This window comes from Paraburkholderia fynbosensis (assembly GCF_902859935.1).
Lineage (GTDB): Bacteria > Pseudomonadota > Gammaproteobacteria > Burkholderiales > Burkholderiaceae > Paraburkholderia > Paraburkholderia fynbosensis.
The window spans coordinates 57,022-114,692 of record NZ_CADIKI010000020.1; the positions used below are offsets into that span (position 1 = coordinate 57,022).

The following is a 57,671-nucleotide window of genomic DNA, read 5'->3' on the forward strand; positions in this document are numbered from 1 at the left end:
ATTCGTGGCACCGACGCGAGGCATCGGGAAATACTTCGGAAAAGAATACTCAGCCGCGCAGACCGTGCACCAACGTGCTTTCTTGCCCGGTGTGTTCGAGATCGGGAACACGCTTGACGTCTACATAGGCTCACCGACGCATGCGAGGTAGAGGACGCAGCACGTAAAGGCCATTCGGTGGCAAAGAGATCAACCCAAGTCCGGACGCGAGTGGTATCCGGTTCATTCCCCGAAAAAACATCCCTAACTATCAAGGACTTTGAAGTTTGAATCTTTCTGGGAAACTCCAATTCATACATTACAAAACACTAACATAAATTGAATTTCTTCACGAGCCTTCAACTTTGCGCCGGAGGTTCACCCCCTCTGCGCAACGTTCTGCAACACGCACCTCAAGTAAACCTTCAAGTTTACGAGTTTACCGGCTATTATTCGCCGAAATCGCACGTCATCGAACTTCGGTGATTTCCGCGATTTTCGATGACAACACCACTTTGCAGGTATCTCATGGCTATTAAGGAACTGTCGCCGCCTCGCAAGGCTATCGGTATTGACCAACTGATCGCCATTGCTGACCGGGCGGAAGCGACGCTCGCGCAGCTGAGGGACGATCTCCTTGAGCCTTGGCCTAGAAAGATGGCGCCCATGCTCACGGCATCTCGCGTGGCCAAGCTGTGCAAGATTGAGCGCACGCAGGTCCAGTACCTCTGTACTCGGGGCAACAAGAGGGGAGAGTATCCCACGGGCACCCTCACCGGCAATGGACGCAATCGCGAATTCACGCTCGCGGACGCTCAGCAGTTTGTCAGGCTCGCGGGCCCGTACAAGCCTCGACCGCAAGGCGCTCCCGGCATCGCAATGGCCGTTGGCAACTTCAAAGGAGGGGTTGGGAAAACCACCAGCGCCGTGGCGATTGCTCAGGGACTTACCCTTCACGGCCACAAGGTTCTGCTAATCGACCTCGACCCGCAGGCTTCCTCGACGACCCTGATGGGTTACGTTCCCACGCCCGAAGTCACCGAAGAGATGACGGTGATGCCACTCGTCTATGAGGAACAGCCCGATCTGAACTACGCGATCATCCCTAGCTACTGGGACGGTCTCGACTTCATTCCGGCCTGTCCTGCGCTGTTCGGCGCGGACTTCTACCTTCCAAACCGGCAATCAAAAGATCCTACCTATCAGTTCTGGCAGGTGCTGGAACGTGCAATGGGTCCTATTCGAGAGAAGTACGACGTGATCGTGATCGATACACCGCCGAGCCTAGCCTACCTCGCGACCAGCTGCTTTATGTCGAGCGACGGCCTTGTCGTTCCGCTACCGCCGGAGACACTTGACTATGCGTCAAGCGCGTCTTTTTTCAGACAGTTCGCGGATCTGTTCAAAGCGCTGTCCGACGATCGAGATGTCAAGAAAGAGTTCGCCTTCATCAGCATTTTCCTTTCCAAAGTCAAGCCGCGAGTCGATGCGACTGACGTGGTCCGCTCGTGGATACAGCAGACCTATCCGGAGCTACTGGGTCGAGCGGAAATTCAGGACTCGCCAGTGGTCAAGAACGCGGCGGCTGAGTTCAAGACTATCTACGACATACCAGCACTGAGCGCGTACAACCACGCCATTGATTCGTTCGACGCCATGGTCGACGAGATTGAAAGCCATGTTCAAGGCGCGTGGGCTTCGCACTTTGTGAAGGAGAAGGAGAAAGCGCATGTCGAGTAAGCTGAAGGAACGCCTAATGGCGCGTACCGCCGGAGTCGCTGAGAGAGCTGAGTCTGCAGCAGCAGCACGCCTTCCCGAGGCTCAGCCACGCGCGAGTACGATGCCGGCGCAATTGGGTGCCTTTCGCCTCGAAGCCCGAGAGTATCAAGAACGGATCCAGCAATTGCAGGAACAGTTGGAAGCGGCCAAGCGAAACGGTAGGGGGTCAATGAAGGTGCCGTTGTCGGACCTCCACGAGGTTCCTGGACGCCGCCGCTACAAATCGCCGGAAGCGTACGCAGAGCTAAGAGAGAATCTTCGCCATAACGAACTGATGACTCCGGTCGCGATTCGACCGCGACTTGAAGGCGGTTTCGAGATTGTCTCGGGGCACTGGCGCACCGACTCCTATCGAGAACTCGAGCGGGCCGAGATCGACTGCGTGCTCAGCGACTCAACCGAGGACCAGGCGGCATTAGGCGCGTTTTACGCCAACCTCCTGCAGTCCGACCTAACCGATTACGAGAAGTATCTCGGCTTCAAGGACATCCGCCAACGCTTCCCAGGCATCACACAGGCAAAGATGGCAGAACAGGCCGGGGTGGGGGAATCAGTTGTTTCGGCACTGATGGCGTTTGACGATCTCCCGGCGGAAGTTCTTGCCTTACTTAACGAGAAGCCCAGTCTGATGGGCGCAACCTCCGGCTATGCGTTGGCGCGCCTCGTCAGGACGGGGAAGGCTGATCGGGTGGTTCTCGCAGCACAGCGGCTGGCTAACAAAGAGCTGGATGAAGGCCAAGCCGTGAAGTTCGCGAGCGCCGATCCTTCGAAACACAAGGCGCCCCCTATCGCCTCGTCTTTCAAGATCAGGGCTGGGCGCGGCACATACTGTGACGTCCGGCAGGCAAAAAATGTGGTGCGATTGGAGTTCCAGTCAGAAGCGGAAGCCCAAGCGGTTCAGTCAGCCCTGAAAGAGGTCTTGGAGAAAAGTGCAGCAGCGGCTCAGGATGCTCAAACCAGCAACCCTGAAAAATAACTCTTTAAAATCAATGACTTTAAAGTTTAAAGGTTCCCGGCCGGCTCGTGCTCGGGTGATCAGGAGCAAAGGAAGATGAGCGGATAACAGGGCATAAAAGACAAAAGCCTCCGGTTGGCGCCGGAGGCTTTTGAATAAGGGCTTGCTGTTCGCTCGCCCGGCTGCACTTCCCGACGGCAAATCGGGTAAGGGCTAGACACCTCGAAGTGTAGCCGAACGAATCCGACAGTCAAGCGTACTCCATCCATTTTTCAGAAATGGACGCTGGATATGTCTATCGCGCAACACCTCGTTGCTGGCGAGGAAGGGTTACGCCCTGCCTCTTTTGAAGCTAGCGACGCCAACCCTTCCGCCACTTCTGGTGACGCGGTCGCTCTTAACTCGGACTCGGTCAACTTACCGTGGGTTATTCTTCGGGCCGTCCACCGCGCTTCGCGACTCCATGGGGTGCCTGCTCGGGCGCGCTCGCTGTTAGCCGCCCTTGCCCGAACGGTTGACGCGTCGAACCCGTACGGTTGCATTTTCGCCCGGCGCGAACTCCTGACGGAGCGTGCGATGCAATCCGAACGGACCTTCTATCGCAGCCTTGACGACTTGGAAGCTGCCGGTCTCATTGACCGGCGGCCGCAGCGTCGCTATGTAGAGGCGGGACTCTTCGGTCGAGCATACCTTCACCTCACAGAACGAGCCGCCGTCATTCTTGGGCTGGTTGAAGAGCCCGTACGTGTTGTAGAAGTCATCGATGCGCCGCAGGTCAAGATCGAGTCATCAAGCAGCAATGCTGTAGTGCCGCAGACTGCTGCGCACGCAGCTGAAGCTTTTCCCCATCGGTCTGCCACATTGGCAGACGGTGGTATATATAAGGATCTTTGCCCTACTGCTTTTCAAAAGAGACAACCGGGGCAACTGCCTGCGGACCTTCAGCGCCTGTGTCCCCTGGGTTTTCGGAAATTTCTAATTTTCAAATTGATGCGCGAAGCGCGGAAGCAGGGCAAGCGACTCTCCGATGTTGTCGAGGCAACCTGGGAGCACCTCAAAAAAGCCGACCGCCCAATCTGCTACCTGCAGGCTCTGCTTCGTAGCACCGCTGACTTTGAGTTCCAGGTCCGCAGCCGCGATGCCGAACGCGACGCCTCTCGTGCTGCGGCTGCGGAACAGGAAACAGCTGAGGCGCTGGTGGCCCAGTTCGCCGGCCAGTCGTTCGTGGATACGAATGGCGAGCACAAGCTCGTGGTTGATGCTGACGGAATGTCGCTGTCGGTCTACAGCGTGGAGGAAGGCGTGGCGCGCCGGGAGGCCGGGGCGTGGCAAACTCGTTTTGCGAAGGCTTTGCGTGCAGGCCAGATCCGGGTGGCCACCGCCGCGGACCTTGACGCGTTTGCCCCGACGCGTCGCCAGATAAACGCGCCCTTCCGGACGGCTGCCGACATCCCCCGCGTCGCAACGGCGGCTGTCACCGACCACCTGGCGCTTTTGCGTGGTGCTCTGAGCCGGTTCGCCCCGGCTCGGGCAAGAGTGGTCTGAGCGGACCGCAGGCGCGAGATGAGCAGATCGACCCGAGCTTTCGAGGTGACTGTGAGGCGGTAGTTTGCGGCGGAGCAGGTGCCACGAAGCCTTCATCTGCACGCTGCCTTGGGGCCGTGGCAATCCGTTCGAAAGACACAGGATGTGTGGCGCTACCGGGCCCCGCGTGCACGAGCCAGGGCTGTTGCCAGAGCGCGCTTCAGTGGCTCGTCATCGACGTACTGGTTGAAGGTCCGTAGGTCCGAATGACCCATGTTCTCGAGCGCGGCGCGCGCATCCAGCCCGTTGCTGACGGCTGCCGCCAGTCCCTTTGCGTACGAATGGCGCAGCCAGTGGGTTGACGCGGTCTCGAACCGTTCCGCGTCGATGCGGCGCCGGTGCGCACGGGCGTAGGCAAGGGCCTCGTCGCACAGACCGGTAATGAGGTTCCAGACGCCGGTGCGACTGCGCAGCCCTTTCCATATTCCAAATCTGGTGCGCCGGACTGACAGCAGCAGCGGCAGTGTCTCGTCCGGGGCAGGTACTGGCGACAGTCCGTAGGCCATCCGGTACGCCTGCAGCGACAGCGCGATCTCGTCACACGGTACCCAGCGCGCCTTGCCGCCCTTGCCGTGTTCCACGCGCAGCAGCCACTGGAAGGGCGGAGCGTCCGGAAACTCCCGGCGTAATTCCGCCGGAACGGGCTCGATTTTCACGTGGCCCATCCTGCACCGGACCGCTTCCGTCGTCCGCAGCCCGGTCCGCTCGAACAGGTCGACCGCAAACAGATCGCGCGCCTTCGCGAGGCATGCCTCGCGCGAGCGTTCGGGGCGGGCGGCGATCGCCTCGCGCAGCAGCGCGGTGTCGTCCGGCGACAGGAAGCGCGGCTGCTTTTCCGGGAGGCGCCGGCCAACCGCCGGCAGACCCGCTGCCGGGTTGCGCTGCAGATAGCCCACGTCGCGCAACCAGTCGAACAGCGATGTGACGATCTTCTGGGTCTGGCCAGCCGAGCGGTCCGACAGCGGGCCGAGAAACGGCCGCCAGTCGGGCGAGCCCCGTCGCACACCCGGATTGCGGATCGCCCATGGAGCGGGTGCCTGCAGGAAGACGACGAAGGCCGTGAAGTCATCGAGGGTCCAGGCGGAGATCGGTGTGCCGGCTTGCCCCGCATACCAGAACAGCCGCTCCGCTTCGGTGCGGTACTGGGCAAGTGTCGCCGGTGAAAGCCGGCCGCGGCCGCTCGCCTTCGCGGCGAGCCAGCGGCCGACGACGTCCTCGTCGGTGAGGCCTGGCGGCAGGATCGGACTGTCAAGCCGGTTGGACTGGCCAGCGGGCCGGCTCGTAACGCCTGCGGGCCGGCCGGTGATTGCGCCGTCGAAGTTGGGGTCGCTCATCAGATTGCTCGGGGCACCAGGTCAGCCTCCCCCTCGAAGTCATCTATAACGCAACTAACGATCGAGTTCGCCGGGTTCACACCAAGCGCCACCTGCCGCGCACGCCGGCAAAGCGAGCGCCGCGCCCGCGGCGGCATCATGCGTTCGGTCTGGCGTTCTGACGCCAGCGGCCCTGGACCGTCGTTGCCGGGACGAACCGACCCGCGTGCCGAGGTGGTCTGGCACAGCGCGTCATGAGCGGGCGTCTGGAAATCCGGCAGAACAGACTGCGTGGGCGTGACGACACACGCGAAGAGCCGTCCGCACTCACTCCGAAGGGTGTCGGGCAGGAGGCCGCGCTCGAGCGGGCCGATCCGGTCTTCGCACGCGCGATGCGCCCACCGAGCGAAGAAAAGACCGGGTGGTGGTCGGGGTCGTTGTGCAATTGCGGCTCCGGTGAGTGGCGGCGGAGCCCGGAATTGGGGGGCTCCAGCGTTCAGGCACTATAGCAAACTGCTGAACATTATGCGGGTAATGTCCAGTAGAGGAAAGCACGATGATAATTAAAGGTATAAAAATACCTTGAAGGTGTGGCAAAATTTCCGGAACGTGCGGCCCCCGCCGCACCTCCGTCCCGGCCGGCAGCCGACACCACGACATCGATGACCGAACCGGCCACTGACGTGTCCATTCGCGACGCCATTTTTGAGCATGAAATGTTCACCGCCGGCAACACAGGGAGCGGAGTTGTGCCCGAAGGCATCCGCGAGGTCGAGGCGACGTGGCCGTTCGAGCCGGCGGCGGTCATCGCGGCGCTCCTGAGCCTAGCGGCCGACGGTTTCGCACAGCGGCGGGAGGGTTTCGGCGGCGATGTCCAGGAGTACTGGGAATCGACCCGTGCGGGGCAGATCGCCCGCGAGATGCGCTGGCAGCAACGCGGGCGGCGTCATCCGGCGCTTGTGTCGCAAACCGCCTCGGCCGAGGACCTGATCATCGCGGTGATCGGCAGCGGCGGGGACGAGCGCGACCCGCTGGCGAGTGGCGGCCTCGTCGAGGCCGCCCTTGGCATCTACCTGTTTCGCCTCGGTGAAACGGTTTGCGATGCCACGCTTGGTGCGCTGATCGCTCGCGGCCTGGTCCGCCGTAAGGACCATGACCTGCTCGGTTGGCCGTTCCGGCTCATGCTGACCGCGGACGGGCGTCGCCAATATGCGCACGATGTGATACCGCGGCTCGGCCTGCGTCCGCCGGCGACCATTCTGGCGCCCGTGGAGCCCGAGCGGCCGCCGTTCGAGGAGCTGGGGCTCGCGCCTGCGGAAGCCGACACCTTGCGGTTTTTCTGGGACGAAGCGGCGCGGTGCCAAGGCGCCCGGGCGTGGCTGGCCGCGACTGCGCTGTACGGCGCAATCATCGAGGCGGTGCTGCACGCATGGCTGGGCCGCAATCAAGCCGCCGCGATGACGGCCAAGGCCGCACCGCGGGATCCGAGAAGGCGCGGCGAGAAACAGCCGGTGGCCGAATGGTCGCTGGTCGATCTCATCAAGGTGGCCGGCGAACTGGATTACATCGACCCGTCCCTGCGCAGACACGCCGACGCGTTGCGCACGTCGCGTAACCTGATTCATCCCAAACTGCAGATCGAACAGCGCAGCCGGCCGGACGAGAATCTCGCGCTGATCTCACAGCAGGTGGCGCGAGCGGTGCTCCATCTGTTCGACCGCGCGACAGTGACTGGCGAGATGGCGAATGGGGGAGGGGGCCGCACATGAGCGATCTGACGATGACGGCGCGCTCGTCCGCCAGCGTAAGTGCGACATTGTGTCGAGCACGGGCGTGGCTCGCCCGCACCTGGATCAGCGAGCGGCTGCGCGCCGCAATCCAGGCCGCGTATGCGACCCAGGATTGAGACACTCGGGGTGCACCTCAGGGCCGATCACCGGCGCTCCATGAAGGGTGATGTCAACGAGCCGCGGCCGCAGGCGCACGCGCACGCGCACGCGCACTGATGAATTTTGCAAGGAAAGGCAGTATGGCGATCACAACCGCTTATCAATACCGGGTACCGGGCCAGCCCGCAACAAACCGGCGCGGCGCGCAGCCGCACTATGCGACCCGCGCCGCGATCGAGCGCAGCGGCCACGCGCCGCTGCTCGATACCGCTCTCGAGCTGGACGAAAGTCTCCTCGACGCGAACGGGTTCGCACGGCTCGACTACCTGACTTACAGGATTCATGTCAGACACGGTGCGTACGCGGGGTGGACGGCATCCGACGGCGCGCCTGCCGATGCGCGCCTGCAATTGATGGCCGGAGACTATGATGCGCGGCTGACCGCGCGTGTGTTCAATCCAGCCGCTGAAGCGGTGCGTTGCCTTCAAATCGTTGGCGCGAACCAGCGCGCAGGCGGGGATCTCTGGGTGAGGCTCGACGAGTGGCCTGAGCTCGCCCGCTTTCCCGCAGTGCCGGTGGACGCGGGGCTGGTAATCAATGGCCGCCGGCTGTCCGAGCCCGGTGAGCTCACCGCACCCGGTCTAGCGGAGTAGCACGTGTCGCGCCCCCGCCTGAACTGGCCCGACCCGCAACTGCGTGAGATCCTGGGCGCGATCGTTGCCCGCGACCGGGATTTTCCGCTGGACAACGCACGCTTCCTGGATAGCCTGGTTGACGACGTGCGTGCGGTGACCGGGCGCCTGTATGGCGCGACAACATACGCGCGGCTGCTGCGGGATCTGTCGGCGGTGACCGGCGTCACGCGACGTCCGAGCACGACGACTATCCAGAAGGCGATCGCACGTGCCCAGGCGCTCGCTCCGATCCATGTCGGGCAGACGGGTGACGCTAACTCCGCGATGCCTGACACGCACATGGTGCGCCGGTCGCTGGAACCGGTCATGCGGGATGCAATCGCGCCGCTGATGGCGCAGATGAGCGCACGGCTGGCCACCCAGATGGAACGGCTGGATACTGTCCGGGAGGACACTGCGTCCCCGCGAACCGAACCGGGCCTGCGCTTACAGCTCGCAGAGGCGTCACTGGCCGATGCGCACGCGCGTGTTGGTCGCCTCGAGCAGGACAACGCGCGCTTGCGCCGCGATCTCGGTCAGGCCGAGATGCGCGCGTCGATCGCGGAAACGCGGATCGCCGGACTGCTGGATGAGTTGCATCAGGCGATTACAAATGCCGGTTCGGGTAGTGCGGCGCTCGCAAAGGTAGCGGACCAGCTACAGGGTACCGAGCGCTTCCTGAAAGCGCAGAACGACGCGGTCCGCTTACAGGCCTCGTCCGAAGCGGAGGCGCTGCGACGTCAGGTGACGCAGTTGCGCGAGCGCATCGATCATCTGCTGCTCGAGAACGACCAGTACCGTCGCACGCTGGCGGCTCAACGCGACGCCAGGTCGCAACGATGAATGTCAGGCAGGAGCGCGAGGACGTGCGACAGCAGCGCGGAAGGCACGGACCGTTTTGGAAATCGATCATACCCATCTCGTCCGTTCGCGTCTTTAACGCCCGGTCCTGAACGACGCTAAGCGGCGGAGGACGGTGGACAGATCGCAACGATCCGCCTGGCGGTCGACAACTGTCTCTTTGGACGGCGGCAACAGCGAAGTAAATATGCTCGCTCGCTGGGTCAAACGAGTGATAGGATGTCACGCAATTCACCCCGCACCACGGATATGCAAAAAACAAACGACGAACTCGCTCTGGTTAAAAAGGCCCTGGAAATTTACGACCAGAAATACCTCGCCGAATACCTCAACATGGGAGGCGAGGGTTCGTGGTGCCGGGAAACGATCAACCGATGGGTGAACGGCAAGGCGTCGATGCGGCTCAGTCACGCTGAATACTGCGCGTTGCAGGATCTGCTTCCAAAACCGCCGAAGAGCCAGAAAGCCGATTTCGACTTTATTGACCTCTTCGCCGGGATCGGAGGAATCCGGCGCGGGTTCGAGCGTTCGGGAGGCCGGTGCGTTTTTACGAGCGAGTGGAATGAGCCAGCGGTCCGGACCTACAAGGCGAACTACTACTGCGACCCGGCCCATCACAGGTTCAACGATGACATTCGCAAGATCACGCTGAGCGACCGGGAAGATATCTCCGAGCGTCAGGCGTACCAGAACATTGACGCGGAGATTCCTGATCACGACGTGCTGCTTGCGGGCTTTCCGTGCCAACCTTTTTCGATCGCCGGCGTTTCGAAAAAGAATGCGCTCGGCCGCGTTCATGGTTTCGAATGCAAAACGCAGGGCACCCTGTTCTTTGATGTCGCGCGGATCATCGCCGCGAAGCAACCTGCCGCATTCGTGCTCGAAAATGTGAAGAACCTGAAGAGTCACGACAAAGGGCGGACGTTCAAGATCATCGTTGATACGCTACTTGAACTCGGATACTGGATCGCGGATGTCGATGCATCTGGCGCGACTGATCCAAAGATTGTCGACGGTGCGCACTTTGTGCCGCAGCATCGTGAACGTATCGTGCTGGTTGGATTCCGGAAAGATCTCGATGTGCACGACGGGTTCACACTTAGCGATATCCGCAAGCAGTTTCCGAAGAAACGGCCGTCGCTTGCCGAACTCCTGGAACCTGCTGTGGAGGACAAGTACGTCCTGACGCCCAAGCTATGGGAGTACCTCTTCAACTATTCGATCAAGCACAAGGCGAAGGGCAACGGATTTGGCTACGGTCTCGTAACTGGCTCCGATGTCACGAGGACCCTGTCTGCGCGTTACTACAAGGATGGATCGGAAATCCTGATCGACAGAGGTTTCTCTCCGCGAAAGGACTTTTTCCACCCGGACAACCTGCGTAACCGTCCCCGACGTCTCACGCCCCGTGAATGTGCAAGGTTGATGGGATACGACGGTCCGGGAGAGGGCAGTTTCAGGATTCCTGTGTCAGATACGCAGGCTTACAAGCAGTTTGGTAACTCCGTGATCGTGCCGGTGTTTGCTGCTGTCGCCAAGCTGATGAGGTCGAGGATCCTTGAAGCGAAACGTCTATCGTCGCGCCCGTCAGCGCCGCGTGAAATCATGGTCGCGGCCTAGACTCCAGGGACCTGACAGTCTGAAAAGCATGAGCGTCAAGGGGGCGCGCAGCTTCGCGCTCCCTGTGAATGCACCATACAGAGAAAAACTGAGAGACGGGGCGCGATATGGCGATCGCTGGCAATTGGCCGGAAATCCAGAAGTGGATCAGCCGAAGTTCGGTTTTGTTCATCAAGAAACTCTCGCGAAACGACTGCGGTTGGGCTGATGACCGCACGAAAGGCCATCAGAACGGGCCCTACATTCCCGGAGAGATTCGCGAAGCCGGCTTTTTCCCCAATCTGGCAAACGTCAACACGGGCAAGCCGCATATCTTCGAGGCGGCCGTCCGCACGTTGTGGCCTGACACTGGCGAGATAAAGTCATCCAACCTGAAGCACTATTCGAACAAAGGTCACGAGATGCATCTGACCGGCGTGCCGAAAAGTGAGTTTGCCGGGCTGACACCTGCATCGCTTCTCATGGTCGGCAAGCTGACGGAGGAAGTGAGCGGGTGCCGCTACTGTTTGATGACAATCGACTCGGGCGGTGAAGACGCGGAACTTCTCGAATCCGCATTTGATCTGGGTGCCGACTTTCATTTCGGCCTGTTCGATCCACGTCAGGCGTTGACGCCGCCGAAGGACGAAACCGAAGCACTGATTGAAGAGCTATCGCGGTTCTTCAACGAAGGGCGCCTTCCCGAGTTCATCGCGTCGGTGTCCAGGTTGCCCGCGCCTTCCGTACTGGCTGAGGGGGCTCAGCAGATCTTCATCGCCGAACAGGGCCTCCAGAGTCTCGATCCTTATGCCATCGAGAATCCTGGCGATGCGATCATGAAGATCAGTCGCGATATCGAGTACACACTGTACAAACGGGCCGAGTTGCGCCATCGCGCCGCTGAAGTCCTTCGCATCGTCACCTCGGAAGGGCAGGACATTGTAACTGCGGTCGTCCGCGGTTTTCCCCTGCTGGACGCCACGTTCCTGAGTGCAAGCCAGCATCGCAAGTCTCGCGCCGGCCGATCGTTTGAGCAACATATTGCGAGAGCGCTCCGTGACGGGAGTATTCCATTCGACGAGCAGGCAGTGACCGGAGGGCGTCGGCCAGACTTCGTGCTGCCATCGCTCGTAACTCTCCAGTCGCTTGAGCGCAAATTTGACGAGGCAGCCGTGTTGTCGGCGAAAACCACGTTGCGGGAACGCTGGAAACAGGTCACGCTCGAGAAGTTCAACGCTGCGCTGTTTCTCGCGACAGTCGACGATCGTGTATCTTCCGAGGCAATTGATGACATGGGACGACAGGACATCTGCCTGGTCGTGCCTGAATCACTGAAGAATTCCAAAGAAACGTGCTACAAGGGGAAGGACAACGTGATCACCTTCCGAAACTTCTTTCGGGAGGAGATAGCGGTGAAACGGCCCGGACTTAAGGGTAGCAAGTCGGTCGTAGTCGTGGACGACGCCTCTCGGGCGGCTGACCTTTTCAGTTTTGAATTACCACGAGGGTCGCTGTCGTAACGCACGCCTGGGTTGGCGATAAGCAAACTGACTGACAAAGATCAGGGGGCAGCGAACCAGTCCGTCGTCGGGTGGAAGCGATGCTGCCCTTCCCCTGAATAAGCTGCCTTCAGTCACGACCGCTGCTCTGGAAGTGCGGGATAAGCAAATGGCGGATACAACCGTTGTCCTAATGACCTCGGCATACTTCAAAAGTTCAGGAGGTCAGCCAACGCCAGATCGCCCGCAAGCGTCCCCACCGGTTGACCTTTTGTATTTTCGGCAATTCTGTAGAGGGTGCTACGTCGCGCGTGTAAGCAACGCTGTCCGCAGAACGATGTAGCGTGTGAAGATCGCGCTGGTCGCGCGCGAATACAGTTTTAGCCTGCATCTTCGATAACGGCGTGCACCAGACCACACGGTTGTTGCGTATGAGGTAGTGCGACATGCAGGTCATCGCTCCGTTTCCGATCGACGGATGCAACGTCGCGTACCCGTGTGAGACTTCAGCTTGCCACTCGGCGGCCGAGAGCGGAGTAACAACTTTTTCCCCACACCCGCAGCAACATAAGTGAACTGCCGCACGATATTTGTTGCTGATATAAAGTCGCCCGGGCTGGAGGTCGCGGGGCGCCAGCTCAACTAGCTCAGGCGTGATCTGGTGGAGTCGCATTCTGGTCTTCCGATTTTTCGCTTCGTGCGAGTGCCATTGTGTTCGTAACGAACTCGAGCTGATGCCAATCCCAATTCATTGCGTAGAAGCCGAAATGTTGCTTCCACCGCATGACGGCCAAGATAGCGTTAAGTGCGTTTGCATCGGCGATCTGAATGTTCTGGTCGTAGAGCGCATCGCCGGCGTCTTCCATCGTCGGAGCGCGTTCGAAAAAATGCTTGCGCATGGTCGGGCTGGCCATGGTAACGCGGCAAGTTCCGTAGATCTGTTCCTTCTTCGAGAGGGACATATCCATCCCGCAGTCGATAAAGGTCACGCCGCAGTCAATGAGATGGGCGCAAACTAATTTGCGTGCCGGCCCTTTGTCGATGCATACAAAGACGAAGTCGAATTGAGCCAGCAAGCCAACGTTAGCCTCGGTTATGTATGCAGGATGAGCGACGATGCCGGTGTGCATCGCATCGTACATGTCGCGAAAATGCGCGACCTTCATCTTCCCGAAATCAGCTTCACATGCTGCTGAAGGTGCGCGAAACGCATTGTGTACTTCGAACACGTCGCCATCGAACAGGTGAATTTCGTTAACGGGTGTCTTCGCCACCTGGTCAAGTACATAAGATCCAGTTCCGCCCATGCCGACGATGGCAATGCGGAGTTTGGCCAGTTTCTGAGACACCATCTCAAACCTGCCGCGTGTCGAAGAGGCGTCCGGATACCGGAAAGGATCCTTTCGAGCTTCCACCTGCACCGACCCTGCCGCTAACGGCTGGGTGCATTGAGGATCAATCACGCGCGCCTGATCCGTGATGATCCGCCAGTAATGCATCAGCTGGTCAAAGTGTGTCGCATATCCGGTCCAACCTTCATTCTTGTTAGAGAAGAAGTATATGGCCGGAACCTCGGGCGCGACTAATCCCCCCGCGACCTCCGAATGCCGCAACTGCTCGAGCGGAGCGCCATTTGCGAAGGAAGGAAACGGGCCGTCGAACCACACCTGATGTGTGGCAGGCGGCGTTACCTGACTATCGGTGTAGACGAGCGTCGCGATGAGAGTTCCGAGCCGCAACTGTCGCTGATGGTCAACGACAGGCACGTCATGCAGAAGCAGGTAAGAACCTTGCACCGATACACGCAGCCCCGCCGCGACGAACGGGGCAAGCGCGGACTCAAGAACGGCCGGTTTTGCGGACATTGCACACCATCCCTTGTTTGATAGCCACGGGTTTATCGCCACGCGCAAACGAAATGATTTCGCCTTCCATGTACTCGATCGTGATCGTGTAAATAATGTCCGACGTATCAGCAGGCGGGTCCTGCGGGTAGGCGAGGAAGACGAGTTCGGCGTAGCTGAGCTCGTGGTGGGGGTGCTCAACCTCGTCGAGATTGAGGATGAACTTCGGCTTGTGGTGGTCTGTGTGAGACATGACACACTCCCGGCTGAGTGTAAGTGTTAGATTTCGTGTAAGACATATGCAGTGTGTCAGATTGTGTGTAAGGTGTAAAGTGTCGTGTAAAATGATTTTCGTGGACGACAAAGAAGGAGGCCGCTTGAAAAGCGACACCGCCCGCCGGATAGGGCAATGGGCGTCCGCGCCCTTGGTTTTTGTACTCGCCCAGATTCGTTTTCTGCCGAACGCATCGGCAACCCCAGAGCAATTGCGTGACGCGATCATAAAAAGGGCCGGATCAAAATTTCCGACTATCAACCAGACAAGCGCTCTGAACTTTGAAATCACGTTGGATGCTCCAGCGCCGAGTCCGCAGAGAGCGGTCCCATTGGTGATCTATGACCTCGTGAACAATGACGTGGATGCAATGGTGCGAATCCAGCAGGGCTCGCTCACCTACGCGGTGACGTCTTACGTCGATTCACGTCAGTTCAGGAGTGAATGGCTCGAAATTACAGATGCGCTTACTGATGTCGACGTCACGTCAGTGATGCGACTCGGCCTGCGGTACGTTGATTTCATTATTCCGCAGCTAGGCCGTAAACCAGAAGAATACGTAAAGGCCCCATGGAACCTTGCTGGGGTACCGGCATTACCAGGTGCGCTACGCGGCCCGGACCTGAATGTTTCAATGATGGATGTTGCCTACCCACAAGGCCGATTGCGCCTACAGTTCATGAGGGGATTTGGGGTTCCGTCGCTTCCGATGGATTTGCAGGGTATGCTTACCCCACGTCAGGAATCACCTAGCGTTGTACATGCAGAGTGCGGAGTAATTGACAGTGATCGATGGATTGATGGCAATGAACTTTCTGTGGACCGTGCGGCGCTCGACAAGCTATTTACTCAAATGCACACCGATGTGTCTGCCGCGTTCCGCGCGATGATTACTCCTTTAGCTGCAGAGGAATGGAATCCAACAAACGTTGAAGGAAGAACCTCATGATCTACGCTACGGAGCGCGATGCGAAGTTGGCCAGGATGATTGGTCCGGAAGCAATGTGGCGCAAATCTGGTGCTACTTCGGTATGTCATGTAACTGCAATTGCAGTCGACGTTGGAACGGCACTGACCACTGTCACGATCTGCTTTGAGAAACCTGCGCAATACCGAGGTACAGCTATCAATGCTGCAATACCTCTGCCGTTCAAGCTCGGCTCCGACAGTCACCAGTCAGAACCGTCACTGACGACGCCCGCGAGGATGGTGGACGAGCTACGTGAAGCATTTGGTTTGAATGTCACGCAACTCGCGCAAGTTCTGCACATTGAACGTATTACTGTGTACGCCTGGATGCGTACAGAATTGCTAGAGAAGCTCAATCAATCCAACCGGAACCGCTTGTGGAGTCTTCACAAACTCGCACAGCAGTGGCGCGAGTACACTCCATTGAGTGGGAAATATCTCGTTGAACCAATTCCTGGCCTAGACACTACAATCTTCCAGATGCTTTGCCAGGAGGATCTGAGTCCATATGAATTTGCACGAGCGTATGAGCTCCTCGCGAAGGCAACAGCACCGAGCACGCGCGTGCAACAACATCAGGCAGAACGACGTACTGCTCTCAAGAAAGGGATCGAAAACCTTCGAAAGAACTCAAACAAATTTGGGATGAATCTCGATTGAGTGGTGACGAGCTTTTAAACTTCTTCCTGGACGAGCTCCACACCAGCGCAGAAGATAAGCCATTGATGGTCATGATTGCCGGTCCGAATGGGGCAGGTAAGACCACGCTTTGGCGTGAGGTGCTCGAACCAATGCTGGAGGGTGCATGGCAGGCTGAATACATCAACGCTGACGAGATCGAACGCGAATTGAATGAAGCCGCACAGGAAAATCCAGCTGCCCCTCAGACCTCAGAGACAGCTCGTCTTGCTCAAGCAGAGGCAACTAAGCGGCGCGCATTGATGCTGACCGCGTCAGTTGGAATGCAATGGCACTTCGTATACGAGACCGTCTTTTCTGACACGCAAGGGTACAAGCTGGCAGAGCTTTCGCGCGGGGTCGATGCAGGCTATTTCGTGGTGATGCTATTCGTTGGGCTTGATGACATTAATCTTGCGGAACAGCGTGTGCGCACGCGTGTCTCAGCAGGCGGCCATGATGTACCGATCGATGTCCAGCAAGCGCGATTTCCGCGCGTCTTCGAGAACGCCGGTAAGGCCTTGCAAATCGCGCCGCTAGCGATGTTTTTTGATAACACGGGCGAACGTGACGGTGGAGGTCGCACGCATCATCCCGTTGCGGTTGTGAAAAAGGGGGTCGTTCTTGCTCAACGCGACGATATGCCGGCGTGGTGGCACAGGATTACTTTCACCTGAACGTCGTCCAAGGCCGAAGTGCTGTCCCCGAGAAGCCGGCTTGGATGACCGGGCCACTCCGTGACCTGCCGTTGAACCCCTAATAGCGCGCCCGGCGGCAGCAGGGCCGTTTGGCGATGTTCGCTCGTCGCTTACGTACTTGGGGTCGTCTCAAGATTCGGAAATTTGCGCACATTAAGCTTTTTTGGACTATGCGGTGGATGGCGCTGGTCGTTTTAGCGACATTCACTTCCACGACATACACCGTCTGCTTCGACTGTGAAGCTCACAGTGGCAAGGTCGCTCTGAGTGAGGTTTTTCTGTCATCCGGGCAGCCTCCGCTGACCGTCTGGTGTGGGTCGACGATGTAGCCAACCGGCCGGTGCACGACGCCCGTTCGTGCCGACCGGATCCGGGTCGTACATTTTGAAGCGACAGGGCTATCCCCGGTCTCATCGGCTACCGAGTCTACCCCCGACCACAGATCGCCGTTGTCGCGGGCCGCAAATCCGGTCATCCTTTCCATATGAATGTAGACCGCATAGGTTCAAGAGAAGAATATCTGCGATAGGGACGTCGCAGGTAGACCATTTGAGATATGCGCACCACTAGTACCCACGCCATCAAGAACGAGCAGGGAATCTTTGTCTTTCGCGGTTAGTCTGCAAACGGGTTGCCGGTATCTTTCACTTCGGTATTGAGGTTGTATTCCGCGCGCACGCCCTTGAGCACGCCCTCGATGTCGCGCTCGAAGCCGACCGCGTTGCCGAAGTGGGTCATGTTCCAGTTGCAGCCTGTCTTGTCAGCCTCTTGCAACTGCGGCCGCGGCACATGAATCTTCACGCCATCCTCGACGATTTCCTGCAGTCGATGGATTCGCCGGTTGACCTCCTGCTGAAGCTGCGAGGCATTGAGCGTCCTGCGTATCATCCATTCCTCCTTCCGGTTCCTCAAGCCAGTCTAGCGCAAGTGAGGCGTTCCGCGACCTGGCGCTGAAATGCAAAGTGCCTGAGAGAGAGCAGGCGCCTCGGTGCGTGGGGGTGCGTCAGTAATTCAGTACGCGACAACTACGACGCCATTGCCGCCAATGCCGCGACCACGGATGCACGCATCGTCCCCCACCACCGACGTTCGCCTGGCCCATGGCTATGCCGCAAGTCGATGCTCGTAATACGGATGTTCCCTGTCGTCAAGTATCGCGTACATCGCCTCGAGGTCCGATGCGTTCGGACTCAGCCATGCATCGATCCTCTCAGGCTTTATCGGAACAATGCAGCGGTCATGACCCGCCGCCGCGACCTCTGGCGGCGGCTCGTCGGTTATGGCCGCAAAAGATAGCAAATCTGGCTCACCCGGTGCGCTCCACCGAGACCACAGACAGGCGACATGCATAAGCTGGCCGTTGTCCGGACGAAATTCCAGGACGATGTTTTCGGCCTGGTCGTGTGTCTCGGACAGAGTGCCCTCAAACTTCGCCTTGCTCACATTTTCATAAAAGACGTCAACCAGCATTACCCCATGCGTGTATCCGAAACAGGGTCGCCAGAATCCTTCCAGATTGTCGCGTCGGGCGTTGTATGTGCCGGGGTATCTGACATCGTAGACCGCCGGTTTGCCAGCAATGCGACATTGATAACGCATTGGCTTCACGATGCGTTGCCCGTCTTCGATGACCATCACGGGCGCGTAATGTCCGGGGAAAATCCGCGAATCCCGCGGCTTCGGCTCGGTTCGCTGCAAGTCGTCAAGCTTGCCTCGTGCCCAGGCAATCTTATCGGTCGCGATGCGCTGACTTTCAATGGCTGCTTTCGTTGTCTTTGTCTGGAGTGACCGTTCCGCGTCTGCGAGCCGCTTGCGCTGCTTGAACAGGTCCTGCTCAAGCTTCGTCGCCTGTGCCGAATTGAAGCGGCTGATGAGCGCGTTGATTTCGCGCTCTGCTTCATTCTGTGGTTCGGCGAAAGCGTCTTCCATGGCCTTCGGTATTTTTGCCTTGCTGATGCCCTCGGCACGCTCGAAAAACAGACGCGCGAACTCGTGGATGTCCATCAGGGCGCCGAAGGTGCGCACAAATTTTCGATAGTCCGCCTGGATCTGAGCCGAGTAGCACATGGTGCCTCCGTTTCATGCTGTCATGATACGCACTTCCCCAATCCCCTTAGCAGAAGTTTCTGCTGGCAGTAATCAGGCCGCCAAGCAGGTGAGACATATCGACAAGGCGCTGCGCAACCAGATGTCGAACCTCACCCTGGCATTGCCACGTTCCATACACGGCGAGTAGCGATGCGCCGAGCGCTTCCTTTCTCTGCTTCTCAAGCAGACTGGGCCACACGATGACATTCACGTTGCCGGTCTCGTCCTCGAGCGTCACGAACATCACGCCCTTGGCCGTGCCCGGACGCTGACGCACGGTGACGAGCCCGCAGCCACGCGCGAGTTGCCCATCGCGATAGGTGCGCAGCGTCGACGCCGGCATCAGCTTGTTGGCGAGCAGTTGCGGGCGGAGCAGTTCAAGGGGGTGTCGGCCCAGCGTCAGGCCCACCGAGCGGTAATCAGCAACGATGTCGTTTGCCTCAGTTGGCGCACCGAGCGCTGGCGTCTCGTCCTGAACGGCTGCTGTCGCGAGCATGTCCCTGTCTGGTACCGCCGCAACCGACTGCCACAGCGCTTCACGGCGATTACCGGCAAGGGAGGCGAGCGAGTTGGCATCAGCCAGCATATGAAGATCCTTGCGGTCCAGTTGCGCGCGGCGGGCAAGGTCGTTGACGCTTTCGAATGGCCGCACCGCGCGCGCGTTCTCTATGCGTTCCGCAGCGCCGTCTTTCATGCCTCGCAGTAGCGACATGCCGAGCCGGAGCGCCGGCCTTCCGGCGCCTGGCAGGTTCACCAGTGCGGAGTCCCAGCCACTGATGGTTACGTCGACCGGCAGGACTTTGACGCCGTGGCGTTGTGCGTCCTGCACGAGTTGCGACGGCGAGTAGAAACCCATCGGCTGGGAATTCAGCATCGCCGCGAGAAACGCCTCCGGCTCGTGGCACTTCAACCAGCTGCTGGCGTACACCAGCAACGCAAAACTGGCCGCGTGACTTTCCGGAAAACCGTATTCGCCAAAGCCCTTGATCTGTTCGAAGATGGATTCGGCGAAGGCGAGATCGTAGCCGCGCTCCTGCATGCCATGAACGATCCGGTCGTAGTATTTTTCCAGTCCGCCTTTACGTTTCCAGGCCGCCATCGCCCGACGCAGCTGGTCAGCTTCACCGGCGGTAAAGCCGGCCGCAAGAATCGCGACCTGCATCACCTGCTCCTGAAAGATCGGCACGCCCAGGGTTCGTCCAAGTGCGGTTTTCAGTGCGTCACTGGGATAGGAGACGGGCTCGAATCCCTGGCGCCGCTGCAGGTAGGGATGCACGGCGCCACCCTGAATCGGACCCGGGCGGACGATTGCCACCTCGATCACGAGATCGTAGAACGTCCGGGGCTGCATCCGCGGCAGCATGCTCATCTGGGCACGCGATTCGATCTGGAACACACCGACTGTATCTGCAGCCGAAATCATGTCGTAGGTCGCAGGGTCCTCCGCCGGGATGTCCTGCATTTCGAAGCGCTCGCCGCGCTGCTCAGACACAATATCAAGCGTTCGGCGGATGGCCGAGAGCATACCGAGTGCGAGGACGTCGATTTTCAGCAGACCGAGTGCCTCGAGGTCGTCCTTGTCCCACTCGATGACAGACCTGTCTTCCATGGCGGCATTCTCGACTGGCACGAGACGCGTCAGCTTGCCGCGACTGATGACAAAGCCACCCGAGTGCTGGGAGAGGTGCCTCGGGAAGCCAAGCAGTTGCGACGCGAGCTTCGCCCACGCCTGAATAAGCGGTTTTTCCGGGTCGAGGCCTGATTCCCTGAATCGCGCAAGCAGATCCTGACTTGTATCAAACCAGTGGTGCGACTTTGCGACGACGTCAACGATCTGGGGATCGACGCCGAGCGCCTTGCCGGTTTCACGCAGCGCACCGCGCGGTCGGTATGTCGAGACTGCCGCCGCGATTGCTGCGCGGTCGCGGCCATACTTGCGATAGATGTAGTGGATGACCTCTTCGCGACGCTGGTGCTCAAAGTCGACGTCGATGTCCGGCGGCTCGCCGCGCTCCTTCGAGATGAAACGCTCAAAAAGCATGTTGCCGCGGGCCGGATCCACCTCGGTTACGCCCAGGCAATAGCAGACGGCAGAGTTAGCCGCAGAGCCGCGCCCCTGACAGAGGATGCTCTGGCTACGCGCAAACCGCACGATGTCGTACACCGTGAGAAAGTACGGCTCGTATTGCAGCTCCGCTATCAGCTCAAGCTCGTGCTCAATCTGTTCCTGCACCTTGTGCGGAATACCGGACGGAAAGCGTCGTTGTGCGCCAATGTACGTTTCCTGCCGCAGATAGGCGGCCGGGGTGAAGCCGGTTGGAACAAGTTCGTCGGGATACTCGTAGCGCAGTTCATCCAGTGAAAAAGTACAGCGGCCTGCAATATCAATGGTTGCGGCAAGTGCGTCCTCGGGATACAGGTTAGCGAGCCGCAGTCTGGAACGCAGGTGCTGCTCGGCATTCTGTGTCAGGTCATAGCCGCACTCATGCACGGGCCTCCGAACGCGGATAGCGGTCATGGTGTCCTGCAACGGCTTGCGCGAGCGCACATGCATGACGACGTTGCCAAGCGCGACAACCGGGACGTCGTGATTCCGTGCGACAAACTCGACCGAGCCGCGGTGGATGTCATCCATTGCACGCTGGTGTAGAACAAGTCCCATCCAGGCGCGGCCCGTGAATGTGTCATCTAGCCATTCGACCTGCGCCGCCAGCACGTCTTCTTTCGCCGGAAAGTCCGGTACGAGAATGGCAAAGCACTCGGGCAGGCCGCGCAGGTGCCGGTTTTCCTTATCGGGTCGCGACAGGTCCTGCGGCGTCAGGCGGTATTCGCCCTTCGGGGCGCGTGTACGGGCCAGCGTAATCAGCTCGGACAGGTTGCCGTATCCTTCGCGGTTTCTCGCGAGGAGAATCAGCCCGAACGCGGGGGAACCGTCGGCGTTCACCAGGCGGAAGTAGGACCCAACGATAAACGGCAGGCGGGCTTCCTTCGCTGCAACGTGTGCGCGCACGACGCCTGCCAGAGAACACTCGTCGGTGACGGCCAGCGCTGAATAGCCCAGCTGCTCCGCGCGTTCAGCCAGTTCTTCCGCATGGGAGGCGCCGTGCAGAAAGGTGAAGTTGGAAAAGCAGAACAGCTCGGCATAAGCCGGCAGGGTGGAAAAGGTGGAGTCCATGGCGTGTCATCCGAACAGGCCATGCAGGAACCACCGCTGGTCTTCTTCAGCGTCCCGGCTACTAACGCGCTCGAGGTATATCCAGACGCAGCTCTGGTCTTCGCCCTGGGCGACGAAGTAGTCCCGGGTCACCAGTTCGCCATCAAACCACCCGGCCTCGATGCGTTCGGCCGGCGACACCATGCGCAGTGGCGAGCCGTAAAACGGCCGGTGTTTGCGCATAAGCAGACGCACCGGTTTTTCCAGAAGCCATGTGGGTCGCGCAAGCCCTTCAGGCAGCACGGTGCCTTTCGATGCGCTGGCGACAGGCACCCACCGATTGGCAATCTCCGGCCGGTAATCCGCGGTTGGCGCTGGCCGGAGCACGTTCCCTTCACCGAGTCGTGCAACGAGCAATTCGACCAGACGGGCGTGATCCTCAGCTGAGCCGCCAGGTTCTGGAAACAGCGTGTCCGATGCGGGCGCCGCAGGTTGCACACTGGCCGCATCGAGCCGCAGCGCAATGACTGGCGCGGTCAGTTCGATCCGTCCAAGGCGCTCCCTGATGAGCCGGACAAGATGGTCCTCGCGCCAGGTCGGCTCGCCCAGCGCGATTTCGATTGGCGTCGGCTCAATCGCCTGTCTGCCGCGCTCGTGCTCCAGCAGGAGGGTTGCGCCTGTCAGCGCCAGCTGTTTTGCGCACAGCCAGCCACATAGCTGCGCGATGAGCCGATGCGCACCGAAGAGCGCCGCTTCCGCATGTTCGATGCGGTCGGGCATTTCAATGCGTGCGGAGAACGTCGGCGGCAGTTCCAGCCAGTCAAAGAGTTCAGGTGCTGTGCCGAAAGCCCGGTCCAGCGAATCAAGAAGGTGCTCGCCGCAACGGCGTTGCAGTCCGGCACGCGGAAGCCGTCGCACGTCGGCAATCGTTTCGCAGCCAAGTCCCGTGAACCAGTCCGCAAACGGCCGTATTTCCGGCACTGACAGCAATGACAATGCGGATAGTTGCCGCTCAAGCGAGTCGATCTTGAGGACGCGCCGGTTGCGGTGCTTCGCGAGCAACCATGCACCTTGCCCGGTCGGTGCCGCGCTGATGCGGGCGGTCAGCCCGATCGCTTCGAGAATCGCTTTGGCGCGGCGGCACACCGCAAGCAGACCGCCGAACAGACGCAGGCTCGCGCCGATGTCGACAACCACGACAGCCTCGTCGAGCAGGGCGACATCTGGCGAAAATTGCATGAGCGCAACAGCGACCTCGCGTTGTGCCGCATATTCCCGGCTGGGGTCGCGCTCGTGCATCGCCACTTCCGGCGCGAGCGTCAGCACTCCGCCGCGTTTCATGCCGACCCGTACGCCCGCTGACCTCGCAACCCCGTCGGCAATGAGCACCTTGTCGCGATCCAGGACCACGCAGCCGTGCGCAGGTTCAGGCAGCCACCGTGGCCGGAAGACCTCGAGCTGCAACCGGGGCAAGTGGACGGCGAGAAATACGCGCATGGTGCGAAAACAGAACAGGGGTTGGTTGAAGAGGAATGGACAGAGGATCTGCGCGTGCTGGACCTCGTCGCTTTGCAATATCGACGGTCAGGCCGTCGCGCTCTGGCCTTAGCGCCAGTCGTAAAACGGCGGGGGACGCATCCTGCGCGGCCGCCAATGGACGAACCATGAAAAAAAGCGTTTCCGAAGACTGGGCGGCCAGATGAAGCCGCCGCAGTGAAGACGTCTGGACGTACTGCGTCCAGAACAGGAGTGCGCCGCAGCTTCCGGCACGCAGAATCTGCTCGGCTGACCACAAAGCATCGGCCGTCTTCGCGGCGCGGATCTGCAGCAGCTGTTCTGGGGAAAGACCGATGTACTCAAGACCGGGGCCGTTCGGAACGTGCGGTGGCTGAACCATCGCAACTGCCCGTTTGCCAAGTGTGCTGAGCGCAGGCCGAAGCAACCGCATCTCTCCCACGCCGGCCTGCTGGATCAGCAGGTCAATGAGCGCACCGATCGGCCATCCGCCGCCGGGCAGCTCGGCTGAAAGGGCCGGGTAGCCGGTATCGACCGTCCTGCCCCGGCCGCGCGCAAGCTGCGACGCCCGCCACAGGGACGGGTGTATGGCTTCCGGGACGGGTGATGGGACGGTCATTGGATTGCGCATATACCTGTATATATGTACAGTATCCTACACGGAAATCCGTAGCGACGAACAAGCATTTTTTTCGGAGGAGCCCAAATGAACATACGCGCTCGCAAGACTGTCGGCCATCCCATGCCGGAAATTGCGGCGTTTGTTGCCGGGATGAAAGCAGCGTTCGGCGAGCCGGAAATCGATGAAGCCATCCGCCGCAGCAGGGCGGGAGAACCGACGTTTTACGCGTGCGAAAATGGCCGCACTATTGGCACCCCTGCGCCAACGCAAGCCAACGTCTGGCGTGTTGACGGGGCGGTGCGAGACCGTCACTACTGCGCAGGCTGCGACGGTTCATGTGTCGGCACCGCAAAATCGTGCCGGGCGTGAACGGCACGAGAGCATACGGAGAGGATATGTTTCGATCTTTGAGTGTGGGCGCAATACTGCTTGCTGTTGCTTCGACCGCAGTCGCAGGAGAACGCTACGTTGAAATCTGGAACCCGCCTGAAGCGCGGATGCAGCCGTCCGGGAAGGGCAAGCCGAGACCGGGCAAGGTTGCGGTGCTCTCACATCACGTATCGAAAGCTACACCGCGCCGGGTCGCCGATCCGGTAACGAAGTCCTTGCCGAACAAACGCGTGGGGAATGGGCCTGGCAAAACTGCGACGCCGCGCGCGACAGACCTTCCCCGAATAATGACGCCCGAAGGAAATGTGCTCCGCGTGCACGACGGGGGAGCGCTGGTCGAGGTAGTCCATTAAAAAAAGTCCGTCCGGGAAGGCCCCTTCTCTGATCGAGAAGAAAAAATCCTTCACGTAGTCGGTCACGAACGGTAGAAGAGGGGCGAGCTCCGTCCGTCATCATCTGTCTCAGCGGGGCCCATGAAGCGTCATGCGCCCGCACCGTTGCTCAGACGTTCGGACGTCGTATGCATCCAGCAAGCGCTCATTCAATTCGCGAGGACGGATGTTGCTTCATCGGCCATTGCCGACGTTCGCGTGTCGGCTGCGGGATGCCTGCTCATGGCAGCACAGCGGTCGTTCGACAGCGTCAATTGCGAACGCCGACTGTCGACATCAACGAATGCGTACTCCCGACCGAGATGGAATGGACACCGCCCTCCCTCCGGGGAATTGGGCACGACTGAGGGCCTCCAGGACCGAACGGCATCAATGTGCCAGAGTGGAGTTGCGACACAACCACTTAAGGAACGGAGGCCCCAGATGAATGCTACGACATACGGACTCGACATTGCAAAGCGGGTGTTCCAGATGTACTGGGTCGATGCCCAAACTGGCGAGATCGCGAATCGGAAGTTCGGACGTGACGATTTAATTGCATTTCTGGCGCAGCGCCCTGCTGGTCGCGTCGCCCTCGAAGCTTGCGGAAGTGCTCACTGGTGGGCGCGTAAGATTCGGGCGCTCGGACACGAGGTGGTGCTATTACACGCCCAATTTATTCGACCTTTCGTACAAACGAACAAGACTGACGCGGCGGACGCCCGGGCAATCTGGACTGCAGTGCAGCAACCCGGCATGCGCACAGTTGCCGCCAAGACAGAGGACCAGCAAATGATGCTAAGTCTTCATCGCATGCGCTCGTTGCTTGTCAAGTTTCGAACGATGCAGATAAATCAGCTGCGTGGGTTGATGTATGAATTCGGCGTTACGTTTCGCGCAGGACGCGTAGCAGGACTCGAGGAGATCAGGGAGCGCATGGCAGAACTCGAAGACACACTGCCGAGATCGATCCATCTTAACCTTCTCGAACAGTTGCGTCGCATCAACCTGTTTGAGGAGGACATCGATCAACTCGAGAAGCGGATTGGCGCCTGGCAGAAACACGAAGCGGCATGTCGTGCGATCTCCGACGTGCCGGGTATCGGCCGCCTGACTGCAACGGCGTTGGTAGCTACTATTGGAGATGCGAAGACATTCAGGTCGGGGCGCGAGTTCGCTGCGTTTCTGGGACTTGTTCCTCGTCAGAATGGTACCGGAGGAAAGATACGGCTGGGTTCGATCTCCAGACGCGGCGACCCGTACTTGCGTACGTTGTTGATACATGGGGCGCGTTCTGTTCTGTGTCACACCAAGGTACCAACCGCATGGCAAAAAGCAATACAGGTGCGACGTCCAGCAAACGTAGCAACAGTGGCCATGGCGAACAAAATGGCAAGAATCGCTTGGGCGATCCTCGCTCACGGGACTTCGTACGAAGCGCATCATGTGAGCAACAGACCTGCATAGCAGGATGAGCACTTTGACGCGTTGAGGAACTGGTAGGTTGCTTGGGTTGATTTCAATGTGATGGCGAGACAGGTCGGACCGCAGGAACGCAAACCTGAACACAGTCTTGTGCTTCAAGCACGTGGCCGAGCTTGTGTGAAAACGCGCTAATCGCCTAAACTGGATTAACTCATTCAGCATGGGTGACCGGATGAAGCGATTCATAGAAGGTGAAGATCGCAAGCAGGTGACTCTGCTTCCAGAGTGCCTCGATGACTACGTCGCAGAGGACAACCCGGTCAGGATTATCGAGGCGTTTGTTGAAGAACTTGACCTCGGATCACTAGGCTTCGATGGAGCGACGCCGGCGACTACAGGTCGTCCGTCCTATCATCCAGCCGTGCTGTTGAAGATCTATATCTACGGCTATCTGAACCGGGTTCAGTCGAGCCGCCGGCTGGAACGAGAATGCCAACGCAATGTTGAATTAATGTGGCTCACCGGTCGTCTGGCGCCGGACTTCAAGACCATCGCTGACTTCCGTCGTGACAACGGCACCGGCATTCGCAACGTGTGTCGCCGCTTCGTGGTGCTCTGCCGTGAGCTGAAGCTGTTCTCGCAAGCGCTAGTCGCCATCGATGGTAGCAAGTTCAAGGCAGTCAATACACGGGATCGCAACTTCACCGAGGGTAAAGTCGACAAGCGCCAGAAGCAGATCGAGGAGAGCATCCAGCGGTATCTGAACGCGCTGGAGACTGCCGATCGTACGCAACCCGCTGAGTTGGAAGCAAAGACAACCCGCTTGCAGGATAAAATCGCACGCTTGCGCGAGCAGATGCGGAACCTCGATCAGATTAAGGAGCAACTCAAGACGCAGCCTGATGGGCAACTCTCGATGACTGATCCCGACGCGCGTTCCATGGCGACGAGCGGCAAAGGCTCGGGCATGGTGGGTTACAACGTACAGGTGGCAGTAGACGCCAAACACCGCCTCATTGTTGCTCACGAGGTCACAAACTCTGGTAGCGACCGGGGACAGTTGAGTCCTATCGCGAAAGCCGCACGCGATGCAATGGGTAGGACCAGACTACGGGCAGTCGCTGATCGCGGTTATTACAATGCTCCGCAGATCAAGGCGTGCGCAGATGCGGGCATTGTAGTGATGCTACCTAAGCCAACGACATCAGCGGCAAAAGCTCATGGCCGATTCGACCGGGCAGACTTCATCTACATCGCCCGGGACGACGAATACCAATGTCCAGCAGGCGAACGCGCGATTTACCGCTACACCGGAGAAGAACATGGCATGCAAATGCACCGTTACTGGAGCAGTTCCTGTCCTCAGTGTTCGATGAAATCCCGATGTACGCCGAGTAAGTATCGGAGAATTAGCCGATGGCAACATGAATCGGTACTGGAAGGAGTCCAACGTCGACTCGACAAGACCCCGGAGGCAATGACGATACGCAGACGGACGGTCGAACATGTCTTCGGGACGTTCAAGCACTGGATGGGTTACACGCACTTCCTGACACGCAGGTTGCCAAACGTGGGTACGGAGATGAGCTTGAACGTACTTGCCTACAATCTGATGCGAGTGCTGAGAATTCTGGGGTTCAAGAAGACACTGAAAGCTATGCGGCTGGCGGGTGCATAAGCACCCGTAACGCTAAAAGCAAACCCTTGAAAAGCTGCGTATAAAGCATTAGAACCGTCTAATGATTCGGTGTTGTCGAATCGATTGAAAACGTAGTTAAACACGCCGGTCGGTGTGACGCCGCGCGCCGCATTTGCCGCTCTCTTGGCGTTTCCACACGACCTGGACCCATAGCCGTCCTTCGACCTGGCGTGAGCGGTACGGCAGCTTCCCGCCCGGGACGGTCGTTCGATAGCCATATCGACCCGTAAGTCTCCGCCCTTTTTGGAGGCGCCGCCCCTTCATCCGCGTGGCAGAGGCCGCGAAGTCGGCCTATGCTTCGTGAGGGAGTCTCGCACCAGACGGCGCCCGGCGAAGAAAATTGAAAAAGCCGACCACAGTTCTCGTACGGGCAGAACATCGCAACCGCAAAAAGGTGCAAAGACGCGTTGGAGTCATCTATTTCCCAGCGGAACCGATTGGGTATATTCGTTCCACCGCATCGATAGCCGGCGACGACAGGCGAAACGATTTTATGAACTCATGTCTTTGCGAGATAGTCGGGCACCAAGCGCTCAAGAAAACCAGCTATGAAACCTATCGCAACCACCGAAGTGCTGTCATGCGCCAGCGCAGTCAAATCCTTGTCGCCGATTCTTATCCCGTGTCCAAGGCCGGCCCTAAGAAGTACCAGCAGCGCAATTGCCGCGATAACGCCTATCACCACGCGAGAGGCGCCTTCGATGAAGTTTTCGAGGCTCCGATAATCCGTCGCAGTCGTCTTTGCTCGAACGGCAATCGTCATCGAGAAAAGTGCACCAATCGAGCCCGCGCCGGCGACAAAAATCCACGGGAGCCGCTCGTCAACGTTAATTCCAGCGAGCACGCCGACTATCACAGATGCAAGAGGGACTATCACGCAGTCAATCACAGCGGTTGTTGTGAAAGCGTAAAACAGGCACCTACCCCGGCCTCGCAATTGGCGTTCGGCAGTCACTTGCGCTTTAACGACACCCAGTGTCGCGAGTGCGGCCTTGGTGTCTCCGCAAAGACCTTCTCGTAGGGCCGCCGCCACCCGTAAGTTGAAAGAGTTCGATAGAGACTCGGGCCACCACGGTAATAGGAGGCTGGCAATCTCTGCCCTCAGAGGCGCAATCACGCAATAAGCCTCGCGTTCCTTTGCAGCTTCGGCTTCCTTCGATATTTGGACGCGTGGGCCTTCTTTCGTCAAATATATGGCGAACAAGGGTTCCTTTGAGTAAATGCGAAGAATTTGTTGGCCCACGTGGTCGTAAGTGCCGACGCGAATGTCATCGACCGTCTCACAGAGTTTAGCGGTGGGGATGTCGGGAATAGTCGGCGCTGCTTGACGCACTCTCCAACGACGAGTAAGCCAATTGCCGGTCGCGGTTTGCCAATTCATGCTCGACTCCTGCAGCGCCTTTTCAGGTAGCGTACTCTTAGACAGTCTGAAGCGTGAGACAAAACGACCTGCATGAGGCGCCGAGCGACGGGCGGCAGCCCCACCCCAAGCCTCTTTGCCTCGACAAATGCTGCCTGAGGTGTTAGCACTGGCCGGCGTCGCGGCGGAATACGTTCTCGCACACAATTGTAGGACGTCGCCTGGGGAATTATTCGTCGACGCCGTGCGCATGTCCAGTTCGGCGGCAAGGTAAATACCAAGCCTCGAAAGACAGTGCGTCGCACGGAAGGCAGTCACACTTGAAACGAAGGAAACGATTCAGATTCTACGAAGATCGGGAGGGCAAAAATATCGTGAAGCCATCGTCGGCCTTCCTCCCGAAATCGCTACAGGGCCCGATTATTCAGTAGGCACTGAGTACGAGGGAAAGGCAGAAGTCCTTTCCAACGGGGAATACCTGCGGCTCGAAAATCAGGTTTTCAGTATAAAGGCGGAGTAGCAGCCAGCGGAGGAGTGTCCATTTCGCTAAAGCGGGAGGGAAGTTGGGGAACAGCCGCTCTCGGCGTCGGCGAGCCGTTCGCACGTCTCCGCTCATCAGACAATGAACGACGGCTCCTGGCCGACAGCACCAGTTCAATAAGCGAGCCACCGGGACGATGCGGGAATTCTCCATGGCAGCTTTCCGGCGTTGGTGCGAACGCGTACTGCCGGCCAATTTCGACCGACCGTTTAAGCGCTCTGATGGACATTTGAGCGTCGTCTACGCCCCTCAAAATCGGCCGGTCACCTGCAAGCTGCGCTCGCCAAGCAGTAGGCTGCCAAGCATACTACCGCGCACCAGTAAGCGGCTATCTGGTTGGTGAAGACCAACGCCACCTCTCCGTACCTGTTTGAGTTAGTCGTTACGAGTCGCGGAACCGGCGTCTTATGCGGAACGCATCAACCAAAAACAATTGTACGGAATGTTACAGAGCGAACGTTAAAAAGCTGCGGCCATCTATAAAATACTGTGTAGCGTCAGCTGTCATCGGACTACTACTCGCGGTGGAGGTAGGCGATGTATGAGCACGGAGTCGGGAAGTGTCACGTCGAATTGTCCACACGCTGCAATGCGGCATGTCCGCAATGTCCCAGAAACTACGCGGACGGACGCATAGCGGAGCTCCTGCCAATAACTGAGCTCGACCTGTGTTTCTTTAAGTCCAACATTCCGGACGTCCTTCTACAGACAATAAAAAGCTGGAACTTCTGCGGCAATTACGGAGATCCCGCTGCTGCAGTCGAATGCTTGGAAATTCTCGAATTTGTCCGAACGTGTAGCGCGACGACGCAACTGGTCATGCATTCCAACGGTAGCCTGCGCTCAGAGTCCTGGTGGCGCTCACTGGCGGCTACGGGAGTACACGTCTATTTCGGTATCGACGGGATGGAGGATACTCATTCCCGATACCGCAGGAACACTTCATGGGAGAAAGTGATTAGAAACGCAAGAGCCTTCATCGAGGCGGGAGGAGAGGCAACCTGGCAGTTTATCCCTTTCAAGCACAACGAACACCAGGTGGACGGCTGCAGGGACCTAGCCAAGCAGCTTGGCTTTAAAGGATTCGCCGTGCGGCGTTCGAACCGATTTCAGAGCCCGGCAGGTGAGGCGCTAAGTGGTGTGCTTGTCCCGAGCAAAGATCACCGAAACGGATATCTGCTGGAGCCACCGTCCCGTGAGGCGCACAAGACTCCCTTAATGAAAAGCGACTCCGCCCCGCAGTATCGGGCGATGCTCAATACAGCGTGTGTTCGGTGCAAGGCGGCTATGGGCGCAGAATTCTATTTGGCTGCGACGGGGCATGTATTTCCCTGTTGCTACCTTGGACACATCTATTTCAAGGGCGCGACTTCATGCTATTCAAGAGAGCTTCCTAGGCTGATACGGGAACATGGGCTCGACCTCGACGCTCTGAGCCTGCGCGAGCACGACTTTTTCGAAGTCATCGAGGGCCCAGTCTTCTCAGAAATCATTCCTGGAACGTGGGCACCTGGCGCCGGCAACGCCCTGCTAACCTGCCGGAGAATCTGCGGAGTCGAGTCGCTCGCTTACGAACCAGAAGTTTTCTCGCAACGCATCGAGTTCTAGCCTGTGCGCCGGATACTATGGATCACTTCAGAGTATCATCCGCGTACCGGCGGAATCGAAACCTATGTCAAGACGATAACTGACCGGCTTTCGGGCTCCTATACCATTGGCTTAATCGCCGGTCCTCAACAGTATCCGAGTAGCACGCAAAACATTCAGCATCTGGCGTCGCTAAACCTCTCCTATCCGCAGACCGAAGAAGAATTTAACAAGGTGAGCGGTAACCTTGTCAGATCTGCCCGATGTTTTAACCCTACCGTCATCCACCTAGCCAGCGCGGGACTTGCAGTTTATGCGGCGCAGCTCGAACCAATTGCTCCTCTGATATGCACAGTCCACTGCAAGGATCTCACTCAGCCATGGCAAAGTACGCCTGGACGTATACCTCAAGCCGAAATTCGGCGTGGGCTCCTTCGATGCCGTACGGTCATCTGTGTCAGTCGCTACACGCAGCGATTCCTGCACTCCCTCGTCCCCGAGATTCAGAGCACGGTCATCACCCATGGAATTGACATCCCGGGCCGGCCATTGGGTTGCAGACCGGCGCCGCCACGACCACGGTTGATTAGCGTCTCAAGACTAGTGCCAAGGAAAGGACACGCGCTGCTGGCAAAGGCACTGGCGAACGTTCACATGCCGTTTTTTTGGGATATCGTGGGCGACGGTCCGGAACGCGGGAACGTCGAGAGCTGCCTGTCCCGCTGGTCGTTGGGTGGAAAAGCGAGCATGCACGGAAGGGTCCGGGACGATCGCCTACGGCAGCTCCTATCGACCGCAACACTGTTTGCATTAACGCCCGTGGAGATCCACTCTGTCTCTGGGATCGATGCGGAAGGTTTCGGTCTTGTCTACCTTGAGGCTGCCGTCCATGGATTACCCGCTATTGCCAGCGCTGCAAGCGCTGCTGAGGAGATCATCGTTCCAGGGCATACAGGCATCCTCGTGGATCCTGAAAACACTGATATGTTCGCTGCGGCGATCATAGATCTGTTCGCGCACCCGGACCGTTGCCGTGAAATGGGCGAGGCGGCCCGTGAACACGTGCAAAGACAGTTTGGAATGGACCGCCACATCGACGCTCTGATTCGCGTCTACGCCGCTGCATACGGGGCCTCACCATAATGAAAGCTGTTTTCTACACGACCAACGACATGGGAACGGGGCACGCGCGAAGAACCTGTGCGCTCCTAATGGCACTTAGGGCGCAAATCGTCAACTTGGATGCGGTTGTCCTTACCAACAGCCCGTTTCGTGAGCTTTTCGATGCCGTTCGCGTGCCAACCTACTATTTTCCGCAACTTTACACGGCACCGCGTTCGAGGACCGGGACGGCCAGCGCCCGAGTATCGCTAAACATGCACGAGGACGTAGCGTTGGCGTGTCTGAAGTCTATCGCGCCCGAACTCACGGTCTTCGATACATACGTCAGCCGACGGGTTGCCTCCAGCGTCAGGAAATATTCCGACTACACGTGTCTCGTGTTCCGCAAATGTACGCCCGAAACGTTCGTGCGATATGTGAGGGCGGGATATTTCGCCTTCTTTGACCTTGTGGTCGTACCAAATACGCAGGCCGACTTTGCCTTCGCGCTGCCTTCCAGCGCTCTGGATGAGTTCCAAGCCCAGTCAACTGTGCTCTACGTCGGACCCATCCTATTTCCGGAGATCGGCAGCGCTAAATCAACTGTTGCTTTGAAGGATCGCAAAATGGTTCTCCTCTTGGGCGGAGGAGGTGGATACGATGCGTTGCAACGCCCATTTTTTGAGCGGGCCGCATGTGCTGTCGCCGAGGTTTCGGCACAACTGAAAGGGTCTCTTAGCTGCTGCGAAGTGCGTGGCCCGCTTGCGCAGGACACGGCGCAGGCTGATATCGAGACGCTCAGGTCGCCCGTCGACGTTCTCGCGCTTATCGAACAGGCCGAGCTCGTTATATCTCATGGTGGTTACAACTCAGTCAATGAAATCCTTGCTGCGGGAGCGAGAGCGATTTTCTGCCCTTTCTACAGAAGAACGGAGAGTCAGGCTGAGCGCGTGAACGCGCTGCGAGGAAGATCGGCAACTCTCGTGGTTGACTCCACCATCGGGCCCGAGGATCTTGCAGAGGCTATCGCGTCAGTGATCAAGGAACAGAAGCCGGAAAGGATTCCGATGCCGGGCGCCGACCTGGCGGCTGCAGCTATTCTCGATCTTGCCCGCACACGGCTCCACGCGTCGACAAAGCCGCGGCGACCTATTCACACGGAGCGGGTGTCAGTTCACTGGGACAGCGCTTGCAATCTGCCCGACGACGTTGCAGGTCGTCCCTCCACCATCATGCTTGAGCTCGGGCTAGGGGCGGCCGCAATGCTTTGCGAGCGAGCGCGTATCGGGGTGCAGGCGCTCTGCGACCGGGGTATCCCCGAGCAGGACATCGAGATTCACTTCGCGGAGGCTCAAGATTACTCTTGCCTGCCCGCTCTCGTTGCTTTCCTCGCGAGCCGGCGCCTGCGGTCCGTCTCAGGTACCTTGATCTCAGCATCTCACTGCTCTGAAGCGCTATTCCAAGCATTCGAGAGATGTCGTTCATTTCCCGTGAGTTTCCGTTACGACATTATCTAACTCGAGGGGCAACCATGTGGGCCATCACTTCCTATTTCAATCCCGCCAAGTACGCCCGGCGCCTAGAGAATTATCGCAACTTCAGAAAGGAGTTGCGGATCCCCCTCGTTACGGCGGAGTTGTCGTTTGACGGAACGTTCGAACTACAGGCCGATGATGCCGATGTCGTCGTCCGGGCGTCAGGGGGATCCGTGCTGTGGCAGAAGGAAAGATTACTGAATCTTGCGCTCGATGCTGTACCTGATGATATACGCCTCGTCTGTTGGCTCGATTGCGATGTCATTTTCGAGAACGAGAACTGGCACCATGTGGCTGCGGAGATGCTTAGGACGTATCCGCTGGTGCAGCTTTTCTCTGAGCTCGTCGACCTCAAGGCATCGGAAGCCCAGTGGGACCGGCACCGAATTTCGGACCTGCGAAGCCGCGTCACAGGCAATAGCATCGCATGGCTCAATAGTCATGCGATGCTCGACCAGTCCAATTTTTCGCCTCGCACGGGTCAGGACATGCGCACGGCATGCTTTGGTCTTGCCTGGGCAGGGAGCCGGGAGCTGATTGCCAAACATCGCTTCTATGACGCGATGATCATCGGCAGCGGCGACCGTTCAATGGTTTGCGCGATGTATGGCCGATTCAACGACGCAATCAACACACTCGAACTTAACGCAGCGCGAGCCAAGCACTATCTCCCATGGGCCAAGTCTTTCCATGAAAGTGTCAACGGTAACGTTGGATGTGTCGAGGGCGCCCTATTTCACCTTTGGCATGGCGAAATCAAGGATCGTCATTATCGGGACCGTCATTCCAGGTTCTCGCATTTTCCGTTTGACCCGGCGCATAATTTGACGCTATCGGAATCGGGGGCTTGGCAGCTTGTCGATGCCAGCAACGCGTGCACGGATTTCCTTCAGGCCTATTTTCACGAGCGGCGCGAAGACGGTTAAGAACTGTCATCGAAGCGCACCCTTGCGTCCGGTTTATCAGAGTTGGTGCGCTCCGGTTTTCTGTCTGCTTCAGTGTCTATCCCCCAGATTTCAGCGAGGCCGTAGTGCGCTTTTAGCCTTAGCGAAGCGTTAAGCGATGTCGTCCTAGCGCCAGAATCTTCCGGGCTGACCATATCGGACGCGTCATCGAGGCAAAGGTCAAATACCGACAACAGTTTGGAAGCGAGCGCCATTGCGTGCCGCATGGAAGACTGCCACAGATAGTCATAGTACCTGTCGAACTGCGTGTCGAGGCTGCTACGTAAATCCGGCACTGCTTCGCGGATGCGGTCGAGTGCCCGCATACCTTGATCACGGAGCACATGCGCTATGGTTTGATTGCTTTCGAGCGTATCGACCTGGTGACTGGCCGCATGATGCGACTCCGTCCGTGCTGACGCTGCATATTCGCAGGCACGGATTGCAACGCGAGTCGCGTCCGTATCTAGATGTGCCGCAAACCCGTTCGGTACGCTGGCGGACCTGTTCTTGCCCGCATAAGGAAAGGAGGCAAGTGCCGGCGCCAGAAGCTGCGTAATGTCAGTCAACACGGTGGCATGGGTGCGCGACTCCGCGGTAAGCAAGCGCGAGGCGGCGAAAAGGGCGGATGACTGCAAAGGCGAAAAGGGTATATACCCGTACCATTCGTTGTAGTACGGTAATCCGAAATGAAATCGGTTCAGAAAACTTACGTAGTGGTTCCCAACCCTGTCTTCAAGCGTTTCACCTTTCTCCATTGAAAAGGCCCGAAGCAGTGACTGTCGTGCAACATGGCGTGCTGCACGGGACCACGGCGGTATGCACATATTGTCAAAGCTGGCGGCAGACCGGACTTCATCGAGAATGTGTTCCTCACGCCACAAATCACGATAAACTTCTCCACACCCTCCGTTGAGCCGAACTGTTTTCGTATTACCCCAGAGCGTTGGCCAGTTGCTTGCGCCTACCCGATGATGTACACCGGCCTTCGCCGAACGCCAAAAGCCGAGCACAAACGCCGAGCCTTTCGAGAATCTTGGATGTCCGTCTCCCGTGTCCAGCTGTGCGCCGAACTGGTTGCTTATGACGGCGCCCAGTTCGAAATCGTTGGCATAGTCAGTTTTTTCCACCCTGGTATGACACGAGTGCAGTTGTCCATTCCGAAACGCGCTCGCGAACGTAATACGTGAGTCACGCCCCCCTGATAGATCGAGAATCCGATGGTTAAACCGCTTTGACCGGACTGCCGCGCGAACATTTTGGGCGATCTCTTCAGCGCCGCGTTGGATCAGCTCCTGATACGCTACCCTGCCGTGGTTGCCAACCTTGAACTCGGGCTTCAGTACCTCGCTCACGGTACCGTTATCCGAAATCCGCAGGTATGAGTCTGCGCGGCAGATGCGCAGGCCATCTAGCACCGTGTTGCGCGAATAGGGATGAAGAAACAGCCGGTGGTTTGAAGACAGCTGGGTCCATATGGTTTCAATATCAGGTTGCCTTTTTATGTGCATGATCGACATGGCTATCGCGATCAGGTGTGACCGGTTGCTGATCAGGCACCCCGTGTCGAAATGCGCCAAATAGATAGGACACAGACCAAAAAGGTCGTTGAGAATCAGCACCTCACCTGCTCGCGCGACGACTGTGAAAAAGCAGCCGTACGTCGGCAACTGGCCGTGATGTCTGAACGATGGGGTGGCGCCGAGCCGGTCCTCGCTATCTACGAGTACACCGTCAACCGATGCTAGTCCCGAAAAAGCCAGTATTTTGGGTCGATCTCCCCGTTCGACATTGCATGTCGAGGCCTTTTTGACCCTGATCAAATAGTCCGGAAAGGTATTTCCGGCAGGATAAAAGGAGCCCATGACCGAATTTCCAGCGAAATTGCACGTCGAATCCTGACGAAACTCAGGAATCAGTACGTATTATCTCGTTGCCTACGTTGAGTTCAGACGGCAGCAACAGATCCATCGCGAATCACGCCCTAACCGTGTTGCGGGAATCGGCCAATGACGCGGTGAATAATGCAAAATCAGCTTACTAAATAAGCCAGAAACGTACGCAACCACGGGGCGATTACAGCCGGGGTGCCATGGACACTATCAATATGACCGTGTCTGCCAGTCATTGGCATTACGGCGGCCCGTTTTATCAGTCTGTCGCCGGGCTGTTGGGTGACCGCCCGCTATAAAAGATATAAGTCAAAAGTAAAGTGCGCCTAGATGTAGTCTTGCATATGTGCGATAGGGCGCATTTGGGGTCAAAAATCGCGGCATGAAGACGGTGGGCGGCGAAAAAGTTTTCACATCCGAGACGCGTATGGACATCAACTCGTCCAGATGCTCCTTCTTCAGGACGCGATTTTAAGGCGTCTAGCTGGCCGGTATACCCGGGAAGCTGTCGCGAGTTTGCGCTGGGTCGAATGACGGCAACGGGTCGGGAAGACTCATTCGCCAATAGAGCTGACACTCGCGGATACCTAGTCGCGAACGTCGGCAATGAGACCAGGAACGGCAACACGTTCCTGATCGGGCACCGTCGGCTATGGCCGAACTGTACGCGTAATGGGTCCGCCGCCAGAAGCGGGCGTTCGTGACTGGCGGTTTTCGGGCAGGCTGGAAGCGGACACAGCGGTGCCAGACTTGGAAGCGGCCCGGAATGGTGAAGCACGCCTTACCGCGATGTGGCTTCATTCCGAGGTGGTAGACTGCTGGCCTCGGGGCAGTTGTGATGGTGTCGCCGCTAGCTGCGGTGCAGTGAGCGGCGCGACCAGTGGCCGGCGTGTTCGTGCACGTCACGCAGTGATGCGGCGCAATATTACTGAAGCCGCGTCAGATGCGCTACCAATCCGGCTTAAGAACTGGGAGGTGGTTGGGGAATGGCTTGTAGATTCAACATTGCGGCCCTGAAGGCCATTGCACAGGCCCCGGCCTCAGATGCGGCGAAATGGCTGATCGGCGCAGAAGATTCAGTCGGCTTCCTGAAACAGAATGCTCAGAGCGAGGAAATCGTTATCTACGCTGGCGGACCGGCCGTGCTCATTCACGCCGTGCTCGCACCTCTTCAGCAGGTCACACCAGCCGATCAACAGGACCTCATGAATCGGTTCGTCAGCACCGATGAGGCCTGGGCGATTCAGAAGAGCTACGGCGGAGGAGAAGGTCACCGCGTTTATCTGGAGCCACCAATGGGGTCGGGCAATTCGCTCGCCGGTGGCGAGAAGCTGATCTACCAGCGCAGCTTTCATGGGGTGGACAAAGGCGAGCGTGCAATGGAATTGAGCCAGAAGCTCGTGCACGCCCTGGACCTGCACTTCGTGGTAGAGCGGAACGCCTACTGCCGGCTGGACTCGCGGGGCGACATCGAAGACGTGATCCGCATCATCCGTGCGGACCTTGCTCCCGGCAGCGAGAAACTGGTGGCAGTCACCATTCTGACGGAAGATCTTGCCAGGTACATGGCGTTGGCGGGCTTTGCTTTGGTCTTCTTCTTTGACTTCACCCGCTTCAGTCCCAGTTTCGACGGCTGGGGCGACCACGAGCGCATCGATCGTAAGGCACCGGACCTGTTCTATCACGGCGGTGGCATCCACAATGCCAGCTACGTGAACGGGCGTATGATCGTGCGCCCGACCGTCACCGTGCAGGACTTGGTTGCCGAGTGGGAGGCGGAGTCCAATCCCAAGAGAAAGAAGGAGTACGCCACCTTCAAGATCTTCGATCGCAAGAACAACTGCGAGTTGGAAACCTCATGTGCACCGGAGTTCCTCTCCAACTACTTTCAGAAGTCGGATCTGCCCTGGGAGATATCTCCGGCGTTCTTTCGTGCCGATGTATTGCACAGGTTCAAGGCGGACCCTGAGAAGTACAGCCTCGACGATCGTTCGATCACCTGCCGCAATGCTTGGTACTTGAAAAGCTACGACATCAACGAAGCCGGCCAAGTGCATGCCTACATTGGTGACTTGGCACGTCTCCCGATTGAGGAGCAGCGCTATTGGCAGTCCTTCAACGAGTGGCCGAACGGGTCGATATCGAAACGAGCCTATGAAAACGACATCCTTGGTGAGTTCAGCTCCGAATACGACCCCCTCAGCCGCCTGAAGTACAAGATCGGGAAGCTGAACGCCACCCCTCCTGATTGGTGGCAGCCGCGCTCTGAAGGGCATATGGATGCCGCGCGGTATCCAGCTACGGACTCGGTCCTTGAGTGGGCCAACGAGATCATGGCCTTCGATCAGGTGCTCGTCGAAGGTTTTCAGGTCAAGCCCCTGCGCAGGCTGCTTGAGTCCAATGGACGAAAGGCAGAGGCAAGCTGGGCCTCCCTGCGTGTGGTCGCTGAACTGGCTATAGTCTCAGGAATGACGGTGGACGAAGCCAGAGCTCTGCTTACACCGCTGAGTCGGCTGCATGCGCTGAGGAGCATTCTGAAAGCCCACAGCTCCGTCGAAGAGAAGGACAAGGAAGAGAGACAAGCGCGCGCGGCACATGGGACGTTGCGTGCGCAGTTCAAGGATCTCGCTGCTCAATGCGACCGCAGCTTTGACGACATCATGCGCATTCTTCGAATTGCTGACTTGAATCCGTAGATCGCGAACGGTGACGTAGGTGTGATATGCGCGGCGGCCTCGGGACGGACGCCTTTGACGGTGGCGGCCTAAGACTGGTAGGTGGCCTTCGCGGCTTCCTTGCCCCAGCGGCCGCCGACAGCGACAGCGCTGTCATCGAGGCACTAGGCGAGCGGGGCCAGGTGGTCGCGGTCGGTCAGGCCGTTGTGCGTCTGGCAAAAGGCCGGCGCCCGTCAGGCCCCGATCGACCAGCCGGAAACCGTCCGCCCGCAGATCGGCTCCGCCGCGGTCGCCACGCTGTTCGGCTAGGCAGACGGCAACCAGCCCCCCCCGCGTGGGATAATCTCGACGATGCTATCCGATCCGATCTGAGGCAATTGATGGGGCCCGAAGCCGAAGAAGTTCAAGAAGAAACGCAACCAGCGAAGCTCTTCGACCTGCCAGAGACGGAAGGGGTCAACGAATCCGAGCGCATCCTTACTGGTCTGTGCCAGCGGACGTTCCTACGCCTCTGGTCCCAGACGAACGTCTACACTGACGACGGCTTCAAAAACGGCAAGGGTGCGACGAAGGAACTGTGCGACGCGCTCGTCGTCTTCGGGAAAGATGTCATCTTGTTCTCGGACAAGCACGTCCTCTTCAACGAGGCCAAGGGGCTCAAGGTCGCCTGGCCGCGCTGGTACAAGAAGGCGGTGTTCGAGTCGTGCCGACAACTCCATGGCGCGAAGCTATGGCTCGAACGCTTCCCGCAGCGCGCCTTTCTGGACGCGAAATGCACTAGGTCGTTGCCGGTCCCCGTCCCCTCTGAGAACGCCACCTTCCATTTGGTGGCCGTGACCCGCGGCAGCCGTAACTCCGCGCTTGCGCACAACGACGGCGTAGGCTGCGGATCGCTCGCTGTGAACAACGCGGTGAAGGGAGACACCCACAACGAGCATCCTTTCGTCATCGGTATACCCCAGCCGGAAAAACACTTCGTCCACGTCTTCGACGAGGTATCTATTGAGCTGGTTCTCCGCGAGCTCGACACTGTCGTCGACTTTCTGGACTACCTCAAGAAGCGACAGGCGTTGCTTGGCACGTCCGGGATCATGGTCAGCGCCACGGGCGAGGAGGAACTGCTCGCGGCATACATGCGGACGACGGATGCCGATGGCGAGGAGCACTTGTTCTTCGACGTCAGCGACGGCGAAGCGCCCCCTGCAGCCATCGTCTTCGATGCTGGTTCCTACGACGCACTCACTGAGGACATCGGGTATAAGCGGAAGCAGCGAGTAGACCACGTCAGCTACGGCTGGGATCGGCTAATCGACAGGTTCATCGACTACGGTGACCCGAAGCTCCTCATGCCATATCTGGTGCAAACCAACGCCGAGACTGAGCGCGGGTTGCGCCTGATGGCAGCGGAGTCGCGCTACCGTCGAAGGCAGCTGGCCATGTCCCTCTTTAGCGCCCTCGACCGAGTCGAGCCTGGCATGCGCCTTGGCAGGGTCGTGTATGGAGGCATTGTCGGCGAGACCGTCTTCGTCTTCGTGATCGTGCCCAAACGGTCAACCGAAACCTACGATGAGTACCGCACCTATCGCCGCAGTGTTCTCCACGCCTATGTGAGAACCGCCAAGTTAAAGGCACCCCTTGGAACCGTCTTCGTAGGGATTGCCCTAGACAACCCGCACAAGAAGGACTACGAGGGTGGCTCAGAAGACCTGATGGTCTACTCGCAGGAGTCTTGGAGCGCGGCCGACCTCGCCGAGCTCGAGCGAAAGCGCGTGGAGCTGGGATTGTGGAAAGGCAAAGGCGAGCAGTGGCGTTTTCGCCAAGACGAGTTCCCCGGCGACAATCAACGGGTCGCGCTCCGCAGAATGGACGACGAACCGGCGGTGTCAAGTCAGAAGCGCGACGCCGACAAGAAGCGGAAGGCCGAGAAACGGAAGCGCAAGGCCCAAGCCGCCTCAAAGCGGCATAACCGCAAGAAGAAGTAGGCTACGCAGCCCTTCGGCCAGCGCATCCCTGCCTGCAACTCCACGAGCAGTGCGAGCCCGACCAAGCCTCCGGCAGTGGGTGCCTTCTTGGCCCTACCTGCCGGCGGCACTGGGTCGAAAGCGCGAGTAGCCGCTTATCGAAGCCGAGTGACCGCTTCCCGGCAAGCTATCACGCGGCAGCGACCGACCGCAACGGGTCGAGCGGGTGAGTTCGCTGATTGAGAAAACGGTCATTCGGCTGCCAAACCAGACCACCGACTGCAGTCAGCCACATTGCTGACGTAGCAGCCGGCCCGTCCCAATGTCGGCAATGGCCGACGACTCGTCTTTGGACGTGCCTCGGCGAATGGCCGTTGCACCTCGGAACGCGCCGTTGGATACGCGCTGGCTCGAAGGGCGGCTCGGGGTCGTTTGGCGATGATCGCGCGCCGCTTCCGTACTTCTTTTTCTGATGCACCTCCCTCCGGCACAAGCCCCGGCGACGATGCGGGCCGGCGATGCGCGAGAATCAAGTCTGGCTTCGCGACCTCGGGCTGTTGGTAGCGGCGACGCATTCCCGATCGAAAGATGGACGCGCCCGCTGCGCGGTCAGATTCATCTTTCTCATGTCAAAAAGCAACGCACCACCACCCACGTACCCGGGCGGTATCGCCCGAATCAAGTCAGGTGTCCTAAAGAAATTGATTGCTTCAAGGGAAATTTCACTACCCGTCGCCAACAATCGCCGGCCGGGATCCGACGGACGGTGTGTGCTGACGCGCGCACCGAGTGTCGCGCGGCAGCCTACCCCTTCAAGGGCTTTCGCGGCATAAACGGTACCCGCCTACGGCCTGCCTCCCATTTATTCCACGGTCCCCTGACCGCCGGAACCCGCCCGGCGCTCGCCAGCGCCGGGTAGTGAAATTGTGCGGCCGCACGCGTCGCCTTGCTACCCACGCCTTTAACTTTCTGGAGAGCAAGGATGAGCTATCTTATGCACGGCGACTGTCTCGACGTTTTGCCGGAAATTCCAGACGCGATTGTCGACTTCGTCCTCACCGATCCGCCATATCTCGTCAATTATCACGGTCGTAGCGGCCGCTCGATCGCGAACGATGTTCATGCGGACTGGCTTGCACCCGCTTTTGCTGAAACGTATCGCGTACTCAAAAATGATGCGTTGTGCGCGAGCTTCTATGGATGGACCCGGACCGATCTGTTTTTTGACGCATGGAAGCGCGCCGGCTTCCGGATCGTTGGACACATCGTGTTCGCCAAGCCGTACGCATCCAAAGCGCGGTTCGTCAAATATCAGCACGAATCCGCCTACCTCCTTGCAAAAGGTTCGCCTGCGGTGCCAATGCTGCCCGTGCGTGACGTCATTCCATGGAAGTATTCCGGCAACCGCCATCACCCGACCGAAAAGCCTCTAGGCTGCCTGAGGCCTCTCATCGAGGCTTTTACCCAACCCGGCGAGGTCGTACTCGACCCGTTCGCAGGTTCCGGCTCGACCTGCGTGGCCGCGCAGCAACTGGATCGCCGATACATTGGCATCGAGCTGGACGCGACGTGGTATGCCACTGCGCAAGCCCGCCTGAACAGGTGCGATGTAATTGCTGAATGACGTTCCGCGCCCGCGACGTTGCGTCACGGGCGCCCTTCACGGATTTCTCAACATGGACTGGAATCTGTCGTGGATTCCGACGCCACTGCCTCCCAGCGTCTTCCTGCTATTTGCTATCTGACCTCGATTCAGACGAGGATCGATCAACGTGCGTGCCATGTGCTTCTACGTGAATATCGTCTTCGTCGAATGGCCTGGCAGTATCAGTCCACAGGCATTCCGTCGTGATGCTGGGCGTAACGGCGATCAGGATCGAATTCAGCACTCCCATATCTGGCCTAACCCGGCCGCAGCGCAGAGCATCGCCCATGCGGAATAGGGAATGCCTGCGTCTCCGCTTATCCAGCGTCTAAGCTGGCGGCCGCTCTTGTCTGCGAGCCCCAGGAAATCAGCGGCCTGCCTGCCGGAGAATCCCGCCAGGCGAATCACTTCCTGTATCTCCGCCCCGGTAGGCTCCATCCAGCTGACGGCCGGTTGCAGGCATTCCGGGCGAATCTTTATCTGAACCTCTATTGTCATGTTCGCTCCTTTGCTCGCGATCGAATTTTAAAGCCACTGAGGCCGCCGCTCGCCTTCTTTCGCGTCGAGCGGGGCGACTCGGTGCTGACGAGGTGTCCACGCACGGCGATGAAGATCGAGCAGATCGCGTGCCATGCTTTCGGAATCTGCAGCCGAAAAGTGTAGGTCGATCGGCAACTCGCGGGCCGGGTCACCGTCGATCGCGACAACCAGCGTGATGTCGCGATAGCCGGGCGCTTCAGAATGCGTCACATAGCGCGCCTGATAGCGTTCGCCGCGAACCGGGGGCGGCTCTGGCGCAGGACGTTTGTCAAGATTCCAGCGTGCGATTATCTGCTGCCACCGCTGCTGTCCGTCGGGGAAATATTGATGGACCTCAACGTCCGGACGATGATCGAGCCGCAGGACGGCCAGGCAGTGCTCGAAAAGATCGTCGTCCAGTGCCCGCAGCGCTGTGAGATCGAAACGGTAGTCGGTCCCGTTGTACAGACCTGCGAGAAATTTTGCGACAGTCTCTGCCTGTACGGTGTTTCCTTCGGCCACGTCGACGAGCTGCAGGAGCGAATCGAGGCCACGGTCACGATCGCCGGCGCGAATCTCCGCGGCACGCTGCGCCGGCGTCAGGCCCCCGTGCGCGTTCGCAAAAAACTCCGTGATGGTGTGCTGGAACGCCTCGAGGAGGTGCTCGGGCACGTCGCTGGTAATCCGGTGCGTTTTCGGGCGGGGCGGAATGATCATGGTGTTACCTTGCTTGTCCGGAGTAGGGGGCTTCGACCTTACATCCGTGTTCGGTGATAGAAGGGGCGACGCCGAACGGCACCGTCGCATAGAGGGCTTCGGCCAGCGCAAGCCCTGAAACCATACCGCGGTAATTTACGCGGCTGTAGCCAATGCCAGTGCGTCGCTTCCGTTCGCGCCAGGCCACTACCCTGTGTGCCTTAGGACGCTCCGGTCCCTCGGCGCCAGCGTAAAGCTTTCGGCCTTCCAATATCTGCTCCTGATGATTCAGTTCCTGTACCGGATCGTACGACAACTCCGGCCGTACCGGTTCTGGGTCCAGCCCCCACGGCTTCGCCGCGGGGGAAACACGCAGCCTGCGGCTGCTTGACGACCCCGGCCACGGTCTGCTTGTGCCGTACCGGATCGTCCCGGCGCTACCGCGCCGCGCCGGCGCTCTCCCCACGCGTCCCGCGCGGGTCCCCGTGCGCCTCGATCCGGGCGCGCCGGCGCGCGCGTGACGCCTGCGGTTAGCCGGGCCTAAGGTCTGGCAGCGAGAGGGGTATTCTTAGCGAACGGCTGGGACTCGTATGCCATTCATGCTTTTTTCAGGCAGATGCGAGGCCGTACGAAATACCGCCATCGCCCATGGTTCCCCGCGTCGTCGCCTGTTTTGGTCAACGGCCCCAGCATGAACGGGGGCCGACGTGGACTATTCCTGACGCCGCGCGAGTTGCGCCCGCCTGGGTTCGCCCGGTGCGCCGAATTCGAAGCTATCAACAGTGAAGTTGTAGCCGTAGCGCTCGACACCCTGGCCGTCCAGGTAGTCGTTGTTCGATAGCTTCGCTTCAACGATCAGCTGGTCGCCCTTCAGGACGTTTCTGGCGATGACCTCACCGCGTGAACCGAACGCAGTAAACTGGATTCGCACCTGACGCTCTTTCGTTTCGCCGCTGCCTTCGTCGCGACCGGCGTACTCGTTGGAAATCAGGGTGAATTTTGCCACCTTCGAATCACCATGATTCGAGAGGACCGGGGTCGCAGCAACACGGCCGGTAAAGAAAAGCCGGTTCATGATACGTACTCCTATATGTCTATGCGGGGATGGGGCATGCGGAACATGCTGCGCTACTGGTGAATGCCGAGCGCTCGGCGGATCGCATAGCGCGCCTTGCGCTCGCCATGCAGTTCACCGTGGCTGACGCCGCGCTGGTAGGCCTGGACGGCGACATTGATCTGTCCGGGCAACCAGTCGGCAGGGGCGCTGAACAGCAAAATATCACCATCCTCATCGAACACGTCGATCCGTGCGAGATCGGCGATACCCCGGCGCAGCGCGAGCGCGCCGTCGACGCCGTGAACAATTGTGTCGGTTGCTTCATGCATGGCGTGATCTCCGGAAGACGTCAGCAGGGCTGGACGGAAAAGGCGTGGTAAAGGTCCGCGTCGGCGGAGGTCGGTAGCGGGGCGCGCGGTGGTACCCGGTCGAACTCGGACAGGGCGGTCCGGGCGATTGCACGGAGTTCGTCGCGGTGCATCTCGATCGCGTGACCATCGCGGTCAAGCATGTTCGCAATGCGGGTGAGCGCTTCGGCTGACCTTGCGGCGGCGTCGGCCGACAGCGCCATGCGCAGCAGTTCGGCGCGCACCACTGACCGGTCGCCATAGTGCCAGACGGCCAGCAGGGGGAAGAGGGCGGTCAGCCATGTTGGCCGGATATGGACGGTATCCATTTGATTTTCCTATCGTATTTGATGTCGTGAGAGCAGGCCCCGACCGGCAGGTCGGGGCGTACCCGTTAGCCGCGCAGGCGGCGCAGTTCGTCAGCGAGAACCCAGAGGGCGCGGTTGAGTCTGATGTTCTGGTCAATGCCAGTCACGGCGCGGGTCGTGGTGGCCCGGCCATTCGCATTGCGACCATGCAGACCGCCATTGATCATGTTTTCAAAACCCGATTGAACGTCGTCCACAGGTCCGGGGCACGATCCTCCATGCGATGCGGTGTCAGGAGTTGTCGTTCAGTGATGGGCGCTGGCTTGTCGTCGTCGTACCGCAGCGCAAGCGCGGCCCGCGCGAAAGCGGCCTGTTCGCCGTCGGTCAGCGCCAGACCGGCCATCCCCTCGCGCTGCCGGGTCGCCGACTCGAAGCCGTCGAGCACCCTGAATGCCCCCTCGATCACCTCGCCGATCACATCGCCCTTGTGGGGCACGCGGATATCGCCAACGGTGTTTCCGCAGACCATGCCGTTCTGGCAGACAAACCGGAACATGCCGCCGATCATCTGGTAGCTGCTGGTGCCGTCGTGGCTGTTCAGAAGGATGATTTCGTTGGCTTCACGGCCAGTAATCTGATCGGCGTGGCGCAGGCGGACCATGTGTTTCGTGTGGGCGCGCTTGTCGTCAGTGCGCACGCGGGTCTGGCAGGCCATGAAGGGCTGAAAACCTTCCTTGCGCAGGCCGTCCAGTACATCGCTGGTAGGAATGTAGGTGTACCGCTCGGAGCGGCTTTCGTGCGCGGACAGCGCAAAGATCGACGGCGCAACCGTTGCAATCTCATCATTCGTCAGCGGGCGGTCCGAACGTGTGCCAACTGCATTGCGGCTGAAGTGGCTTGCCAGGTAAGTGGTGTCCATGCTGTTCCCCAATGTCGGGATCAGCCCCAGCCTGCAGGCCGGGGCGGGTCAGTTAGTCGATCGCGCGGAGGATGTTGGCGGCTTCCACGTGCTGGGCCGCGTAGGCGCGTAGCGCGTGGTAGTGGTCGGCGATCCGGTCATCGCCGCACTTCTCCAGCAGGTGGCACAAGGCAAACAGCGTGACGACGATGCCGAAGGCGTCGGCTCCCATCATGTCGTTGTAGCCGTTCATGTGCCACCGGACGTGCATTTGCCCGCACCGTTCAGGGGCCATGTAAAAGCCCCCGTTGGACAGCTGGAAGAAGTTCCATGATCCGCCGTTGTAGGCGCGGCAGAGACGGCGCGCCCAGTCGTACACCATTGCCTCACCCTGCAGGTAGTGCGCCCCCAGGTAGTGAGGGAGGAAGTTAAGGCGCAGTTCTTCCGGAAAGACGTTCGACGACACCTTGAATTCGTTATCAATCACGGTTTATCTCCGGTTTCGGACCACAACGGAATGTCGGGCCACGTCTTGATAATAGGTCTTATAGACCGTAATGCAAGGAATATTCGGATTGATATTGTTAACTGATATTTATGGGTAATTGATATTATTGATTGAGTTATTCTTGGTATACCGGTCTTTTAGACCTAATATATACGCGTGGCCCAACATTCCGTTGTGGTCCGAAACCGGAGATAAACCGTGACTGTGTCTGTTGAAAACAGAATTACCGAAACTGGACTCGAAACGAATTTCGGCAATGAAACGAGAATCGAATATGTGCCTTACGGGCTGCTTTGCAGGTCGCCGTCAAACGTCCGCAGGAAAGCCCCGACTGGAATTGAAGAACTGGCGATCACGATTGAAGCCAAAGGCCTGATGCAGAACCTGGTCGTGCACGCCATAAAGGGCTCGCGCGCGAAGAAACCGAAACTTGGCGTATGCGCCGGTCAGCGTCGTCTGGCTGCGCTCGACCTGCTATTCGCGCAGGGCAAGATTGCATCAGACCATCCGGTGCCGGTGAAGGTAGTCAGCGAGGCCGAAGCCGTTGCCGCGTCACTGCTGGAAAACCAGCATGAAACGATGCATCCGGCGGACCAGTGCGAGGCGTTCCGGATGCTGGCTGAGGAAGGCCGGAGCGTCGAATACATCGCCGCGCTTTTCAGGATTTCACATCTGATGGTACGTCGGCGTCTGAAACTGGCGAACGTCTCACCAAAGCTGCTTGACCTGTTCCGCAACGACGAAATGAATATCGAGCAGGTGACAGCGCTGGCGCTGGCCGACGATCACGATTTGCAGGAGCGCGTGTGGTTGGAGGCGAGCGAGGCATGGCAACGCGAACCGCGGGAATTGCGTGCTGCGATCACCGGCACCGAGATTGACGCGAGCCGCAGCCACCTCGCCCGATTTGTCGGGCTGGACGCTTATGCGGCCGCAGGCGGTTACATAAGGCGGGACCTTTTCAGTGATGCGGAGAATGCCGGGTATATTGCCGACCCGGACCTGCTGCACCGGCTGGCCGCCGAACGGCTGGTCGCCGCGTCGCAGGAAGTCGCAGCGGAAGGATGGGGTTGGGTCGAAACGCGAACGAAGCGCGACTATGGCGAAGTCATGGCGTATGGCCGCTTGCCCTCATTTTCGCGCGAACTGACGGCTGACGAGCAGGCCGAGCTTGATGCGCTCATCGTGAAACGCGACGAGGCCGACGCAAAGCTGAACGGTTGCGAGGATGGGGAAGTGGTCGAGGATGACGAACGACGCGAGCAACTGGAACAGCAAGCGTATGCGCTGAGCGACCAGGTCGACGCGTTCGGGGAGCGGCTTGAGACCTGGGCGGACGACGACATGAAACTTGGCGGGGTGTTCATCACGATAGACCAGGAGGGGGAGCTCAACATCGAGCGCGGACTGGTCAAGCGCGAGGATGTGGCACGTGTGTATCCGAAGGAGGGCGCGAACGATGGCGAGGGAGACATGACGGCCACCGTACCGCAGGCCAAAGAAAAGCCAGTGCACAGCGAAAAGCTGTGCCGCCGTCTGACGGCGCACCGGACCGCTGCGGTGCAGGCTGAACTTTCCCGCCGCCCTGTCGTAGCACTGGCCGCGCTAATGAACCGGGTAATTCCCACCGTGTTCGACGAGCGTTATCACTTCGCTTATGCCGGGAGCGCCGTGAAGATCGACGCGCACGCATCGCGCGATTCGCTGGTGCGCGAGGCCGACGACATGGAATCGAGTGTGGCCTTTGAACAGATCGAAGCCGACCGCGCGAAATGGGTGAAACTGCTGCCGAAAAAAGTGGACGACCTGTTGCCCTGGCTGCTCAATCAGGAAACCGACGTCATGGCGAGCCTGTTCGCATTTTGCGTGGCCGCGACGCTCGACGGTATCAGCGCGACTGATAGTGCCCACCCGATCAGCGCGCTCGCCGACGTGATGCAGATTGATATGGCGTTCTACTGGAAGCCAACGCAGCAGAGCTACCTGAATCACGTCTCCAAAGCACGGATCATCGACGTGGTGAGCGAAGCCGTTTCCCTGGAATCAGCGGCAGAACTGCAAGGCATGAAGAAGGGCGATGCCGCTGCGGCTGCCGAGCTCCGGATGGCAGAAAGTGGCTGGTTGCCGGAAGTGCTGAGGAACCGTGCAATGGGCGAAACGAAGCGCAAAAGGACACACTAACGTCGCACAAAGCCCGGGGCCGGGTGGGTCCGGGCGACGCCTGCCGGGCCGCCAGTCGCGCGGCCCGCTTTTTCGTAGTGCAGGCCTGAAACCCTACCGTCCGGCCAACCCGCCTTCACGCGTCCAATCTGCTCCCGTCCGTTGCGCGGGCCGTCGCATTCCGGTCCAGGTGCGCGAGTCGGGAGATACCTCGCCGCGCCGCAGATCGTTGACAACGCCGACCCGGAGCAAAGCATAGGGGCGATCCGGTTCGATACGACCTTACGCGGGCGCCTTCTCCGCCGTAGCCGCTTCAGCCGCTACCCCGGCGCTGGCTTGTGTCTCCGGCTTCTTGTCATTTTCCCGCTCGGCGATGAATGCGTCGCCCCGCTTCTTCAGCGTGCGCTGCAAGTCACCGTCCGTCCTGAACTGATCGAGCGCCCACAGCAACGCGCCGGTCAGCGTGCCGCGATCCACCGGAAAATCGACCATCGGGACGATGCCGCCGAGTTCGATCAGTTCGCGCGTGTGGGCCCTGCGCTGGTTTTCGCGTCGCTCACTCAACATGCGGGCGGCTTCCGCTTTCATCGAGTCTGCCTTCTGGTTGATCTTTTCAAGCCGGACCAGCTTGTCCAGCTGGCGGGACTCCTGCGCGGTGGGAGCCGGGATCGTCGCGAGTTCGACCAGCAGGGTCTGCGTGGCCGTAGGGGACTTCAAACCCTGGATGTACTGAATGTGTTCCGTGAGCCATTCGTTCTTTGCCATCATCTTTCTCCTGAAGCAGATTGACGTTGCATCGAGCGGCAGCACAGGCCGGGCATCGGCCCTGCCTGTGACACCATTCCGGATCATGAAAAATGCAAAAGCGGCCAGCAGGGAAGGGGACGCCGCAGGACCTGGTGAGCAGGGCGGGTCAAAGCGCGCTTCCGCGTTTCCATGCTAGCATGGAAACAGCTTATGGTAAGACGAAAGCACACCGCCCATGCCAACGTACCATCTGAGCGTCAAAGCAGGCAGGAAATCCGCCGCAGGCGAGCACGCGAAGTACATTGCGCGGGAGGATCACTACGCCTACATTTCCCGCGGCGGGAAGTTCGAGGAGCGTGGCGACCTGAAGATGACCGAGAGCGGCAACATGCCGGCATGGGCCGCGCATGACGCGAGCCTCTTCTGGCAGGCCGCGGACACCCATGAACGGGTAAATGGCCGGCCGTACACCGAAATCGAGGTATCGATTCCGCGCGAACTGGACGACGAACAGCGCGTCGCGCTGGTGCGTGAATTCGTTGAACACACGCTCGGCGAGCGGCACGCATACACTTGGGCGATCCACAACCCGGCCGCCAGCGATGGGCTGGAACAGCCGCACGCGCACATCATGTTCACGGAGCGGGTGAACGACGGCATCGCACGCGATCCGGAGCACTATTTCCGGCGCTGGAACGCGGCGGACCCGGAAAAGGGCGGTGCCGGCAAGGATCGCTATCTGAGCAGCCGGCAGTTTGTTCGCGACGTGCGCGAAGAGTGGGCGGTCACCGCCAATCACTTTATGGCACAGGCGGGCATCGAGGCTCGCATTGACCACCGCAGTTACCGGACGCTGGGGATTGAGCTGGAACCGTCCGTCAAGGTGGGCGTGGCGCGCTATGCGGGCGAGCGTGGCGTGATGGCCAGTGTGCTGGAAGAGAATCGCCAGCGCGCTTTCCGCAACGGTCAGCGACTGCTGATCAATCCGGCGATAGGCGTCGCCGCGCTGACGATCCATCAATCCACCTTCTCACGGCGCGACGTCGAGCAGTTCGTGTTCCGTAACACCGACGGGGCGGAACAGTTCCGGCAGGTTTACGCCCGGCTGATGAATTCGAAGGAACTGCTCGCACTCACCGATTCCGGTCGTCAGGGCGAATGGTTCACGTCAACAGAGTTGCGCGCGATTGAGTTGCGCCTGGTCGAATGCGCACGCAGGATGAGTCGTACCACTGACGGGATAGCGGGCGACGTTGCGGTGCGCGAAACGGTACGCGCAGTCCGGAAGTTCAATCCAGGACAGGAGGCCGCTTTCGTGGCGCTCGCCGGGCGTGCCCAGCTCGTGGTGGTGAATGGTGCGGCCGGGACCGGCAAGAGCTACGTGCTTGCTGCGGCGCGCGAAGCGCTCGAGGTGGATGGGCTGCGCGTAATGGGTGCGGCGCTGCAGGGCAAGACGGCGGACGACATGCAGCGCGACACCGGCATCGCCAGCTGGACGCTGCACAGCCTGCTGTCGGGTATCGAACGCGGTACGGTCACGCTCGATCCGAAAACGGTGCTGGTGGTCGACGAAGCCGGCATGGTCGGCTCACGGCAGATGGAAAAACTGCTGGGCCACGCGCAGGCGGCCGGCGCGCGTGTGCGCCTGGTCGGTGACGCGTGGCAGCTGCATGCGGTCGACGCAGGCGATGCTTTTCGCGCGGTGTCGCGCGAAGCGGCGGCCGCCGGCCAGCTCGAAAGTCTGACAGGGATCATGCGACAGAAGGAGGCCTGGCAGCGCGAGGCAACCTCGGCGCTGGCCCGGCACGACGTCCAATCGGCGGTGTCCGCGTATGCGGAGCACGGTGGCGTGCAGCTGTATCCGACCGTCGCCGACGCGCGCGAGCAGCTGATTGCTCAATGGCAGGACGATCGCCTGAAAGTCCCCGGCCTGTCCCAGCTACTGTTGACACACACCAACGACGAGCGGTGCGCGCTGAATGCACGCGTGCGCGAATTGCGGCGGATCGCCGGCGAGCTCGGTGATGAACAGACCGTGCCGATCGTGGGGACGGGAGACCGGCATATTGCGATCGCCGCTGGTGAACGGATCATGTTCCTGCGGAACGACTACGTGATGCAGGTGAAAAACGGAACATTGGGGACCGTCGAACGGATCGACGCCGCGGCGGGCACAAATGCTTCCGGCGCGGCCCTGCAGGTGCGGCTTGATGACGGCCGGCAACTCGCGGTCAATACCGCGCAGTATGGCCATTTCGATCACGGCTACGCGCTGACGATCCACAAGAGCCAGGGGGTAACGGTCGACCGCGCGTACGTGCTGGCCACGAAGGGCATGCACGCGGAGCTGGCCTATGTGGCGATGACGCGGCACAAGGAAAAACTCGTTGTGGCGGCTGGTCGGGACGAGTTCGCGGATGGCGAGGCGCTGATGCGCAGTCTTGCGCGCGCCGACGAAAAATCGTTCAGCGCACAGCATGAGCTGCGACCGGAGCGTGACCGCCAGCCGGAGCTGGGCTACCGGCACACGCTGAACCAGCGACGCGTCGAGTACTCGAACGCACCGCGGCCACAACGCCCGGAAAAGACCCTCAATCGGACCGTCAGGCAGTATGCCGACGCCCTCTCTGCGGCGGCGGCCGCAACCCGGGCGGGAAGGCCGGTACCGGCGAAAGATCGCGCGGCGCTGAAGCGGGCGGGCGCGGAACTGGACAGGGCCGATTCCGCGATGCGTCGCGAGATTCGCCATGTGGTGGAACGGGATGATCGCGCGTGGCACGCACTCGTTGAGCTCAGCGGCGCCGCGCGGGCAGCGGCGCTCGTCAACGAGGTGAGAGCTGCGCGGGCACAGCGCTCAGGAATCAATGATGAGGCCGCCGGGCTCTCGCAACCGACGCCCGGAAGCGGAGCATCCCGACGTTTTGCCGACATGACACCCGAGGAGCGGCAGGACCGGCGCAATGAGTTCAAAGCGCAGCTCCGCGAGGCGGCGGGTCAGATGGTCGAGCCAAGCAGTTCATTGCGTGAAAGGTCAGAATCGCGCGGTCGAGGCGGTCCGGAAATCGGTGAATGACTTCGGTTATTGGAATTACGAAGTGAAGCTGAAGCGCGGGATGATTTGCGGGAAATCCGAATTAATTGAACTGCTGCGGACCGGTTGGCATTCAGGGGCACGGCTTTTCACAACTTTTTGCGGATACACGCCCTTGCCAATATCTGGACGCATAAGCCGGTGGCGTGCCCGCCGAAAGTGATCCGCCAAACAGCTCCGCTATAATCGGACTACCTTTTCACACCTCCATTCCAAATAGATGTCCGTCAAACGAAACCGGTCCCGGGCCAACCAGCCACGCCGGCCGCTGACAAAGGCGCTGTTACTACCGATGGATCGTGCGTCCGCTAGCGAACAGTCCCTGAGGCTGCATCTGGCGCTGGTCGCATGTCGTGAGTGCCAGGCCAATAGTCACCTGATCAACGAACTGATGCGCGCCGTCTATCTTGCTTATTTTTTGCAACGCGCGGGCTACGGAAGGCATCCAGCCGAGCACTTCAAGGTCGCCGAGTGCGCTGTGGAGGTGACGCTGGCGCATGCGCATGAGACCGGCGAATGGCGTCTGACGCCGGACGTCATCGGTGACTTTGAAGAACTGATAGCCCTCTATGACGCGCAACTTGCCCGCGCACCACTGCATGCGGTACGTCACGCCGAAGAGCAACTCAGGGATTTTCTCGCGGGAACGGAAAGCTCGCCTATCGTCGTGGAGGCGTAACTCTGTAACTCTCGCGCCGCTGCACCAGATCGTGGGTGTATGTGTTCAGGCTACGACATCCCTGGGTGTGAGCGGTGATCTCCAGCAGCGCGAAGCCGCGCTCACCACATTCAGATGTGCACAAGGTTGAGCGCTAACGTCGCTGAACATTCGAGCATCACTGAAATATATAGGACTCCTTATAAATGTTGATAATTCCTTTTATGTTAAATCCGCTTCTACAAAAACATCTGAGCCGAGTTTCCACGGGCAATCTTTTTCCCGTGGCCGTCCAGTATGCGTCGAGGCCACTTGGGGTGCCGCATGCGGGTCTCGCCAAGTAGTTCGGTCAAGGCGCGGTGACGAGCATCCAAGTGGATGGACTGCTCACAGACATGCTCTTGTCGCTCGATCTGTGAGGCAACAGGGACGCCGTCGAGTCGTGCATCGCAGACTGGTTGCGTCAACATCCATACTGACAAGCCTGACGTGGCACGCGCCGCGCAGCACCGCTCCGAGCCGATTCCCACTTTGCAATAGCCGGCCGGTATGGCCCTCGCGCCTTGCCTGTGCTGTTGATGCGCTGACCGACGAACGTCATCCTGGAACCGTATCGGCCCTGTCATTGTGCGATAGCGCGGTTGTCGCGAACGTCAAAAACTGCTTCGACTCTGGCATTGCCGGGTATGAACAATCGACAGCAACGTCTCACACAGCGTTGCCCACAACGCTGTCTGCAATTTGCGCGTCCTGAACGGCTACCCCCGTCAGGTCCGCGACGGTAATCTGCTCGCCTTGAGAATCGTCACGTCCGCGTTTTCCGCTCGCAAGCAAGGTTCCGAGCTCGATCAACCGCTCCTCCTGAATCAGTCCAGCGGATAACGCGTGAGAGACCTCACCGTACTTGCTACATTGCGCGATCGAATCGACCACAATGACGTCTGCGCGCCCGACGATCCAGGCGTCCAATTCCTGTTTGCCAGGACCATCCGCACCAACAGCAGTGATATGGGTGCCGTCCTGAACCCATTGGGATTTCAGCAACGCCTCGCGCGATGGCGTAGCGGTCACAATCAGATTTGAATTGATTGCAACGCCTTCTGCGGACTCGTAAGCATGAACCGAGAACCCGAACACCGACATGTCGTCTGCAAAACGCAGCCGCCGCTCGGCATTCGGTTCCCAGACATGCACGTCGCGGCACGATGTTACCGTGCGCAGATATTCCAACTGTAGCCGCGCCTGCACACCCGTGCCGATGATGCCGATCCCGTGAACCTCGTGCGGAGCTAGCGCGCGTGCAACTAATTGGCCTGCGATTGCGGTGCGCACGCAGGTCAGCCAGCCTTCGTCCTGCAGCAATGCGACAGGCGCACCGGTCTTTGCCGAGAAGAGCATGACCAGCCCGTCGTTGCTGGGTAATCCCGCTGCGGGGTTGTTGTAAAAGCCGGACGATACCTTCACCGCGAACGTAGCGGCCCCGTCGACGTACGCTGACTTGATGCAGCATTCGCCGTTGCTCGACTCGAACCGGAAGTTCTGAATCGGCGGCACCTGGGCCGTTTTGCGGGAATAGGCGATAAGGCCCTGCTCGACCATGCGTACCGCCCGTTCCATGTCGAAGCGCGCCACGATTTCGTCTTTCGTCCAGATTTTCACTTCACGGCCTCGATGAATTTGTTCAGCATGATGTTCCGGCCGCACAACACGACCGCTACCGCGCGCCCTTGATAGCGTGGCGCGAGCCTGAGCAGCGACGCCAGCGCTACGCCCGCGGCGCCTTCCACCATGAAGCGCTCGGTCTGCGCGAGCAGTTTCATCGCGGCCTTGATTTCCTCTTCGGTCACGAGGTCGGTATCGGAAATGACCTGCTGGCCGATACCGAACGTAATCGAATCGGGTTCGATGCCACCCGCCGTGCCGTCGGAAATCGTGTCGTGCTCTTCGACCTCGATGATTTCTCCCGCTTTCAGCGAGCTATACAGCGCCGTCGAGTTGGCCGGCCAGCAACCGACCACCGCCGTCTGCGGGCTCAAGTGCCGGATTGCCGTCCCTACGCCCGAAATCAGACCGCCGCCGCCGACCGACGCGAACACGGCGGCCAGTTCGACGCCGGCCGCACGCGCCTGTTCGTGCATCTCGATACCGATCGTGCCTTGCCCCGCGATGACGTCGATATCGTTATAGGGCGACACGAACGTCATGCCCTTGAGCTTCGCCTGCCGGCCTGCTTCAAGCTCGACCGCAAGGGAGGTGTCGTCAATTGTGACGACCTCGGCGCCAAGCGCCCGGATGGCGTCGAGCTTGATCGCCGATGCGGAGCTGGTAGCGTAGACCGTGACGGGAACGCCCGCGAGTTTGCCCGCGAGCGCCACACCCTGACCATGGTTGCCGCTCGACACCGTCAACACGCCATTGCGCCGGGACGCCTCGGCGAGCAGACGCAGCTTGTTCGTCGCGCCGCGAAACTTGAACGACCCTGTCAGTTGCAGATGCTCGCACTTCAGATACACCTCACAGCCGGTCAGCTTCGACAGCATCGGACTGTATGAAAGCGGCGTAATCGCAACCTGTTGGCGAATGGCGCGATGCGCGTCGTCGATCCGCTGGAATAAATCGTGTGTCACCCGTTACCTCTCAAATCTTTCAGATGGTTGAAAACCGTGGCGCGCCCCATCGACAGCACCTTCGCCACGTAATTCGCCGCGCTTTTTCCTTTGAAGGCACCCTCTTCGTAGAGCGCCTCGACGAGCACACGCTTATGCTCGCGCGTGAGCATGGACAGTGTGAGCTTGCGTTCCTGCAACCAGTGATTGAGAAACACGTTCACCCGGTCCTGCCAGTCGTCGTGAAAAAGCTTCTCCGGCTGCGGCTGAAGCACCGCGCTCGAGACCAGCAACTCAAGCGCCTGCCTGGCCTGTTCGAGCGCCGAGAGATGGAAGTTGATACACATCACACCGATCGGCTCGCCCGATTCGGTGCGGACCACAACGCTGGTCGAACGGACCCTGCGGCCGTCCCAGCCGAGCTTCTCGTAGGGACCAATGACCGTCTCCCGTTCATCAAACTCAATGTCGTCGAGCGCCGAGTCGTCTCCCAGTTCGCGCTTGGACTGGTTGTTCGCTACGTACACGACAGTCTGCGTTGCGAGGTCATGTAGAACGACTTCCGTGTACGGCGGAAACAGCATCGCGATGCCGTCAGCCACCGCGCAGTACGGTGCCAATGGTCCCAGCGATGCCTGCCGGCGGCGGGCCCGACCGGCTCCAGTTTTCGCGGCAGGCTTCACCTGCTTCGAGGCATGGGGGGAGTCGTTGGCGGAAGTGTTTGCTCTGGTCATGTGTTTGCCTGCACGGTGCGAAATGCACGCAGCACGCCGCATGTGCGGCCTAGTGTGCGGTGAGGTCCACGGTAAAATACTTCTTGAGAAGCTGTTGGTAGGTGCCGTTGCGCTTCAGTTCCGCGAAAGCGCCGTTGAGCGCGTCAAGCAGTTGGTGATCGCCCTTGCGCACACCGATACCAACACCGGTTCCGATGATTTTCGCATCATTGACCGAGGGCCCGGCAAACGCGAAGCCCTTG

The 57,671-nt window shown here is 59.4% G+C and carries 47 protein-coding genes and 1 pseudogene (1 of these 48 running past the window's edge); 25 read left to right on the forward strand and 23 right to left on the reverse strand.

Annotated elements, in window-relative coordinates:
* The first annotated feature begins 507 nt into the window (after window positions 1-507).
* The 3 genes from HV770_RS28160 (at window position 508) to HV770_RS28170 (ending at window position 4,258) form a co-directional block, all read left to right on the forward strand.
* Window positions 508-1,719, forward strand: coding sequence for a ParA family protein (locus tag HV770_RS28160; protein ID WP_175164836.1), 1,212 nt, complete (start codon window positions 508-510; stop codon window positions 1,717-1,719).
* The gene (locus HV770_RS28165) at window positions 1,709-2,734 is read left to right on the forward strand and encodes a ParB/RepB/Spo0J family partition protein (protein WP_175164837.1); all 1,026 of its coding nucleotides are present in this window, start codon (window positions 1,709-1,711) and stop codon (window positions 2,732-2,734) included. The genes HV770_RS28160 and HV770_RS28165 overlap by 11 nt, the downstream gene beginning before the upstream one ends.
* A 270-nt stretch (window positions 2,735-3,004) precedes the next feature.
* Window positions 3,005-4,258 carry a hypothetical protein gene (locus HV770_RS28170; protein WP_175164838.1) on the forward strand — a complete coding sequence of 418 codons (1,254 nt, stop codon included), beginning with the start codon at window positions 3,005-3,007 and terminating at the stop codon, window positions 4,256-4,258.
* A 152-nt stretch (window positions 4,259-4,410) separates the two neighbouring features.
* On the opposite strand, the gene HV770_RS28175 is transcribed toward HV770_RS28170, so the two are convergent.
* Window positions 4,411-5,631 (reverse strand): tyrosine-type recombinase/integrase, encoded by a 1,221-nt coding sequence (locus HV770_RS28175; RefSeq protein WP_175164839.1) that lies wholly within the window; start codon window positions 5,629-5,631, stop codon window positions 4,411-4,413.
* Window positions 5,632-6,272: 641 nt separating this feature from the next.
* Between HV770_RS28175 and HV770_RS28180 the strand changes: the two genes are divergently transcribed.
* The 6 genes from HV770_RS28180 to HV770_RS28205 all read left to right on the forward strand — a co-directional run bounded on the left by HV770_RS28180 (window position 6,273) and on the right by HV770_RS28205 (window position 12,153).
* Entirely contained in the window at window positions 6,273-7,379 is a 1,107-nt protein-coding gene (locus tag HV770_RS28180) for a hypothetical protein (protein WP_175164840.1), read from the forward strand.
* Window positions 7,376-7,516, forward strand: coding sequence for a hypothetical protein (locus HV770_RS28185; RefSeq protein WP_175164841.1), 141 nt, complete (start codon window positions 7,376-7,378; stop codon window positions 7,514-7,516). The genes HV770_RS28180 and HV770_RS28185 overlap by 4 nt, the downstream gene beginning before the upstream one ends.
* A 123-nt stretch (window positions 7,517-7,639) precedes the next feature.
* Window positions 7,640-8,152, forward strand: coding sequence for a hypothetical protein (locus HV770_RS28190; RefSeq protein ID WP_175164842.1), 513 nt, complete (start codon window positions 7,640-7,642; stop codon window positions 8,150-8,152).
* 3 nt (window positions 8,153-8,155) lie between these two features.
* Window positions 8,156-9,016: a hypothetical protein gene (locus HV770_RS28195; RefSeq protein ID WP_175164843.1), complete on the forward strand. Its 861-nt coding sequence runs from the start codon at window positions 8,156-8,158 to the stop codon at window positions 9,014-9,016.
* Window positions 9,017-9,253: 237 nt separating this feature from the next.
* Window positions 9,254-10,654, forward strand: coding sequence for a DNA (cytosine-5-)-methyltransferase (gene dcm / locus HV770_RS28200; RefSeq protein ID WP_246291233.1), 1,401 nt, complete (start codon window positions 9,254-9,256; stop codon window positions 10,652-10,654).
* 107 nt (window positions 10,655-10,761) lie between these two features.
* Entirely contained in the window at window positions 10,762-12,153 is a 1,392-nt protein-coding gene (locus HV770_RS28205) for a type II restriction endonuclease (protein ID WP_175164844.1), read from the forward strand.
* A 196-nt stretch (window positions 12,154-12,349) separates the two neighbouring features.
* On the opposite strand, the gene HV770_RS39450 is transcribed toward HV770_RS28205, so the two are convergent.
* Genes HV770_RS39450 through HV770_RS28215 form a run of 3 tightly spaced genes read right to left on the reverse strand, consistent with a single transcriptional unit; the run spans window position 12,350 to window position 14,229 of the window.
* Complete coding sequence (locus HV770_RS39450) at window positions 12,350-12,805, reverse strand: ubiquitination-like system serine protease family protein (RefSeq protein ID WP_281366236.1); 456 nt, start codon at window positions 12,803-12,805, stop codon at window positions 12,350-12,352.
* Entirely contained in the window at window positions 12,780-13,997 is a 1,218-nt protein-coding gene (locus HV770_RS28210; protein WP_175164845.1) for a ThiF family adenylyltransferase, read from the reverse strand. Before HV770_RS28210 ends, HV770_RS39450 begins: the two co-directional genes overlap by 26 nt.
* Window positions 13,972-14,229: a hypothetical protein gene (locus HV770_RS28215; protein WP_175164846.1), complete on the reverse strand. Its 258-nt coding sequence runs from the start codon at window positions 14,227-14,229 to the stop codon at window positions 13,972-13,974. Before HV770_RS28215 ends, HV770_RS28210 begins: the two co-directional genes overlap by 26 nt.
* Window positions 14,230-14,353: 124 nt before the next feature.
* Between HV770_RS28215 and HV770_RS28220 the strand changes: the two genes are divergently transcribed.
* The 3 genes from HV770_RS28220 to HV770_RS28230 are packed head-to-tail and all read left to right on the forward strand — an operon-like array spanning window position 14,354 to window position 16,574.
* Window positions 14,354-15,199 (forward strand): TIGR04255 family protein, encoded by an 846-nt coding sequence (locus tag HV770_RS28220; RefSeq protein ID WP_175164847.1) that lies wholly within the window; start codon window positions 14,354-14,356, stop codon window positions 15,197-15,199.
* The gene (locus HV770_RS28225) at window positions 15,196-15,879 is read left to right on the forward strand and encodes a hypothetical protein (RefSeq protein WP_175164848.1); all 684 of its coding nucleotides are present in this window, start codon (window positions 15,196-15,198) and stop codon (window positions 15,877-15,879) included. Before HV770_RS28220 ends, HV770_RS28225 begins: the two co-directional genes overlap by 4 nt.
* Window positions 15,876-16,574 carry an ATPase gene (locus HV770_RS28230; RefSeq protein WP_175164849.1) on the forward strand — a complete coding sequence of 233 codons (699 nt, stop codon included), beginning with the start codon at window positions 15,876-15,878 and terminating at the stop codon, window positions 16,572-16,574. Before HV770_RS28225 ends, HV770_RS28230 begins: the two co-directional genes overlap by 4 nt.
* Before the next feature lie 636 nt (window positions 16,575-17,210).
* Here the strand turns inward: HV770_RS28230 and HV770_RS28235 are convergent.
* The 5 genes from HV770_RS28235 to imuA all read right to left on the reverse strand — a co-directional run bounded on the left by HV770_RS28235 (window position 17,211) and on the right by imuA (window position 23,971).
* Window positions 17,211-17,483: a hypothetical protein gene (locus HV770_RS28235; RefSeq protein ID WP_106285617.1), complete on the reverse strand. Its 273-nt coding sequence runs from the start codon at window positions 17,481-17,483 to the stop codon at window positions 17,211-17,213.
* 216 nt (window positions 17,484-17,699) lie between these two features.
* Window positions 17,700-18,662 carry an SOS response-associated peptidase family protein gene (locus HV770_RS28240; RefSeq protein WP_175164850.1) on the reverse strand — a complete coding sequence of 321 codons (963 nt, stop codon included), beginning with the start codon at window positions 18,660-18,662 and terminating at the stop codon, window positions 17,700-17,702.
* Between the two features lie 46 nt (window positions 18,663-18,708).
* Window positions 18,709-21,858 (reverse strand): error-prone DNA polymerase, encoded by a 3,150-nt coding sequence (locus HV770_RS28245; protein ID WP_175164851.1) that lies wholly within the window; start codon window positions 21,856-21,858, stop codon window positions 18,709-18,711.
* A 6-nt stretch (window positions 21,859-21,864) separates the two neighbouring features.
* Window positions 21,865-23,334, reverse strand: coding sequence for a Y-family DNA polymerase (locus tag HV770_RS28250; RefSeq protein ID WP_246291235.1), 1,470 nt, complete (start codon window positions 23,332-23,334; stop codon window positions 21,865-21,867).
* Complete coding sequence (gene imuA / locus HV770_RS28255) at window positions 23,264-23,971, reverse strand: translesion DNA synthesis-associated protein ImuA (RefSeq protein WP_175164852.1); 708 nt, start codon at window positions 23,969-23,971, stop codon at window positions 23,264-23,266. Before imuA ends, HV770_RS28250 begins: the two co-directional genes overlap by 71 nt.
* Before the next feature lie 87 nt (window positions 23,972-24,058).
* Between imuA and HV770_RS28260 the strand changes: the two genes are divergently transcribed.
* The 3 genes from HV770_RS28260 to HV770_RS28270 all read left to right on the forward strand — a co-directional run bounded on the left by HV770_RS28260 (window position 24,059) and on the right by HV770_RS28270 (window position 27,838).
* Window positions 24,059-24,343, forward strand: a complete 285-nt coding sequence (locus HV770_RS28260) for a hypothetical protein (RefSeq protein WP_175164853.1) — start codon at window positions 24,059-24,061, stop codon at window positions 24,341-24,343.
* Window positions 24,344-25,179: 836 nt separating this feature from the next.
* A complete protein-coding gene (locus HV770_RS28265; RefSeq protein WP_175164854.1) occupies window positions 25,180-26,202 on the forward strand; it encodes an IS110 family RNA-guided transposase in 1,023 nt (340 codons plus the stop codon).
* Between the two features lie 190 nt (window positions 26,203-26,392).
* The gene (locus tag HV770_RS28270; protein ID WP_175164855.1) at window positions 26,393-27,838 is read left to right on the forward strand and encodes an IS1182 family transposase; all 1,446 of its coding nucleotides are present in this window, start codon (window positions 26,393-26,395) and stop codon (window positions 27,836-27,838) included.
* A gap of 520 nt (window positions 27,839-28,358) precedes the next feature.
* Here the strand turns inward: HV770_RS28270 and HV770_RS28275 are convergent.
* Entirely contained in the window at window positions 28,359-29,240 is an 882-nt protein-coding gene (locus tag HV770_RS28275) for a hypothetical protein (RefSeq protein ID WP_175164856.1), read from the reverse strand.
* A 1,057-nt stretch (window positions 29,241-30,297) separates the two neighbouring features.
* On the opposite strand from HV770_RS28275, the gene HV770_RS28280 reads away from it, so the two are divergent.
* From HV770_RS28280 to HV770_RS28295, 4 genes are read left to right on the forward strand one after another with little or no spacing between them, the layout of a single operon-like run.
* A complete protein-coding gene (locus HV770_RS28280; protein WP_175164857.1) occupies window positions 30,298-31,368 on the forward strand; it encodes a radical SAM protein in 1,071 nt (356 codons plus the stop codon).
* Window positions 31,369-31,371: 3 nt separating this feature from the next.
* Window positions 31,372-32,490, forward strand: a complete 1,119-nt coding sequence (locus HV770_RS39455; protein WP_175164858.1) for a glycosyltransferase family 4 protein — start codon at window positions 31,372-31,374, stop codon at window positions 32,488-32,490.
* A complete protein-coding gene (locus tag HV770_RS28290; protein WP_175164859.1) occupies window positions 32,490-33,965 on the forward strand; it encodes a glycosyltransferase in 1,476 nt (491 codons plus the stop codon). The genes HV770_RS39455 and HV770_RS28290 overlap by 1 nt, the downstream gene beginning before the upstream one ends.
* A gap of 14 nt (window positions 33,966-33,979) precedes the next feature.
* The gene (locus tag HV770_RS28295) at window positions 33,980-34,909 is read left to right on the forward strand and encodes a hypothetical protein (protein WP_175164860.1); all 930 of its coding nucleotides are present in this window, start codon (window positions 33,980-33,982) and stop codon (window positions 34,907-34,909) included.
* On the opposite strand, the gene HV770_RS28300 is transcribed toward HV770_RS28295, so the two are convergent.
* On the reverse strand, window positions 34,906-36,792 hold the full coding sequence (locus HV770_RS28300; RefSeq protein WP_175164861.1) for a hypothetical protein: 1,887 nt from the start codon (window positions 36,790-36,792) through the stop codon (window positions 34,906-34,908). The two genes, HV770_RS28295 and HV770_RS28300, sit on opposite strands and share 4 nt — an antisense overlap.
* Before the next feature lie 1,013 nt (window positions 36,793-37,805).
* On the opposite strand from HV770_RS28300, the gene HV770_RS28305 reads away from it, so the two are divergent.
* The 3 genes from HV770_RS28305 (at window position 37,806) to HV770_RS28315 (ending at window position 43,079) form a co-directional block, all read left to right on the forward strand.
* Window positions 37,806-39,515, forward strand: a complete 1,710-nt coding sequence (locus HV770_RS28305; protein WP_175164862.1) for a hypothetical protein — start codon at window positions 37,806-37,808, stop codon at window positions 39,513-39,515.
* A gap of 359 nt (window positions 39,516-39,874) precedes the next feature.
* Entirely contained in the window at window positions 39,875-41,476 is a 1,602-nt protein-coding gene (locus HV770_RS28310; RefSeq protein WP_175164863.1) for a hypothetical protein, read from the forward strand.
* A 961-nt stretch (window positions 41,477-42,437) separates the two neighbouring features.
* Window positions 42,438-43,079, forward strand: coding sequence for a DNA methyltransferase (locus HV770_RS28315; RefSeq protein WP_175164864.1), 642 nt, complete (start codon window positions 42,438-42,440; stop codon window positions 43,077-43,079).
* A gap of 258 nt (window positions 43,080-43,337) precedes the next feature.
* On the opposite strand, the gene HV770_RS28320 is transcribed toward HV770_RS28315, so the two are convergent.
* From HV770_RS28320 to HV770_RS28350, 7 genes and pseudogenes are all read right to left on the reverse strand, one after another.
* Window positions 43,338-43,598, reverse strand: coding sequence for an XRE family transcriptional regulator (locus HV770_RS28320; RefSeq protein ID WP_175164865.1), 261 nt, complete (start codon window positions 43,596-43,598; stop codon window positions 43,338-43,340).
* Between the two features lie 27 nt (window positions 43,599-43,625).
* On the reverse strand, window positions 43,626-44,336 hold the full coding sequence (locus HV770_RS28325) for a DUF7673 family protein (protein WP_175164866.1): 711 nt from the start codon (window positions 44,334-44,336) through the stop codon (window positions 43,626-43,628).
* A gap of 691 nt (window positions 44,337-45,027) precedes the next feature.
* Complete coding sequence (locus HV770_RS28330) at window positions 45,028-45,390, reverse strand: single-stranded DNA-binding protein (protein ID WP_175164867.1); 363 nt, start codon at window positions 45,388-45,390, stop codon at window positions 45,028-45,030.
* A 53-nt stretch (window positions 45,391-45,443) separates the two neighbouring features.
* Window positions 45,444-45,701 (reverse strand): hypothetical protein, encoded by a 258-nt coding sequence (locus HV770_RS28335; RefSeq protein ID WP_175164868.1) that lies wholly within the window; start codon window positions 45,699-45,701, stop codon window positions 45,444-45,446.
* A 20-nt stretch (window positions 45,702-45,721) separates the two neighbouring features.
* A complete protein-coding gene (locus tag HV770_RS28340; protein ID WP_175164869.1) occupies window positions 45,722-46,048 on the reverse strand; it encodes a hypothetical protein in 327 nt (108 codons plus the stop codon).
* Window positions 46,049-46,113: 65 nt separating this feature from the next.
* Window positions 46,114-46,946 (reverse strand): annotated as a pseudogene (locus HV770_RS28345) (DUF932 domain-containing protein).
* 52 nt (window positions 46,947-46,998) lie between these two features.
* Entirely contained in the window at window positions 46,999-47,412 is a 414-nt protein-coding gene (locus HV770_RS28350) for an antirestriction protein (RefSeq protein WP_175164870.1), read from the reverse strand.
* Between the two features lie 219 nt (window positions 47,413-47,631).
* On the opposite strand from HV770_RS28350, the gene HV770_RS28355 reads away from it, so the two are divergent.
* Window positions 47,632-49,614 (forward strand): ParB/RepB/Spo0J family partition protein, encoded by a 1,983-nt coding sequence (locus HV770_RS28355; protein WP_246291237.1) that lies wholly within the window; start codon window positions 47,632-47,634, stop codon window positions 49,612-49,614.
* Window positions 49,615-49,875: 261 nt separating this feature from the next.
* Here the strand turns inward: HV770_RS28355 and HV770_RS28360 are convergent, their stop codons facing one another.
* Entirely contained in the window at window positions 49,876-50,403 is a 528-nt protein-coding gene (locus HV770_RS28360) for a conjugal transfer protein TraD (RefSeq protein ID WP_166679230.1), read from the reverse strand.
* A gap of 172 nt (window positions 50,404-50,575) precedes the next feature.
* Between HV770_RS28360 and HV770_RS28365 the strand changes: the two genes are divergently transcribed.
* Entirely contained in the window at window positions 50,576-53,413 is a 2,838-nt protein-coding gene (locus tag HV770_RS28365; protein ID WP_175164871.1) for an AAA family ATPase, read from the forward strand.
* A 310-nt stretch (window positions 53,414-53,723) separates the two neighbouring features.
* Entirely contained in the window at window positions 53,724-54,110 is a 387-nt protein-coding gene (locus HV770_RS28370; RefSeq protein ID WP_175164872.1) for a hypothetical protein, read from the forward strand.
* 687 nt (window positions 54,111-54,797) lie between these two features.
* On the opposite strand, the gene HV770_RS28375 is transcribed toward HV770_RS28370, so the two are convergent.
* The 4 genes in view from HV770_RS28375 to HV770_RS28390 are tightly spaced (at most 49 nt apart) and all read right to left on the reverse strand, a layout consistent with a single transcriptional unit that may run on beyond the window.
* Complete coding sequence (locus HV770_RS28375; protein WP_175164873.1) at window positions 54,798-55,748, reverse strand: ornithine cyclodeaminase family protein; 951 nt, start codon at window positions 55,746-55,748, stop codon at window positions 54,798-54,800.
* Complete coding sequence (locus HV770_RS28380; RefSeq protein WP_175164874.1) at window positions 55,745-56,716, reverse strand: threonine/serine dehydratase; 972 nt, start codon at window positions 56,714-56,716, stop codon at window positions 55,745-55,747. Before HV770_RS28380 ends, HV770_RS28375 begins: the two co-directional genes overlap by 4 nt.
* On the reverse strand, window positions 56,713-57,429 hold the full coding sequence (locus HV770_RS28385) for a helix-turn-helix transcriptional regulator (RefSeq protein ID WP_175164875.1): 717 nt from the start codon (window positions 57,427-57,429) through the stop codon (window positions 56,713-56,715). Before HV770_RS28385 ends, HV770_RS28380 begins: the two co-directional genes overlap by 4 nt.
* Before the next feature lie 49 nt (window positions 57,430-57,478).
* Window positions 57,479-57,671: the 3' portion of an ABC transporter substrate-binding protein gene (locus HV770_RS28390; RefSeq protein ID WP_175164876.1), read on the reverse strand. The gene runs 599 nt beyond the window's last position; the window shows 193 of its 792 coding nt (coding positions 600-792); its start codon lies off the right edge, out of view; its stop codon occupies window positions 57,479-57,481.

Excerpts from the sequence above, each read along its gene's own strand:
- HV770_RS28315 (WP_175164864.1), top strand. The coding sequence starts at position 42,438 with ATGAGCTATCTTATGCACGGCGACTGTCTCGACGTTTTGCCGGAAATT.
- HV770_RS28185 (WP_175164841.1), top strand. The coding sequence starts at position 7,376 with ATGAGCGATCTGACGATGACGGCGCGCTCGTCCGCCAGCGTAAGTGCG.
- HV770_RS28235 (WP_106285617.1), bottom strand. The coding sequence starts at position 17,483 with ATGATACGCAGGACGCTCAATGCCTCGCAGCTTCAGCAGGAGGTCAAC.
- HV770_RS28330 (WP_175164867.1), bottom strand. The coding sequence starts at position 45,390 with ATGAACCGGCTTTTCTTTACCGGCCGTGTTGCTGCGACCCCGGTCCTC.
- HV770_RS28175 (WP_175164839.1), bottom strand. The coding sequence starts at position 5,631 with ATGAGCGACCCCAACTTCGACGGCGCAATCACCGGCCGGCCCGCAGGC.
- HV770_RS28270 (WP_175164855.1), top strand. The coding sequence starts at position 26,393 with ATGAAGCGATTCATAGAAGGTGAAGATCGCAAGCAGGTGACTCTGCTT.
- HV770_RS28280 (WP_175164857.1), top strand. The coding sequence starts at position 30,298 with ATGTATGAGCACGGAGTCGGGAAGTGTCACGTCGAATTGTCCACACGC.
- HV770_RS28300 (WP_175164861.1), bottom strand. The coding sequence starts at position 36,792 with ATGGGCTCCTTTTATCCTGCCGGAAATACCTTTCCGGACTATTTGATC.
- HV770_RS28370 (WP_175164872.1), top strand. The coding sequence starts at position 53,724 with ATGGATCGTGCGTCCGCTAGCGAACAGTCCCTGAGGCTGCATCTGGCG.
- HV770_RS28225 (WP_175164848.1), top strand. The coding sequence starts at position 15,196 with ATGATCTACGCTACGGAGCGCGATGCGAAGTTGGCCAGGATGATTGGT.
- HV770_RS28210 (WP_175164845.1), bottom strand. The coding sequence starts at position 13,997 with ATGTCCGCAAAACCGGCCGTTCTTGAGTCCGCGCTTGCCCCGTTCGTC.
- HV770_RS28275 (WP_175164856.1), bottom strand. The coding sequence starts at position 29,240 with ATGAATTGGCAAACCGCGACCGGCAATTGGCTTACTCGTCGTTGGAGA.
- HV770_RS28260 (WP_175164853.1), top strand. The coding sequence starts at position 24,059 with ATGAACATACGCGCTCGCAAGACTGTCGGCCATCCCATGCCGGAAATT.
- HV770_RS28295 (WP_175164860.1), top strand. The coding sequence starts at position 33,980 with ATGTGGGCCATCACTTCCTATTTCAATCCCGCCAAGTACGCCCGGCGC.
- HV770_RS28265 (WP_175164854.1), top strand. The coding sequence starts at position 25,180 with ATGAATGCTACGACATACGGACTCGACATTGCAAAGCGGGTGTTCCAG.
- HV770_RS28245 (WP_175164851.1), bottom strand. The coding sequence starts at position 21,858 with ATGGACTCCACCTTTTCCACCCTGCCGGCTTATGCCGAGCTGTTCTGC.
- HV770_RS28170 (WP_175164838.1), top strand. The coding sequence starts at position 3,005 with ATGTCTATCGCGCAACACCTCGTTGCTGGCGAGGAAGGGTTACGCCCT.
- HV770_RS28240 (WP_175164850.1), bottom strand. The coding sequence starts at position 18,662 with ATGTGCTACTCGGCTCAGATCCAGGCGGACTATCGAAAATTTGTGCGC.
- HV770_RS28365 (WP_175164871.1), top strand. The coding sequence starts at position 50,576 with ATGCCAACGTACCATCTGAGCGTCAAAGCAGGCAGGAAATCCGCCGCA.
- HV770_RS28190 (WP_175164842.1), top strand. The coding sequence starts at position 7,640 with ATGGCGATCACAACCGCTTATCAATACCGGGTACCGGGCCAGCCCGCA.
- HV770_RS28335 (WP_175164868.1), bottom strand. The coding sequence starts at position 45,701 with ATGCATGAAGCAACCGACACAATTGTTCACGGCGTCGACGGCGCGCTC.
- HV770_RS28205 (WP_175164844.1), top strand. The coding sequence starts at position 10,762 with ATGGCGATCGCTGGCAATTGGCCGGAAATCCAGAAGTGGATCAGCCGA.
- HV770_RS28180 (WP_175164840.1), top strand. The coding sequence starts at position 6,273 with ATGACCGAACCGGCCACTGACGTGTCCATTCGCGACGCCATTTTTGAG.
- HV770_RS28160 (WP_175164836.1), top strand. The coding sequence starts at position 508 with ATGGCTATTAAGGAACTGTCGCCGCCTCGCAAGGCTATCGGTATTGAC.
- HV770_RS28340 (WP_175164869.1), bottom strand. The coding sequence starts at position 46,048 with ATGGATACCGTCCATATCCGGCCAACATGGCTGACCGCCCTCTTCCCC.
- HV770_RS28165 (WP_175164837.1), top strand. The coding sequence starts at position 1,709 with ATGTCGAGTAAGCTGAAGGAACGCCTAATGGCGCGTACCGCCGGAGTC.
- HV770_RS28215 (WP_175164846.1), bottom strand. The coding sequence starts at position 14,229 with ATGTCTCACACAGACCACCACAAGCCGAAGTTCATCCTCAATCTCGAC.
- HV770_RS28320 (WP_175164865.1), bottom strand. The coding sequence starts at position 43,598 with ATGACAATAGAGGTTCAGATAAAGATTCGCCCGGAATGCCTGCAACCG.
- HV770_RS28305 (WP_175164862.1), top strand. The coding sequence starts at position 37,806 with ATGGCTTGTAGATTCAACATTGCGGCCCTGAAGGCCATTGCACAGGCC.
- HV770_RS28325 (WP_175164866.1), bottom strand. The coding sequence starts at position 44,336 with ATGATCATTCCGCCCCGCCCGAAAACGCACCGGATTACCAGCGACGTG.
- HV770_RS39450 (WP_281366236.1), bottom strand. The coding sequence starts at position 12,805 with ATGCGACTCCACCAGATCACGCCTGAGCTAGTTGAGCTGGCGCCCCGC.
- dcm (WP_246291233.1), top strand. The coding sequence starts at position 9,254 with ATGTCACGCAATTCACCCCGCACCACGGATATGCAAAAAACAAACGAC.
- HV770_RS28385 (WP_175164875.1), bottom strand. The coding sequence starts at position 57,429 with ATGACCAGAGCAAACACTTCCGCCAACGACTCCCCCCATGCCTCGAAG.
- imuA (WP_175164852.1), bottom strand. The coding sequence starts at position 23,971 with ATGACCGTCCCATCACCCGTCCCGGAAGCCATACACCCGTCCCTGTGG.
- HV770_RS28290 (WP_175164859.1), top strand. The coding sequence starts at position 32,490 with ATGAAAGCTGTTTTCTACACGACCAACGACATGGGAACGGGGCACGCG.
- HV770_RS28250 (WP_246291235.1), bottom strand. The coding sequence starts at position 23,334 with ATGCGCGTATTTCTCGCCGTCCACTTGCCCCGGTTGCAGCTCGAGGTC.
- HV770_RS28310 (WP_175164863.1), top strand. The coding sequence starts at position 39,875 with ATGGGGCCCGAAGCCGAAGAAGTTCAAGAAGAAACGCAACCAGCGAAG.